The organism is Lysinibacillus sp. K60, assembly GCF_019731275.1.
GTDB classification, from domain to species: domain Bacteria; phylum Bacillota; class Bacilli; order Bacillales_A; family Planococcaceae; genus Lysinibacillus; species Lysinibacillus capsici.
The window spans coordinates 1-57,671 of sequence record NZ_JAASJR010000008.1; the positions used below are offsets into that span (position 1 = coordinate 1).

Here is a 57,671-nt window from a genome sequence, read left to right on the forward strand (position 1 = left end):
AGGATCAAACTCTCCATAAAAGAAATTTGATTAGCTCAAATTGTTTTGCTGGCATCATGTTTGATGTCCAAAATTGTCTTTCGTTCACTAACCGAAGTTAGCTACTTAAAACTTTATTGATTACGTTTTGCTTGTTCAGTTTTCAAGGTTCATGTTTCTTTATTTAGTTGTCACCTCTTGGCGACTTATACATAATAACATCGATTATTCATGAAAGTCAACACTAAATCATAAGTTTTTTTAAAGAGATTCATTTTTTATTTTAAATTTTAGAAACGAGGTTATCATTATGGTCCGTAAAACGTTGATTTCACTGCTTTTTATTGGAATGCTCTTTGCCTTTTTAAAGCCTATAAATTCAACGATGATTTCTGTATTTAATATTGCGAATGCACCAGTAGTGGTCACGAAAGGACATTATGGCACATCTCTTATTGTAGAGATTTCTTTCTCTGATGACTCTCTATTAGAATGGCTCCAAACGGTGAAGGAGCCTTATCCACTTCTACTTTTAGATGCTGATTGGATGAAACGGTCACCCGATCATTTAAAAATTATCCAACAACGAAAATTGCCTACAGGATTACTTGGGCCAGATGATTCAGTAGAAGAACCCGTTGACATTGCGCTCATCCAAAAGGATATTGATACTTACGAAAAATATTTAAAAGAAAAACCTTTATGGTTTGCTACCCGAAATCATCAATATTCACAGGATTTACAGAAAACCTTATTCCAACAACAAATGAATTTACTATCTCCTTCTCTTATTTGGCAAGGTGAGAAAACTCCGAAATTACAAAAAGGTGACTTTGTCTTTTTCCCGCTCCATCAAAATAATCAAATATCCTTTAAAGAGCTTAACACTCTCATACAACAACATAAGTTTATGTCGATTGAAGAAAATATATTTGGTTATAAGGTTCAAACTAAAAAAGCGCCATAAAAAAATTGCCTCCACTACAGCGAGGCAATTTTTTCCTTATGCGTTTTTAGCCTGTTCACGACGAGCTTTGCGTCGTGCTTCTAATTTTTGACGATCTTCATCGGATTTTGCATTATATTTAGGTAATACTAATAATTGATACGCATTAACCGCCAATAATGGGAATAATAAAAGCGCAACATACTCATTAATATTTTCATCGCGACCCATCAATGCAATTGTCCATTCCAACGTTGTAATGACAATCATAAAGAATAGTGCCGAAATCATTACATGTTTTTTACCTGTTAATTTTACTTTTTGAACAGCTGTTGCTATGGCCCCGAAAATGAGGACAATTAATAGTCCTACATAGAACAACCAGCTTTGCCCATCCTTCACACCAGGAATAAAGCGGAAGAAAATTATATCGAAAATCGTTATGGCAATTAATAATAGCTGTACCCAATTCCATAATGTCAGTGTTCTAAAAATATTAACACCTACCTGATGAAGTGTTAAATAAGCAAAAAAGCCAGCTTGCGCTATAACACTCATTGTAAACCCTAAGAAAACCATCCATAAAAGTCCAGCGAAAAACTCACCCCATTGACCGTTTGCTATGTATGGTTGGAAGAATTCCCAGCGAATAAATAAACTAAAAACTCCGTTGACTGCACCACCAACGAGCATTGCAAAGAAGAAAAACTTTGCCCAATTTCGTATCGTCACAACTAAAAGTCCCCCAATTTCTCAATATATCTGTCCTTATTTTATCAATGCCTTGTTAAAAAAGCTATTTCTCATCCTAACGAATACATAAAGTCCTGAGAAATGTGAACAATAATTGAAAGAGTCTATCTAGAGAAAGGACTGATTGTCGATGCGAAAATTCACCTTATTATTGATTCTAATGCTTTTTCTTTCTGCCTGTTCACAAGATAAAACCTCTACCATGTCCTATGATGAAATAAAAAAAATCATGATTGACTCTTTACAAACAGAGGATGGTAAAAAGGCATTGCGACAGCTTTTAGAGGAGCCGAGTTTCCGTGAGCTCTTGATTTTAGAGCATGATGAAGTGAAAAAGGCTACCGAGGAAACTTTACTTTCCAAGGAAGCAGAAGACTTTTGGAAAAAAACCTTTGAAGATCCAAAGTTTAAAGAAACTGTTGCGAAAAGTATGCAAAAACAGCAACAGGATATTATGAAGAACTTAATAAAAGATCCGACTTTCCAAAAGGATATGGAGGCATTTTTCGGGCAACCCGATATGCAAAAGCAGTTGGAGACTATCCTTAAATCATCCAATATGCGCAAGCAAATGGAGGAAGTTGTAAAGGAAACGATCGAAAGCCCTTTAATGCAATCGAAATGGCAGGAACTTATTAAGAAAAGTGGCGAAACCGGTTCATCAGGAAGTGGCGATAAGAAAGAAGCGAGTGGCGATAGTGGTGGCGGATCGGATAAGGGACAAAAAAGTACCGAGTAGCCTTGGTAATGTAAAAACGGATTTCCCCCTAAAATTGGTGGAAATCCGTTTTTTTATTATTTATTTAATTTATCGATGATTTTCGTCGCAATGTCTAAATAAATTTGTCCTGTTGTATGTTTTTCAGCGTATACAGAAGGAGCAAAATCTTCATCTGTCCAATCTGGTTGCCCAAGCGGGATTTGTCCAAGCAACTCTGTACGTAGTTCGTCAGCTAGCTTTGGTCCTCCACCTTGCCCAAAGACAAATTCTCGGTCACCTGATTTAGATTCAAACCAAGCCATGTTTTCGATAACTCCTAAAATTTCATGGTCTGTTTGAAGCGCCATTGCCCCTGCACGAGCTGCAACAAATGCTGCTGTTGGGTGTGGTGTTGTTACCACAATTTCTTTTGATGATGGTAACATTTGATGGATATCTAATGCAACGTCACCTGTGCCAGGAGGTAAATCTAATAATAGATAATCTAATTCACCCCACTCAACATCACGGAAGAATTGATCTAATACTTTACCTAGCATTGGTCCACGCCATACGATCGGTGCATTATTTTCTACAAAGAAGCCCATTGAAATCATTTTTACCCCAAAGCGATCTACTGGGAAAATACGATTATCGACTACCTTAGGCATATCCGTCACACCCATCATATCAGGTACACTAAATCCATAAATATCTGCGTCAATTAAGCCGACTTTCTTTCCTAGACGAGCTAAAGCTACAGCTAAGTTAACTGATACTGTCGATTTACCAACTCCACCTTTACCAGAAGCAATTGAAATTACTTGTACTGTGCTTAATGGAGATAAAATATCTTGTGCTTCCGACTCTGTTGCTGTGCCACGGAAGCTTTGTAATTTCTCTGTAGATAGTTCTTCAAAACGAATACCAACAGTGTTTACACCCGCTTCTTTCAACACCTCAACAACTTTCATTTGTAGTTGTAATTGTTCTGGTGTATTCAGTTTGGCAATGGCAATTTTTACACTGACATGATTTTTTTCTTCTTTTATTGCTACGTTCGTAATACCATCTGTTTCTGCAAGCGATTTATGTAAAAATGGATCTTGTAGTTGTCCCAGTATTTCTCGTACTTGTTGTTCAGTAATCACGACGAACACTCCCCTTATATTGTCTCAATATTAGTATATCATAATGATTTGATTTACGTTGTAGATGTTGCTCTACTCAATTTTGGCTAATAAATAGTCTTCTATACCTTCAACTATGGCATCTGCCATTTTTTCTTGATAGTTTTTGTCCACTAATAATGCTCGTTCCTCATCATTACTAATAAAACCAGTCTCCACTAAAGCTGCAGGTACTTCCGCTTTCTTCAATAAATAGATTTGCTTAATAGACAATGCTTCACGATCTGTATTTTTTAAATTGGTGCGAATGGATTGTTGAATACTCTTGGCAAGAATCTCTCCATCAGCATGTCCTTCCTTATGGTAAAATACCTGTGCGCCACGCCATTTTGTTTCAGGTATGGCATTTGCATGAATAGTTATAAATACATCAGGCTTTTCTTTTTCCACGATATCCTTTCTTAGGAAGATATCTTGTTTTTTCCGTTCTCTCATTGTTCCATATTTTTCTGATGGCGCATGCTCATCGATTACATCCCCATTTTTTGTTCGTGTCATTATAACCGTTGCGCCTTTTTTCTTTAATTGCTTCTCTACATGCTGAGCAATTGCAAGTGTAATATCCTTTTCAATCACTTCGCCCTTTGAAGCTCCTCCATCCTCACCACCATGCCCTGCATCAATGACAATCTTTATGCCACCAAGTGGGTCCGGTAAGAAGAAGTTACGGTCCGAAGCATTTGTTTCATATGCCACGACCACTATACTCATAAGCATAATTACTCCTAGTGCAAGCCAGCGCTTCACCCATATCCACCACCCTTTTACATTTAGTGTACGAAATTAGTGGATGAACTATGCCAGAAAGTAAAAAAAACTCCCAAGTCACAAACTTGAGAGTTTTAATTTCTTCTATAATTAAGGGATTTTATTGGATTGTAAAATTAGGATTAAATTCACCTGTATATGGCTCATGCTCTACAAATACAGTTAGATCATTGCCATCTTTGTCTTTACCTGTTCGTTTATATGTGAATTTCTTATCGTTGATTTCTGTAATTTCAAGAGCTACACCATACTTATTATCACCGACAGAAACATGCGCTCTTATTTTATTATCATGAATGACATCAAAGTAACCATAGTCTCCACGACTTTCACCTGTTTCAGGATTAAAGAACTCATATTTATTTGTATTTGCATCATACTTTGCAATGCTGATGAAGTTTGAATTAAATTCTGTTACATCATTACCCGCTTCATCTAACACAACTGTTCCATGCCATAGTGTATCAGCTAGAATTTTGTCTCCGTCAACGTCTGTAACTATTTCACCTGTTGAAGCATCTAACGTTTTATGGGAATCAGTAAATGACAGTTCTTTTTCTTTATATGGAATATGTTCCACGAATACTTCTACATCATTGCCCGCAGCATCTTTACCCATTCTTTTATAAGTAAAGATACTATCGTTTAGCTCAGTGATCTCGACAACAGCTTGGTAGTTTTTTGATTCTGAAATTAATATTCTTTGTTTCCCATCATTTGTGATAAAGAATGTCCCTTTATCCTCACGACTTTTACCGGTAGCAGCGTCAAAGAACTCATAATGACCTGTCTGAGCATCATATTTTGCTAAGCCAATGAAGTTTGCGTTCTCCGCAGTTAAATCATTGTTATCTCGATCATAAACTTTTGTTCCTTGCCAATTTGTACCACTTAGAATATTAGCCATTTGTTGTCCCTTTGTTAATTGCTCTTTGACAGTATTTTCTGTTGCGGCACTTTCTGTTTTAACTTCCTCACTATTCGTCGTATTGCCTTTAGCAGGCTCCTTATCTTGACATGCTGCCAATAATGCAATAGCTGCAACAGATACTATTAATAATTTTTTCATACCTACTTACCTCCATCGGTTCGTTTATATTTTGAGTTACATCAAACCCATCATGACCATTTTTTAAAAATGAAAGGTTTGTTGTACCTTCTAAAAACTATATTAAAGTGGAATGTTAAACTCCCCCTAAATAATTTCTTAAAAAATCATAAACCTATACAAAAATATTTTTAATATATATTAAATCTGCACACTAATAGTGAGGTTTATGTAAAAAAAGCTATTTATTTTTTTCTACATATACTTAATTTATGGGTGATCGACATTTCTCACAAACGCGTACCTCAACATTATTTATTATAGGAAAAAGCTAAACCTAGCATATCTTTTTAATATTACTCGTATAATTCGCTACATGTTACCATATTTTTATAAACGGAAAAGTAGGCTACAGTGATATACCACTAGTCTTTTGGCTGTTTTAACCAAAGAAAAGAAGGTGGAAAAATGATTGATCAATTAATACTTTCAGCAGCGAACGGCGATACTGATAAAGTATTAGCACTTCTGCAAAATGGCATCAATATTAATACAACGGATCAGTATGGAAGAACCCCTGTCTTAGCTGCCACTTATAATAACCAGGTGGATACTGTGAGGGTGCTCATTCAACATGGTGCTGATATTAATATTAGAGATAATAACCTTGAGAACGTACTTTTACATGCAGGGGCATCAGGCTATTTAGAAATCGTTAAACTTGCCATATCTTCAGGGGCAGATACAAAGCTAACTAATCGCTTTGGTGGAATTGCCATCATCCCTGCATCCGAACGGGGACATGTTGAGGTGGTCCGAGAGCTACTTAATCACTCAGACATTCATGTCAATCACATTAATAATTTGCATTGGACAGCTCTATTGGAGGCAGTCATATTAGGCAATGGCGGGGAGAAACATCAAGAAATTGTGCAATTATTGGTGGATCATGGTGCTGATATAACTATTGGAGATCGAGATGGTGTCACACCATTGCAGCATGCAAAAAAGCTAGGCTTTTATGAGATTGAGCAAATTTTAAAAGAAGCTGCACGCGAACGAAATAACAGTTAACACTATAGGAGGTTTATTCATGATTCAAGAAATCATCTAGAGAGATGTAACCTTCAAGATACGATTCTAGGTGGCCTCACTTCGGTATTAGCTGACCAGCTGCATCCATTTCACCTGCAGTTTCATAAGAAATAACGTTAAGCAATCTTTGAGGTTACTTCAAAGATTGCTTTTTATGATGGAATGACAAAAAGACCCTTTCCTCGAAAGTAGAAAGAGTCTTGGGGTAGATGTTTTGTCTGCCTCTGACTCCGTAAAGACCAAATCATCTTTAAACGGTACGCCATTTGTAAAGGTTACGAATTCTCTTCTGGTAATAGAATAATAACAGTAGTTCCTTTACCTTCTTCACTATATATACGAAAACTGGCATTTCTCATAAGCTTAAATTTTTTCAAAGGATTCGTAAATCCAATACGTGAGTTTTCTTCATTTACTAATCGTTGCAACTTTTCTTCTGAGATACCGACCCCATTATCATCAATTTTAATACGTATAAATTGACCTTCTCGTTGCACACTCACCTCAATAGTACCACCTTCTTTTTTCTTCGAAATCCCGTGAAAAACTGCATTTTCAACTATAGGCTGAATTGATAATGCTGGAATCAAAGATTGAATGGACTCATCTATATCATACGCAACTGTAAGACGATCACCAAAGCGCATTTTTTCAATATAGAGATATGCTTTTACAAGATCTATTTCATCTTCTATTGAAACCATGCTGTTACGATAATGGACATTCAGCTTGGCACGGAAATAGGTTGCTATACTGTATAAAGCCTCTCGTGTATTTTCTATATTTGTATAGCTTAAGCCGATAATAGTATTAAGTGTATTGTAGACAAAATGAGGAGTTACTTGCGCATATAAATAATTCATTTCATCCTCAATCGCATCAATGGAAGATTGTCGAACTGCTAGTAATGATTGAATACGCACTAGTAATTCATCCATCGCAATCGGTTTTTGCAGATAATCATTTGCCCCGACTTGTAAAGATAACACTAAATCTGAATGCTGCATAATGGCTGTTAATACAATAATCGGTAATTCCAACATATCGTATTGCTTTCGTACTTGTTTGCATAATTCATAGCCTGACATACCATTCATCATTAAATCGACTAACATGCAATCTACTTTATGTTTCTTTACATATTCCATCGCATCAAACCCATTATCTACCCCAATAACGGTATAGCCTTTTTGAATTAATGCGTCCACTAGTACTTTTATATTTACATGATCATCATCAACAATGAGTATGGTTTTGTCATTACCTTTATGCAATAATGGTAAATCTAGCTGTAGTATATTATCTGTTCGATTGCCCATCTGTTGTTGTGCTTCAATATCTAGTTTTTCGAGTGTGGCAAGCGGCACCGTAAAAGTAAAAATTGTTCCAACACCTAATGTACTTGTTACATGAATTTCTCCATTTAACTGTTCTACTATATTTTTTGAGATACTCAATCCTAACCCAAGTCCCCCACTTTTTTTATCTTTCTTTACTTGATAAAAGGAATTAAAAATTCGATCTAAGTCTTGTGATGGTATACCAATTCCAGTATCGCTTACTTGTATTTCCATATAATCATTACGTACACTAGCTAAGACTGTAATTTGTCCATGCTTTGTATGTTGCAAAGCATTATAGAGTAAATTATAAAGCACTTGTTTCAATCGTAATTCATCTGTATACATATGAGGTAAATTAGAATCTACTGCACTGATTAACCTTATGGATGTATCACTCGACAGTAAACTACGAATTTCCTCAATTACTTCATCAATTACGCTTATCGGCACAACACGAGGGGTAACACGAACTTCTCTGGTCATATGATTCGAAGAGATCAATAAATCCTCTACTAAATAACCTAAACGTTGCGCGACATTATGTATTAAAATGACATTTTCTTGTTGCTCACGCTTTAAAGGTCCTTGTAAACCTTCCATTAATGATTTGGATATATTTAAAATACCATTTAAAGGCGTACGTAATTCATGAGACGTTTTCAATAAAAACTCATCCTTCATTTGATTATGCATCAAGAGCTCTTCCGATAACGCTTGAACTTCCTTAAAAGATGTATTCGCTCGGAAGCTAAGCAGAGCTGCAAAACTATATAGTGTAAAAATAAACAATAATTGTTCACTATAAACCATAGGTATATCAAAAATGTAATACATTACCATTAAAAAAGTATAACAAGTAAGAGATACTAAAAGAATTAGAATATAACGTGAGCCATCTACACCTTTCATAAGCACACGTAATAGCACAAACACATTATAAAGCCCAACTGGAATAAAAATTACTGCAAAGATTATTTGTGATAGAACTAGATTTTCTATTGGTATATTCATACTATTTTTTGTAATCGGGTTGTAAACCCCATAGATAAAAAAAAGTAAACCTAACAAAATACTAATAATATAAATCGCTTTTTTCCTCATAAACTCCGGATACAAATAAAAGAGAAATAATGCTAAACAAACATCAACAAGTGGTAAAATCCCTAATTGTAAACGTACTTGCTCATTTATAGTTAAATGTGTAAAAATAAGAAAAAATATTTTTTCATTAGTAAACGACATGTACAGTCCGAATAATATAGTGAATAACCCCAAAAACAATTCTTCTTTACGCTTCCGATTTTGACTATACGATATAATATAAATCGCACCGAATACAATATAACCAATACATACAAACGATTCTGCTAAAATTTTCATGCTAAGGTCTCTTTGAATAGCATCCTTTGTTCCAAACTCAATAGGAAAAGTAATACCGGCTTTTGGATAATTATAATTTCCAACATGTATTACTATATCAAGCATTAGATTCTCACTTTGTGCAAACACCGTATATTTATCATCATTTTCGAACTTAAAGTCCTTTAAGGTTTCACTCGGATTCCCCATACTACCTACATCTTCTCCATTTATGAAAACACGGTTAGATTGACGAATTGAACGAATGTATAATCCATATTCCCCTTCAACTGGGACATTTATCTGAACATGATACGTTCCTACAGTAAGTCCTTCCTCATTTGGTTCTACAAAGCTATTCCAAGTAGCTGGTACCTCAATTGGTATTTTCTCGCTCTCATAAGCGCTGAATGAATCACTTGATGATAGTAAGATATTTGGATAGAAAGACCATTCTCCATCTAGTTTTAAAATAGTCTTTTCTTGTAGGTCTTTTTCTTCAATCGTAACGATCCCATTCTGCGCAATCGGCTGACTACTACTAACAAAATACTCCCCATTGCCAATAAAATATACGATAATAAATAGCATAATAATGGTCAAAGTAATGCTAATATTTTTTTTCACTTTCACCCCTCCCCTACTTGAACACAATTATATGTAACATCAAACTAGAATGAAATCCATTATGCAATATGACTATCACCTGTATTTCTCATATCAGTCCTCTTACGCATCCTATCATAGGGCTGTTAAACAAATTCTGAACAAACTATATTGTAAATGCATCGTCTAGTATGGATTACTATCACTGATTTGAATGATGTTTGACATTAAGTGATCCTCGCGAATGTCTCATAGGCTTCTCACATGTATCTACAAAGTAATGGTGAAATTCTTAATAATTTTAATCCATTCTTGCTTCAAATCTCTTTTCCCTTTTTCAAAATTACATTGATTTTTAATCAAGGGGTATTGTTTTTGTTATCAACGTAAAAAAAAGCTCCTCTCAGGTAAACCTGAGAAGAGCTTGAAATCGTTGATATAAATATTAACGTTTTGAGAACTGAGGTGCACGACGAGCGCCGCGTAGACCTGGTTTTTTACGTTCTTTCATGCGTGAATCACGAGTAAGTAATCCAGCTGATTTTAATGCAGCACGGAAATCTGGGTCTACTTGAAGTAGAGCACGAGCGATACCGTGACGAACAGCACCAGCTTGACCAGTGTATCCACCACCGTTAACGTTTACGTGGATATCATAGCTTCCTGTAGTTTCAGTAGCTACTAATGGTTGTTTAATTACTTCGCGTAATGCAGCGAATGGTACGTATTCTTCGATTTCACGTTTGTTGATAACAATTTTACCTGTACCTGGTACTAAACGTACGCGAGCTACAGAGCTTTTACGGCGACCAGTGCCGATGTATTGAACTTGTGCCAAAGTAATATCCTCCTCTTAATTTATATTATCCGCGAAGCTCGTATGCTTCTGGTTTTTGTGCAGCATGTGGATGCTCTGTTCCAGTGTAAACATTAAGTTTAGTGAACATTTTGCGACCTAAAGAGTTTTTAGGAAGCATTCCTTTAACTGCTAATTCGATCATTCTTGTTGGGTACTTATCTAGCATTTCACCAGCAGTACGTGTTTTTAAACCACCCGCAAATTGAGTGTGGTGACGGTATAGTTTACCCTCTAATTTGTTACCAGTTAAATGGATTTTGTCAGCGTTGATGATGATTACGTGATCACCTGTGTCAACGTTTGGTGTGAATGTTGGTTTATGTTTACCACGTAAGATTGCAGCTACTTCAGAAGCTAAACGTCCAAGAGTTTGGCCTTCTGCATCAACTACTAACCATTTACGGTCTACTTCGTGACCTTTAGCCATGAATGTTGTACGCATGTATATATCCTCCTAATCGATTCGATTACCGTTATTTTTCATTAGACTACACTATAAGTTTCGGGGCTTATTTGTGGTGGTAATGAAAATACCATCTGTTATCATATAATGAATGACTTTTAAAGTCAAGCAATTTCATTAAACACCTGGTGAAGTTGTTCAGAATTGTAGAACGCCACTAATAGAACACTTTTTCTAAGTATAGCCCTTGTGGTGGTGCGGTTTTACCCGCCTTATCACGATTACCTGAAGCAACTACCTGGGACACATTGTCAACCATACGTCGACCTATCCCAACCTCCCAAAGAGTACCTGCAATAATACGTACCATATTATATAAGAAGCCATTCCCTTCAATCACCATATGTAGCTCTTCACCATGCCATTCAAATTGCAACAATGTTACTGTGCGTACTTTATCTTTCACGCTTGTATTCGCCGCACAAAAACAAGAAAAGTCATGTGTACCAGTAATAGCCTTAGCTGCCTCTTGCATCGCCTCTACGTTAGGTTTGACCCCATTTGTCTCCACTGTATAATATCTGCGGAATGGACTTTGGATAGGCTCACAAGACCAAATATAGCGATATCTTTTGCCAACCACGTCGTAACGCGCATGAAAGTCATGTGCCACTTCCTCTACCAATAATACACGAATATCTCTTGGCAGTTGCACATTCAAAGCCTTTCGATACTTTTCTGCTGGAATCGCAAGTGGTGTGTCGAAATGCAATGTTTGCCCTGTCGCATGTACTTTAGCATCTGTACGACCACTTGCAGTTACCTTAACATGTTCTCCCTTATGCATAATGGCTAGAACACGTTCAAGCTCAGCCTGCACTGTGCGTTCCCCTGGTTGTACCTGATAGCCCGAAAAAAGTGTGCCATCATAGCTTATAATTACTTTTAATCGTCGCATATAGCCTACTCCTTTAACTTCTATAGAAGAATAGCAATACGCCTATTGCTACTAATAACACAATCGCAAATGTATCCCCCATATCCCATTTTAACCTACGGTACCTAGTGCGTCCTTCACCACCGCGATAGCCTCTTACTTCCATCGCTGTTGCTAAATCTTCAGCCCGTTTAAATGCACTGACAAAGAGAGGCACAAGCAATGGCACTACAGCCTTTATACGGTCCTTAATTGGTCCAGATGATAAATCAGAGCCCCTTGCCATTTGTGCCTTCATAATTTTATCCGTCTCATCCATTAAGGTTGGAATAAAACGTAATGAGATGGACATCATTAAAGCCAATTCATGAACGGGTACTTTTATTGCTTTTAAGGGATTCAGTAGAACCTCGATACCGTCCGTAATGGAAATTGGTGATGTAGTTAACGTTAAGATTGACGTCATAAATACTAATACTAGAAAACGAATTGAGATAAATATTCCCCGCCTAATCCCTTCGTCATAAATGGTAATGAATTTAGATTCAAACACAGGGACGCCTTCCTTTGTCATAAAAATATGGAGCAGGAATGTGAAGGCCATTAAAAAGAGTACTGGTTTGAGTCCATTTATTAAAAAGTATAGACGAATACGCGATACTAATACAATCAGTAGCGTGAATGCGAGTAACATAGCATATGTCACGGTATTATTGGCTAAAAACACAATAATAATAAAGGCGAACACAAAGATCAGCTTTGATCGTGGATCAAGTTTGTGTACGGGTGAATTACCAGGTAAGAAGCGCCCAAAGATCATTTTTTCCATCATGACTCTGCACGCTCCTCTCTAAGTGCTTGAGCAATTTCAGTAGCAAGCTCTTCCTCTGTTAAGCAAACCTTATACAAGGAATGCCCCATCATGTCCTCAATCTTTTGCTGAAAGCGGACAATACGTGGTGGCTCTAAACGGAATTTCTTTAATGTTTCAACATCTTTAAAAATAACTCGTGGTGATCCACTTAAAACATTCTTTCCTTCATGCATGATCACAATATTATCTGCATATCGAGCGGCATCCTCCATACTATGGGTTACTAGAATGGTTGTAAGATGACGTTCTTGATGGAGCTGATAAAACATATCCATAATTTCCTTTTGACCTCGTGGATCAAGACCTGCTGTTGGTTCATCTAAGACAATAACCTCAGGGTCCATCGCCAAAACACCTGCAATCGCTACTCGACGCATTTGACCACCTGATAAATCAAACGGTGATTTATCCAAAACATTATCTGGCAAACCAACTAAGCTGACAAGTTCTCTTGCACGAGCTTCAGCCTCCCCCTCTGATATACCAAAGTTCATTGGGCCAAACATAATGTCCTTCAACACGGTTTCTTCAAATAATTGATGCTCTGGAAATTGAAAGACAATGCCAACCTTTTGTCTTACAGCTTTTAAGTCCTTTGCCTTTTTTCCAGCTACAATTTGACGATCTCCTATATGTACTTCTCCTGAAGTAGGTCTTAGAAGCGCGTTAAAATGCTGCAGAATCGTAGATTTTCCAGAACCGGTATGGCCAATTATCGCTTGATAAGTATGAGATGGAATGTTAAAATCCACATCGAATAATGCCCGTTTTTCAAAGGGTGTTCCTTGTGCATAGGCATAGCTTACTTGTTGAAGTTTGATGTCCATAAATCATTCACCAACTCTTCTTCTGTCATATGTTGCCCCATTAATGGAACACCTTCCTTTTGCAATAGCTTTGATAACTTCAAGGCAAATGGCAAATCTAGTCCAAATTCAACTAGCTTGTCCCCAAGTGCAAAGATTTCAGCAGGTGTACCTTCTGCAAATTTCTTACCATCATTCATAAAAAGAACACGATCAGCTAACATTGCCTCTTCTAAATCATGAGTAATAGATAATACTGTTAATCCTGTTTCTGCACGTAATGTTTGAACCGTTTGTAAAACCTCTGCACGACCCTGAGGATCTAACATGGATGTAGCCTCATCTAAAATTAAAAGCTTCGGCTTTAATGCAAGTGCCCCAGCAATGGCTACACGCTGTTTTTGTCCACCAGATAAATGATGTGGCTCATGGTCTAAAAACTCACTCATTTTTACCTGTTCGAGTGCCGCATGTACACGTTTTACCATTTCTTCAAAAGGGATACCGTTGTTTTCCAAAGCAAATGCTACATCATCCTGTACCGTTGCTCCAACGAATTGATTGTCAGGGTTTTGAAAAACCATTCCCATTAAGGAGCGAGATTCCCAAAGATTTTCTTCATTCAAGGGTTCGCGCAATATTCGTACATCTCCCTGTTGAGGAAACAATAAACCATTCATCAGCTTGGCAATGGTGGACTTACCAGAACCATTATGTCCTACAATAGCAATCCACTCACCTTCTTCCACCGCAAAGCTAACATTTTCAACAGCATTACGACTATTTGGATTTTCTGGTGTATATGAAAAAGTTACATTATTTAAAGATAAAATTTCAGACATATCTAGAACTCCTCTCCTACGCTCAGCTCTACTAATTAACTTACACTTTTTTATGTATGAATTCTACTACAATCCGTATGTCGGTAAAAGAAAAATACTACAATAACAACTCAAATTGATATTAGTTTAATAAATAACAAAATAACACCCATATATTAAAAAAAGCACCACAAATTGGCGCCATCTAATCTAATAAAAAAGCGCGCACCTCATTCAATAGAAATGCGCTAGTCGTTACATTTACAAGAAATATGGGTGCTCAAGCCCTTACTTCTCCTGAATGAGGTGCGGAGAGCTAAACGAGACGCCACACTAATAAGTGTCCGCTCATCATAACGCTCAGCTTAATTATTTGTCGTATAAATCATTTATAAAGAAAGAGGGTGGTGATTCCCACCCTCTTCACCACAAGTTTTCTCTTATGATTAAACTAGTTCAATCACAACAACAGGTGCACCGTCGCCACGACGTTGACCTACTTTAAGAATACGAGTGTAACCACCTTGACGCTCAGCATAACGTGGCGCAACATCATCAAATAACTTTTGAAGTGCAAATGATGTTGATTCGTTACCTTCTGCATCAGTCGTTGTTACTAGTTCACGACGGATGAATGCAGCTGCTTGACGGCGTGCATGTAAATCTCCGCGTTTACCTAAAGTAATCATTTTTTCAACAGCTTTACGTACTTCTTTAGCGCGAGCCTCAGTAGTTTCGATACGCTCGTTGATGATTAAATCAGTAGCTAAGTCACGTAACATCGCTTTACGTTGAGAACTTGTACGACCAAGTTTTCTGTAACCCATGGATGTTTCCCTCCTTTATAGAAAAAAATCTGATCTTGTTAGTTGTGTTTAAATCGCTTAGTCTTCTTTGCGTAATCCTAAACCAAGCTCTTCTAACTTCGCTTTTACTTCTTCTAATGACTTACGTCCAAGGTTACGAACTTTCATCATATCGTCTTCTGATTTATTCGCAAGTTCTAGTACTGTATTAATACCAGCGCGTTTTAAACAGTTATAAGAACGAACAGAAAGATCAAGTTCTTCGATAGTCATCTCTAAAACTTTTTCTTTTTGATCTTCTTCTTTTTCGACCATGATTTCAGCAGTTTGTGCCTCATCTGTCATGCCAACGAAGATGTTAAGATGCTCGGTTAAAATTTTTGCTCCGAGCGAAATCGCCTCTTTCGGACCGATGCTGCCATCTGTCCACACATCAAGAGAAAGTTTGTCGTAGTCAGAAGACTGACCAACACGAGTATTTTCCACTTGGAAATTGACGCGTGATACTGGAGTGTAAATAGAGTCGATCGGGATCACGCCGATAGGAAGATCCTCACGTTTGTTTTGATCAGCAGGAGTGTAACCACGGCCGCGTTGTGCATACATACGCATACGTAAATGACCGTTTTTAGCGATTGTTGCAATATATAGATCTGGGTTTAAAATTTCTACGTCACTGTCATGTGTAATGTCAGCAGCCGTAACTGTACCATCGCCTTTAACATCAATCTCAATAACTTTTTCTTCGTCAGAGTAGATTTTAAGAGCTAGTTTTTTCACGTTCAAAATGATTGAAGCTACATCTTCTACTACACCTTCTACAGTTGAGAATTCGTGAAGAACACCATCAATTTGAATTGAAGTGACAGCAGCTCCTGGTAATGAAGACAGAAGGATACGACGTAAAGAATTACCCAAAGTGTTTCCATATCCGCGTTCAAGCGGTTCTACAACAAACTTTCCATATTTGGAATCTTCGCTGATCTCCACCGTTTCAATCTTTGGTTTTTCAATTTCGATCATTTTATTTACCCTCCTTCAAAACATCGAATGTATAGGTTCTTTCCATCATAGATTCGATCGTCAATGACGTATCGTTTATTATCTGCACAAGACAGTCTGTACAAAAAATGATGTTCTCATACAATATGAGACGCACCCATTACACGCGACGACGTTTTGGCGGACGGCAACCATTATGAGGAACTGGAGTAACGTCTTTAATAGCAGTTACTTCTAAACCAGCAGCTTGAAGTGCACGAATTGCAGCTTCACGACCAGCACCAGGACCTTTAACAGTTACTTCCAACGTTTTCAGACCATGTTCAAGGGATGTTTTAGCAGCAGTTTCTGCAGCCATTTGAGCAGCGAATGGTGTAGATTTACGTGAACCACGGAAACCAAGAGCACCAGCACTTGACCAAGATACAGCGTTACCTTGCATATCTGTAATCGTTACGATTGTATTGTTAAATGTAGAACGAATGTGTGCGATACCAGATTCGATATTCTTTTTCACACGACGTTTACGAGTTTGTTGTTTACGAGCCATGTTAAGAAGGAACCTCCTTTACCAATTATTTTTTCTTGTTCGCAACTGTTTTACGAGGACCTTTACGCGTACGCGCATTGTTCTTCGTATTTTGACCACGAACAGGTAAGCCACGACGGTGACGGATACCACGGAATGAACCGATTTCCATCAGACGTTTAATATTTAATGAAGTTTCGCGACGTAAGTCACCTTCAAGTTTGTAAGAATCTAATTGTTCACGGATTTTGTTTAACTCATCTTCAGTTAAGTCGCGTACGCGAGTATCTTCTGAAATACCTGCATCAGCTAGTACTTTCTGAGCTGTAGTTTTACCAATACCGAAAATGTACGTTAATGAAATTACCACGCGTTTGTCGCGAGGAATATCAACACCAGCAATACGTGCCATGTACGTTGTGCACCTCCTTTAGAATTAACCTTGTTTTTGTTTATGTTTAGGATTTTCACAGATTACCATTACTTTACCGCGTCGGCGAATTACTTTACATTTTTCGCAGATCGGTTTCACAGATGGTCTCACTTTCATCTAACCTAACCTCCTTAGTAGTCCGGAGCGCAAAAGATTATTTAAAACGGTATGTGATACGACCGCGAGTTAAATCATAAGGAGATAACTCAATAGTAACCTTATCTCCAGGTAGAATACGGATAAAGTGCATACGAATCTTACCAGATACGTGTGCTAGAATCACATGTCCATTTTCTAATTCTACCTTAAACATCGCGTTTGGCAAAGTCTCAACAACTGTCCCTTCGACTTCAATTACATCATCTTTCGCCATCTACTCTGTCTCCTCTCTATATGCAAATTAAAGTTCTCATCGTTACATCAAACGGATATCTGCTGCAACTTTAGAAGCAACCTCGTTTCAACATATGTTTGGATTGTATGAGAGATGTTTGAAAGACGCTCGTCTGGTTTCGCTTCACACAATCCACGGAATATACAGAACCAGTAAGGGCACTGAATCTCCCATGTTTACACGAATACCGGAATGTCTTGGATGAGATATTCATACCCGTTACACAGATGCTTCCACGAAACCCATTATACTCCTCCAAAAGATATGTTGCACTTTTGAGAAGAAATATATACCGGGCACAATATGCTTTTGCAACTCTCAAAAAAATTATGTTTCGTTGTTGCTCCCGCATGCCTCCCGCGGAAGCAGTACTCTGCGCCCGGAGCCGGGTATCAGCTGCGGCTGCTCTGTAATAGAGCATCAAGATCAGCAAACACTTTGTTAATATCTTGCTGTCCATCTATATTAGTTAACACGCCTTTAGCTTGATAGAAATCAAGTAAAGGTTGTGCTTGTTTCATATTTACTTCCAGACGGTTAGCAACCGTTTCAGGATTATCATCTGCACGTGTATAAAGCTCGCCACCATCTTTATCACATTTTCCTTCCTCAGCAGGAGGATTGAAAATTAAATGATAGGATGTACCACAAGTTTTACAAATACGTCTACCTGAAAGACGAGCAATTAACTCATCCTTTTCAACTTGAATGTTTAATGTATGCTCAATAGCTTTACCTAGATCAGCAAGAATGCTATCTAAGGCTTCAGCTTGAGGAACAGTACGTGGGAAACCATCTAATAAGAATCCTTTTTCACAATCAGGTTTAGCCAGTCGCTCACGAACAATACCAATCGTTACTTCATCAGGTACAAGTGCACCTTGATCCATAAACGACTTAGCTTGTAAGCCTAGTTCAGTACCTTCTTTAATTGCAGCACGGAACATATCGCCTGTAGAAATATGAGGAATTGCGTACTTCTCAACAATTTTATCTGCCTGAGTACCTTTACCAGCACCTGGCAGACCCATTAAAACGATATTCATTAGGAAATATTCCTCCCACAAAAGGTTTGCTGATTAAAGGAAACGATGGAACGTTCCCTAAAAACCAACATTATTTCATAAAGCCTTTGTAGTGACGTTTAACAAGTTGAGATTCTAGCTGCTTCATCGTTTCGAGCGCTACGCCGACTACGATAATAATACTAGTACCACCGATCTGCACTGAGGCAGGTAGATTCATAAAGTTTATGAATATAACCGGCATTACTGAAATAACAGTTAAGAAAATCGCGCCGACAAATGTCAGACGATATAACACGCTTGTTAAATACGTTTGAGTGTTTTCACCAGGACGAATACCTGGAATATAAGCACCTTGCTTTTTCAAGTTATCTGCCACATTTTCTGGATTCACTTGTACGAATGCATAGAAATATGTGAATGCGATGATTAATGCCACATAAATAATCATTCCAACAGGTTTTGTATGATCAAACGTGTTATTAATGAATGTTGTAACATTATTTTCACCGAAGAACGGAACTAACGTACGAGGTGTCATCAGAAACGCTGAAGCAAAGATTACAGGAATAACCCCTGCCGCATTTACTTTTAATGGTAAATGAGTTTGTTGACCACCAGTTTGTTGATTTCGCCCAGTAACTCGTTTTGCATATTGAATTGGAATTTTACGTAGTGCTTGTTGCACGTAGATAACTCCAATAACAACCGCAAGCAAGATTAAAACAAGTAGACCAAGGATAATTAGGTTGATAAATAGCTTATCACCAGCACCCTCGACTTGTTGTGCATAGATTTGGTTGATACCTGTAGGTAATGCCGCAACGATACCTGCGAAGATTACAACAGAAATACCATTACCAACGCCATGCGCAGTAATTTGATCAGCAAGCCATACTAGGAATGCTGTACCCGCTGTTAATACAATAGAGATTATAACATATGTTAAAACCCCTTCTTCCTTAATCAATGACCCGCCATACATTCTATTAAAACCAAATGACATCGCGAATGATTGAATAAAAGCAAGAATAATAGTAAAGTAGCGTGTAAATTGCGCAAGTTTACGTCTTCCGACTTCACCTTGCTTTGCCCACTCAGCAAACTTCGGTACTACGTCCATTTGCAATAACTGAACAATAATTGAGGCTGTGATGTAAGGCATAATCCCCATCGCAAAGATGGAGAAGTTCTTTAAAGCACCACCGCCAAAAGTATTCAGGAAACCAACGAGGTTAAACTCATCAGTTGCCTTTAATACATTAGCGTCAACGTTAGGTACTGGAATGAAAGTTCCAATACGAAAAACGATTAACATTAAAAGTGTGAAAATGATTTTATTTCTTATATCTCGAACACGCATAAAGTTAGAGATTGTCTGAAACATTAAATCACCTCAGTAGTTCCGCCGGCATTCTCGATTGCTTCTTTCGCTGAAGCTGAGAATTTATGAGCTTTGACAGTAAGCTTTTTATTAAGAGTTCCGTTGCCTAGAACTTTAATTCCAGCTTTTTCATTGCTCACTAGACCAGTTTCAAGTAATAATGCAGCAGTTACCTCTGCACCGTCTTCGAAACGGTTTAAAGCATCAAGGTTAACGATCGCGTATTCTTTACGGTTAATGTTCGTAAAGCCACGTTTTGGTAAACGACGGAATAATGGGTTCTGACCGCCTTCAAAGCCTGGGCGTACACCGCCACCAGAACGAGCGTTTTGACCTTTATGACCTTTACCTGCTGTTTTACCGTTACCAGAACCGATACCACGACCAACGCGGTTGCGTTGCTTACGAGAACCTTCTGCTGGTTTTAACTCATGCAGTTTCATAGTGGGTGGCACCTCCTTGTTCAATAATTGGAAATTAAATTTCTTTTACAGTAACTAAGTGAGCTACTTTATCAAGCATACCGCGAGTAGCTGCGTTATCAGCTTTCTCTACAGTTTGGTGTAATTTACGTAAACCTAAAGCTTCAACAGTTTTGCGTTGTGCAGGTTTAGTACCAATCACAGATTTAGTAAGGGTGATTTCTAATTTGTTAGCCATTATCTTTCCCCCCTTATCCTAATAGTTCTTCCACTGATTTACCACGTAATTTAGCTACGTCCTCTACGCGTTTTAATTCAGTTAAACCTTGAATTGTTGCACGCACCATGTTAATTGGTGTGTTAGATCCAAGTGATTTTGAAAGAATATCAGTAATACCAGCAAGTTCTAGTACAGCACGTACTGGACCACCAGCGATAACCCCTGTACCAGGAGCAGCAGGTTTGATTAGGATTTCTCCTGCACCAAAGCGACCTTGCACTAAGTGTGGAGTTGTTCCACCTACGCGTGGCACTTCGATTAAGTTTTTCTTCGCATCTTCAACAGCTTTGCGGATAGCATCTGGCACCTCTTGAGCTTTACCAGTTCCGAAACCTACATGACCGTTTCTATCGCCAACTACAACTAATGCTGTGAAGCGGAAGCGACGTCCACCTTTAACAACTTTAGCAACGCGGTTAATAGTAACTACGCGTTCTTCAAGTTCTCCAAGTTTGTTTGCGTCAATACGACTCATGAAATGTGTCCCTCCTTCTTATTAAAATTCTAAACCGTTCTCACGTGCAGCTTCAGCTAAAGCTTTAACACGTCCATGATATAAGTAACCACCACGGTCAAATACTACAGCAGTAATATTTTTTTCCGCAGCGCGTTTTGCGATTGTTTCACCGACTTTAGTTGCTGCGTCAACATTGCTACCAGCACCTTCGAAACCATTTTCTTGAGAAGATGCGCTAACAATTGTTACGCCTGCTACGTCATCGATAAGTTGCGCGTAAATGTTCTTGTTAGAACGGAATACGTTTAAGCGTGGACGCTGAGCAGTACCCGAAATTTTAGAACGTACGCGAGCATGACGTTTTTTACGAACCTGATTTTTATCTTGTTTCGTAATCACAAGGGTCACTCCTTTCTAATGCTTAAGCTGCATTATTTACCTGTTTTACCTTCTTTACGACGAACATATTCGCCTTCATAACGAATACCTTTACCTTTATAAGGCTCTGGTGGACGAACGTCACGGATGTTAGATGCAAGAGCACCAACGCGTTCTTTGCTAATACCTTTAACGATGATTTTAGTGTTTGAAGGAACTTCAATTTGTAGACCATCTTCAGGTGTGAACTCTACTGGATGAGAGTAACCTACGTTAAGTACAAGTTTAGTACCTTGTAATTGCGCACGGTAACCAACACCGATAAGTTCTAAAGCTTTTTCGAAACCTGCAGAAACACCAGTAACCATGTTCGCAAGAAGCGCACGAGTAGTACCGTGGTTTGTGCGGTGTTCTTTTGAATCAGAAGGACGTACTACAGTGATTACGTTACCCTCTTGCTCAATTTTCATATCTTGGTGGAAAGAACGAACAAGTTCGCCTTTAGGACCTTTAACAGTAACAGTGTTGTTTGCATCAACAGTAACAGTTACGTTAGCAGGTACCTCGATAATTTTTTTACCTACACGAGACATTTAGTTGCACCTCCATTCATTTATTGCTAATTACCAAACGTATGCTAGAATTTCTCCGCCAACTTGTTTAGCGCGAGCTTCTTTATCTGTTAATAAACCTTGTGAAGTTGACACTAAAGCGATACCAAGACCGTTCAATACTTTAGGTACTTCATTTGTTTTAGCATATACACGTAAACCAGGTTTAGAAATACGTTTTAAGCCAGTGATAACGCGCTCGTTATCTTTTCCATATTTTAAGAAAATACGGATGATACCTTGTTTGTTGTCTTCCACGTATTCTACGTCACGTACGAAACCTTCACGCTTTAAAATTTCAGCGATTTCTTTTTTCACGTTGGAAGCTGGTACTTCTAACTTCTCGTGACGAACCATGTTCGCATTACGAATGCGAGTAAGCATATCTGCAATCGGATCAGTCATTGTCATTACATTTACCTCCTTCCCAAATTAGGGGATTACCAGCTGGCTTTTTTCACGCCAGGAATTTGTCCCTTATATGCAAGTTCTCGGAAACAAATACGGCAAAGTTTGAATTTGCGATATACTGAATGTGGACGACCACAGCGTTCACAACGTGTATACTCTTGCACTTTAAACTTTTGCTTACGTTGTTGTTTAACGATCATAGATTTTTTAGCCACGTTTTCGCCCTCCTTGTTTGATTACTTTTGGAACGGCATACCGAATTGTGTCAATAACTCGCGAGCTTCTTCGTCAGAGTTCGCTGTCGTTACGATCACGATGTCCATACCGCGTACTTTTGAAACTTTATCGTAATCGATTTCTGGGAAAATTAATTGTTCTTTAACACCTAGAGTGTAGTTACCGCGACCATCGAATGCTTTTTTAGAAACACCACGGAAGTCACGTACACGAGGTAGTGAGATAGAAATTAATTTGTCCAAGAATTCATACATACGCTCACCGCGTAATGTAACTTTAGCACCGATAGGCATACCTTCACGAAGACGGAAACCTGCGATCGATTTTTTAGCTTTAGTTACTACTGGTTTTTGACCAGTGATAATTGTTAATTCTTCAACAGCTGCATCTAACGCTTTAGAGTTTTGAACTGCATCACCAACACCCATGTTGATAACGATTTTCTCAACTTTCGGTAGTTGCATAACTGATTTATATCCAAATTTGCTCATAAGAGCTGGAGAAACTTCATTTAAATATTTTTCTTTTAGGCGGCTCATGTGTGTACCTCCCTTCTATTTATACTAATTAGTCGATTACTGCACCTGATTTTTTTGCTACACGAACTTTTTTACCGTTTTCGATTTTATAACCTACACGAGTCGGCTCGCCAGATTTAGGATCGATTAGCATTACGTTCGAAACGTGAATTGCAGCCTCTTGGCTAACAATACCACCTTGTGGATTCAATTGGTTAGGTTTAACGTGTTTTTTCACGATATTCACACCTTCAACAAGAACGCGATCTTGTTTTGGGAAAGCAGCAAGGATTACGCCTTCTTTGCCTTTATCCTTACCAGTGATTACCTTAACCTTGTCACCTTTTTTTACATGCATGCTGTCGCACCTCCTTGATTGGCACTGTCATGAAATTAAAGAACTTCTGGAGCTAGAGAAACGATTTTCATGAAGTTGCTGTCACGTAGTTCACGTGCAACAGGTCCGAAAATACGAGTTCCGCGTGGTGATTTATCATCACGAATAATTACACAAGCATTTTCATCAAATTTGATGTACGTGCCGTCTTTACGACGAACGCCTGATTTAGTACGAACGATAACAGCTTTAACAACGTCACCCTTCTTGACAACGCCACCTGGTGTTGCTTTCTTAACTGTACAAACAACGATATCACCGATGTTAGCAGTTTTACGGCCAGAGCCACCAAGCACTTTAATTGTAAGAACTTCACGTGCACCTGAGTTGTCAGCAACTTTCATACGACTTTCTTGTTGGATCACTTAGGTTACCTCCCTTCGGAAATTGGTTGTTCCGAAATAGTTATTAAATAATAACCGCTTTTTCTACAACTTCTACTAGACGGAAACGTTTAGTAGCTGATAGCGGGCGAGTTTCCATGATACGTACGATATCACCGATTTTCGCTGTGTTTAACTCATCATGAGCTTTAAACTTTTTAGAGTATTTTACACGCTTACCATAAAGCTTGTGCTTTTTGTAAGTTTCAACTAAAACAGTAACAGTTTTGTCCATTTTATCTGAAACAACGCGGCCCGTGTAAACTTTGCGTTGATTGCGCTCAGTCATACTTGAAAACCTCCTTTATCAGTTATTTGCACTGATTTCTCTTTCACGAATAACAGTTTTCATACGCGCGATTGCTTTACGCACTTCACGAATACGAGCTGTGTTTTCTAATTGACCAGTCGCCAATTGGAAGCGAAGGTTGAAAAGCTCTTCTTTCAGTGATTTCACTTTTAATTCTATTTCAGAAGTAGCAAGGTCACGGATTTCATTAGCTTTCATTAGATTCACCACCAGTTTCTTGACGTTTTACGATCTTACATTTAACAGGAAGTTTGTGTGATGCTAAACGAAGTGCTTCACGTGCAACTTCTTCAGATACGCCAGCAATTTCGAACATTACTTTTCCTGGTTTAACTACTGCTACCCAACCTTCAGGAGAACCTTTACCAGAACCCATGCGGACTTCTAGAGGTTTTTTAGTGTAAGGTTTATGTGGGAAGATTTTAATCCAAACTTTACCGCCACGTTTCATGTAACGAGTCATCGCGATACGAGCAGATTCGATTTGACGGTTAGTAATCCAGCTAGCAGTTTGAGCTTGTAAGCCCCATTCGCCGAAAGTTACTTCTTTTCCGCCTTTCGCTTCGCCACGCATGTTGCCGCGGTGTTCACGACGGTATTTAACGCGTTTAGGCAATAACATATTATTTGCCTCCTTCCACAGATTTCTTCGTAGGAAGAACTTCACCACGGTAGATCCATACTTTAACGCCTAATTTACCGTAAGTAGTATCAGCTTCTGCGTGTGCATAATCGATGTCAGCACGTAGAGTATGAAGTGGAACAGTTCCTTCACTATAGTGTTCAGCACGCGCGATATCAGCGCCACCTAAACGACCAGATACTTGTGTTTTAATTCCTTTTGCACCAGCGCGGATTGTGCGTTGGATCGCTTGCTTTTGCGCACGACGGAATGATACACGATTTTCTAATTGACGAGCGATGTTTTCAGCTACTAGACGAGCGTCAAGATCTGCACGTTTGATTTCAATGATGTTGATGTGTACACGTTTACCAGTTAACTCGCTAAGGTATTTACGAAGGTTTTCAACTTCAGTACCACCTTTACCGATTACCATACCTGGTTTCGCAGTGTGAATTGTAATGTTTACACGGTTTGCAGCACGTTCGATTTCTACTTTAGAAACTGAAGCGTCTTTAAGAGCCGTTTCAATATATTTACGCACTTTGATGTCTTCGTGAAGTAGAGTTGCATAGTCTTTTTCAGCGTACCATTTTGACTCCCAGTCACGAATAATACCAACGCGTAGTCCTATTGGATGTACTTTTTGACCCACGGATTAACCCTCCTTCTTCTCAGATACCACTAGAGTAATGTGGCTTGTGCGTTTGTTAATTGCGCTTGCACGTCCTTGTGCACGTGGACGGAAACGTTTTAAAGTTGGACCTTCGTCAACGAATACTTCAGAAACTACTAAAGAGTTGATGTCAAGATCGTAGTTGTGCTCAGCGTTAGCAACTGCAGATTTTAATACTTTCTCAACGACTGGAGACGCCGCTTTTGGAGTATGACGTAAAATTGCAACTGCTTCACCAACTTGCTTACCTCGGATTAAGTCTACAACTAGACGTACTTTGCGAGGAGCAATGCGTACTGTACGAGCGATAGCTTTAGCTTGTGTCATTAGGATTTACCTCCTCTCAAAATTAGCGTCTTGTTTTCTTGTCGTCTGCACCGTGACCTTTATAAGTACGTGTCGGTGCGAACTCACCAAGTTTATGGCCTACCATATCTTCTGTTACGTATACAGGAACATGTTTACGTCCATCATATACAGCAATCGTTAAACCGATGAAGTTCGGGAAGATTGTAGAACGGCGTGACCAAGTTTTGATAACTTGTTTTTTCTCAGAAGCCTCTTGCGCTTCCACTTTTTTCATTAAGTGGTCATCGACAAAAGGTCCTTTTTTCAAGCTGCGACCCATGTAGGAACCTCCCTCCGTGATTCCACCACGGCTCTCACATAGAACCGTAGTTTAACCACTTTATTTTTTACGACTACGGATGATAAATTTATCCGATTTGTTTTTCTTCTTGCGAGTTTTGTAACCAAGTGCTGGTTTACCCCAAGGAGTCATTGGTGATTTACGTCCGATTGGAGAACGTCCTTCACCACCACCGTGTGGGTGATCGTTAGGGTTCATTACAGAACCACGAACTTCTGGGCGTTTACCTAACCAACGGCTACGACCTGCTTTACCGATGTGTACAAGTTCGTGTTGTTCGTTACCAACTTGACCGATTGTAGCGCGGCAAGTAGCTAAAACTAAACGTACTTCACCAGATTGTAAACGAACGATAACGTACTTATCTTCACGACCAAGTACTTGCGCAGAAGTACCAGCTGAACGTACTAATTGTCCGCCTTTACCAGGTTTTAACTCGATGTTATGGATTGTAGTACCCATTGGAATGTTTGCTAATGGTAATGTGTTACCTACTTTAATATCAGCATCTGGGCCAGAAACGATTGTTTGACCAACCTCTAGACCTTTTGGTGCTAAGATGTAAGCTTTTGCTCCATCAGCGTAGTTGATTAATGCGATATTCGCAGAACGGTTTGGATCATATTCAATAGTAGCAACTTTTGCCGGAATGCCATCTTTAACACGTTTGAAATCGATAACACGGTATTGCTTCTTATGACCACCACCATGATGACGAACAGTGATTTTACCTTGGTTGTTACGACCAGCTTTGCGTTTAGTTGGTTCAAGCAATGATTTCTCAGGCTTGTTAGTTGTAATTTCCGCAAAGTCTAATGACGTCATGTTACGACGACCATTAGAGGTAGGTTTATACTTTTTAATCGCCATTGTGTTTTCCCTCCTTCTTGAGTGTTCAAATCATAAATCCGTTAGGATTACATTTCGAATAATTCAATTTCTTTGCTATCAGCAGTTAATTTAACGATCGCTTTACGACGTTTGTTAGTGTAACCACCGTAACGGCCTACGCGTTTGAATTTACCTTTGTAGTTAAGAACGTTTACTTTCTCAACTTTTACGCCAAAGATTTCTTCTACAGCGTCTTTTACTTGAGTTTTGTTAGCGCGAGTGTCTACTTCGAAAGTATACTTTTTCTCTGCCATAAGTTCTGAAGAACGCTCAGTAATGACCGGACGTTTTAAAATATCACGTGCTTCCATTATCCAAGCACCTCCTCAACTTTTTCTACTGCAGACTTAGTGAATACAACTTTATCATGACCTAATAGATCAAGAACGTTGATTCCGTTTGCAGTTAAAACTGTTACACCTGGGATGTTACGAGCAGATAATGCTACGTTTTCATCTAGGTCAGCAGTTACGAATAAAGATTTTTTCTCTAAAGAAAGATCTTTAAGGATTTTTGTGAATTCTTTTGTTTTTGGTGCTGCTAGAGTTAGAGCATCAAGAACTAAGAAGTTTTGTTCTACTACTTTAGCTGATAAAGCAGATTTAAGAGCTAAACGACGAACTTTTTTAGGTAATTTATAAGAATAGCTACGTGGAGTAGGACCGAATACGATACCACCGCCGCGCCATTGTGGAGAACGGATAGAACCTTGACGAGCACGACCAGTTCCTTTTTGACGCCATGGTTTACGACCACCACCAGCAACCTCAGAACGGTTTTTAACCTTGTGATTACCTTGACGAAGAGAAGCACGTTGAGCAACTACTGCGTCGAATAATACTGCTTCATTTGGCTCGATTCCGAAGATCGCATCGTTTAATTCGATTTCACCAACTGAAGCACCTGTTTGACTAAGTACAGATACTTTTGTCATTCCTGTTTCCTCCTTTCCTTAAGTGATTACTTAGCTTTAATTGCAGTTTTTACTGTAACTAGAGCTTTTTTAGAACCAGGAACATTACCTTTAACAAGTAGTAAGTTACGATCTGTGTCAACTTTCACGATTTCTAAGTTTTGGATTGTAACTACATTGCCACCCATTTGACCAGGTAATTTCTTTTGTTTGAATACGCGGTTCGGAGCAACTGGACCCATTGAACCAGGACGACGGTGGTAACGAGAACCGTGGGCCATAGGACCACGAGATTGTCCGTGGCGTTTGATAACACCTTGGAAACCTTTACCTTTAGTAACTCCTGTTACATCGATTACATCGCCTTCTGCGAAAATTTCTACTTTGACTTCTTGACCAACTTCGTATTCTTCCACGTTCACGTTGCGGAATTCACGAATGAAGCGCTTAGGAGCAGTGTTCGCTTTTGCTACGTGACCTTGTTCTGGTTTGTTAGAAAGCTTAACGCGCTTGTCTTCGAAACCAACTTGAATTGCTTCGTAGCCGTCTGTTTCAACAGTTTTCTTTTGAAGAACTACGTTTGGAGTAGCTTCGATAACTGTTACCGGGATTAAATCGCCGTTTTCAGCGAAAACTTGTGTCATACCAATTTTTCTACCTAAGATTCCTTTAGCCATTTGTCACACCTCCTGTAAGTTTTAAAAGTTATATTGTTTTTACCATTAAAGTTTGATTTCGATATCAACGCCAGATGGTAAATCAAGTTTCATTAACGCGTCAACAGTTTGTGGTGTTGGGTTAACGATATCGATCAGACGTTTATGCGTACGCATTTCGAATTGTTCACGAGAATCTTTGTACTTGTGAACAGCACGAAGAATTGTGTACACAGACTTCTCAGTTGGAAGTGGAATCGGACCTGATACACTTGCACCTGAACGTTTTGCAGTTTCCACAATTTTCTCAGCAGATTGATCTAAAATACGGTGATCATACGCTTTTAAACGAATACGAATCTTTTGTTTTGCCATTATTTTCCCTCCTTCTCGCCTATTTTCTAGACATTCTCCACGAAAATTTTCCCACACACCGCCATGGCAAAGCGGCCGGGTGTGTCGGCAACCTCTCGCTTCATCGCAGTCAAAGACCAACATTCAACATTATATACAATAAAAAAAGAATAAGCAAGTCTTTTCGCTAAATTCTTTTAAATGTTGCAGATATTCTTAGTACTACTATTTCTTCGCTTTATTAAGCCGTTTATTAGTATATAAAATTTCTATACATATTGCAACACTTAAGGTTGTCATATCAACATTTTCGCACATTTCAAATAACTCTAAAAAGAAAAGTAGTTTCTACTTAAATAGAAACTACCTCCTTAATTATAGAAAGAACACACAGGCAATCCAACCAAACAGGATTAGTGGTATGTTAATGAAAAGGAACGTAGGAACACAGGTATCCCAAATATGATGATGCTGGCCGTCAGCATTAAGGCCTGCTGTTGGTCCTAATGTAGAATCGGATGCTGGAGAACCTGCGTCTCCTAAAGCACCAGCTGTACCGATTAAGCATAATATCGCTAAAGGGCTCATATCAAAACCTTGTGCTAGCGGAACAAATAGTGTAGCGATTATAGGCACTGTTGCGAAGGACGAACCAATCCCCATCGTCACAACTAATCCTATGACTAACATGATGAAGACAGCAAGACTTCTATTTCCTTCTAATACGGTGAGTGAATTTGTAATTAAGCTGTCCACATCACCTGTTGCATTGATTACCGCCGCGAAACCATTTGCCGCAATCATAACAAAGCCAATAAAGGCCATCATCTTCATTCCTTCAGAAAGAATATCATCGGCTTCTCGCCATTTAAGGGCACCTGTAAAATACATAATCATAATACCTGCAAACGAGCCTACAATCATTGAATCTGTTAACACTTGAGCGCATAGTGATGTTACTAGTGCCAGCGCTGTAGAAAACATAATAAATTTGCTGACGTTTACATTTAAAGATTCCGTCTCCACTTCACTATGCCTATAATGTCTTGGCTTTCGGTATACAACAAATGCGATTATCAATCCGATTAGCATTCCTAACACGGGAATCCCCATTGCTGCAGGGACATCACGTGAAGATACAGCCATTCCTGCCTCTGACACTTGTGTAGCAACGATATCTTGAAAGATTGCTCCAAAGCCAGCAGGTACAAAACTATAAGTACCAATAAAGCCTACTGCAATCAATGTTGCAATTATACGTCTGTCGACTTCTAGCATATTTAAAATCTTTAAAATAGGAGGAATTAATAATGGAATGAAGGCAATATGAATAGGAATGACATTTTGAGATAAAATAGACATCACAAAAATAAGGAAGAAAATTAAGACCTTCACCAGTCCTTTTCTATTACTTTCACCCTTTAATATTTTTAACATCCCCGCTATCATTAATTCGGGTATTCCTGTTTTGGCAATGGCGATTGCAAAACCACCAAGTAAGCCATAACTTAATGCAATGGTTGCTCCTGCCCCTAATCCTTCCGTAAATGATTGGACAGTTGACTCAATGCCCATCCCACTAGTTAGACCACCTACAAATGCTCCTAGAACTAACGAGAGAACTACATTGATGCGAAGCAAACTTAATATTAACATAACGGCTACAGCCGCAATTACTGCATTCATTGTTACACTCTACTTTCATACACTAAATTACTAACATGTTAAACTTTATTATTCTGATAATTGAAAGTCAAGGTTTTTTGTAATTTCTATTTTTTTTGCACTAAAAAACAGTGTGATGATAACCACCACACTGTTTCCGAGTTTCTTCTTATTTAATATTACAACGATTGACGTACAACCTTTTTATAATAGCCTACCGATAGAATGGCAAAAATCGTATATAGGGCTATATAACAGCACATTGCAATCCACAAGGGGGCTGTTAACTCTGTCCCAAATAGAAACCATCCTGACTTAACAGCAAAGTAGCTATGCAATAACCCTATAACTAATGGAACACCGAAATTAAAGGCCTGTTTCATATAAATACCCTTCATGATATCTTTTTCAGCAAAACCAATCTTTCGTAGGATTGTATAGGAATCACGTTCTTCCTCTGCCTCAGACATTTGTTTAAAGTATAGAATACTACCTGTGGTCATTAAGAACGCTAACCCTAAAAATGCTGTTGTAAATATGGTAAGACCCAATGATTCAATGTTGTCTTTACGTTTTCCTTCATAGGATGATTGTGTATATTGCTTTGTCTCCCCTTTATCATCTATAGCCTTAATAATGCCTGCATTCGATTGAATATATAATTTTTCTGCTGTTGCAATATCTTCGTTCGATTTTAAAGTGATTGTTGATTGATGATGCCAAGGATAAAGAGCTGCCTGTGTAGTTAAACTTTTAAACATATCATCTGTCACAACAAAGATAGGTCCACCACCCCCAGCCGTTACAATACCACTTATCACACTTTTATCGTGGATATCAACGACATGAAAAGTTTCTTCAAGTTCTCCTGCAGATACTACTAAATCATGATCTTTCTCTAACGGGAACATTTCGGCCATATAACCACCATAGTTTGTTAGGATAACCTCATTCCCGGATAGCTTAGCTTCTGGAACACTCTGCTGATAATCTGAAAGCGGTATGGTATAAATTGTGCCTTCCATTGTATATAAAGGGTTATCCTGCTGTTTTTTAGACATCAATTGACCTACAGCAGCGGTTACTCCCTGAAGACGGTAGTCAATTTTATCATAAGCAATATTATTTTCCTCTAACTTCTCTAAAAATCTCTCCCCTTGCTCTTCAAGCAATATGAAATCACCAGGTACTTGGCTATATGCAGATGCTTCCGAGGAGTAGTAGGCGATATAGGAAAGCGTCGTCACGCCTAGAGAAACGCCTGTTAACACGGTGATTAGCGTTAATGACTTTGCATTGCTCTTCATACGATGCATTATGGGCGTTAATGCTAATACATCCTTTATGGATAAATGCCCTTTTTTCTTTAGGCGAATAGTATTCATAATAAATGCTACAGAGAAACGAAAAACAAGGAATGTTCCACCGATTGTAGTAGCTAAAATAATAATCATATTAATAAATAAATTACCAGCAGATTCAATATCGAACAGCTTTGTCGATGCATAGTAGCCATAAGCAATCAGTATAAGACCCAAAAAGCCAATAACCATCTGTAATGCACTAAAGCGCCTCACACGCTCATCTGCTTGTTTTGCTGCACTAAATAATGATAACAATGAAACATGATGAATCATCCAAGCCATCTGTATAAGAACGATGATCAATAAGATCGTAAACACAATCATCGACTGCAGTAAAGCTTGTGTACTAAAAGTCATGGTTACGAGAGCTTCTTTTTCAAGTACACGAAGCAAAATCATTGCAAACACACGAGAGCTAAAGAAGCCTGCCAACATACCTATAATAACGGCTCCAACAAATAACAGAATGTTTTCAATCGCTAATAAACGCACGATTAGCCCCTTAGTCATGCCAATCAGTTGATACAAACCTATTTCCTTACTACGACGCTTCATAAATAAATGGTTTGCATACAGAACGAAGAACAAAACGATAAAATAAAGAATATAAGTTGCTGCCTTAAATCCTGCAGTAGCTGTTCCACTCATTTGAACAGCAGCCCACACTTCCGTATTATTTTGCAGGGTGACAAAGGAAAAGTATAATGTAACACTAAAAATAAGTGCAAAGAAATATAGATAGTAGTGTTTCATATTTTTCTTCATGCTTCGAAGTACTAACTTACTAAGACTCATACCCGTCACCGCCTAGCACACTTTGTGTATGCATGATTTCTTTGAAAAAGGCCTGCCTTGTTTTATCGCCCTTATAAAGTTCACTATAGATAAGGCCATCCTTTAGAAATAACACACGTGTACAGAAACTTGCAGCTACAGCATCGTGTGTAACCATCATAATTGTCGCCTCTTTTGTTTCATTTATATTTTGTAGATTTTGAAGTAGGGCTGTAGCTGATTTAGAATCTAGTGCACCAGTGGGCTCGTCTGCAAATACCAATGACGGATTGGTAATAAGTGCACGTGCAGCAGAGGTACGCTGTTTTTGTCCACCTGATATTTCGTTGGGGTATTTATTTAAAATTTCCGAGATTCCCAGCAAAGAAGTGAGTTCCTTCACTCGACTTTCAGCAACTGCTTTTGGTAACTTACTGATGGCTAACGGTAGAAGAATATTTTCTTTTACTGTTAAGGTATCTAATAAATTATAGTCCTGAAATATAAATCCCAGCTGCTCTCGTCGGAAGTTTGCTAAAGCCTTTTCTTTCATACCACGTAAACTATGACCGTTTATCTCAATTACACCTTCTGTCGCAAAGTCAATTGAGCATAAGACATTTAAAAGCGTGGTTTTACCAGAGCCAGAAGGTCCCATAATACCTACAAACTCACCTTTATTCACCTCTACATCAATACCCTTTAATACTTCTTGAGCCGTTGATTTTTTCCCATACACTTTCTTTATTTTACGTCCTATTAAAACTGTCACTTCAAAACGCCCCTTTCTATAGTTCAAGTGTACCCTGTCATACCTAATCATTCGTGCGTTTTACATGACAATATAAAAAGGTAGGTGACATTTTCGTCATCTACCTGTTAGTTTCGCATATTCATTTTGTAAGGGGAAGCGTAGTGTAAATAGCGAGCCTTCACCAACTTTAGATTGAACATTAATACGAATACCAATTTTTTGGGCTACATTAGATGCTAAATAGAGACCCATACCTGTAGATTGAGAGGATTCCCTTCCCGCTGTTCCTGTATAAGATTTTTGAAAAATCCTAGGTAAATCGTCTAAAGGTATACCCCTACCTATATCTTTAATATGTAGTAATGTAGCTCCTGTAGAATCATGTTCTGTAAAGATTGTTATCTCAGAATTTACTGGGCTATACTTGATGGCATTCGAAAGAATTTGTCGAATAATAAAAGCTAGCCACTTGCCATCTGTCATAACCGTCTCTGTCAGTTCACCAATTTCAAAGCCAATGCCTTTTTCAAGACACCATGCTTGCATAGCTCTGATTTCTTTATAAACAATGGGCTTCAGTTCAATCTCATTTAAATAATTATCTTTTTCAATAGCGTATAATCTTGTTTGATGCAGTTGTTGGTCAACCAAAAGATGTAGTCTTAGCCATTCATTCTCTAATTTTCGACGTAGCTGTAAATCCTCAATATGTTCAAACATTAAATTAATAGCAGTTAAAGGTGCTTTTACTTCATGGACCCAAGCTAATAGCTCATCAGAATGTTCCTGTATCTGCACTTTGGCTTGATTTAACTCTAAATTCTTTTCAAAGAAGGCATCCTCCATTTTTCGAAAGTATACTTCTTGAAAAGGAGACAAAGCTAAGCTATTTCTATGTGCATCATCAAGGTGGCTATCCATATTTCCCAGGAAATCTTTTAATTTCCCAACTTCGATGACATAGCGACACCAAAAAAAGAGTATAAAACTTACAAGTAAACTAACGTTTACATACCATATAGAAATTCCATTTAAACCAACATCTAAAGAAAATAGCGCATTTAGAATTATCAAAGTAAAAATAAAAAATCCAATCCAAGCAAAGCGTTCTCTCATAAATAATAATAGCAACTTTCCTCACGTCCCTCAGCTTACTGCCATATAACCAAGTCCCTTTTTTGTTAGTATTACCTCATGTAAACCAATATCCTCTAGCTTTGTACGTAACCGATTAACGTTTACAGACAAAGTATTATCGTTTACGAAACGTTCGTCATCCCATAGTTTTCTCATTAACTCGTCTCTGGAAACGATATGATTAGCCTGTTCTACTAATATTCTTAAAATGAAAAGTTCATTTTTTGTTAAGGAAGCAATGGCACCATTATACATAATTTCACTTCTGGCATAATCAATTATGGCATCGTTAAAACGTGTAACATCCATTTTTTCTTCAACATAATCATAGGTTCTACGTAAAATAGCCTGTGCTTTTGCGAGTAAAACTTCCATATGAAAAGGCTTTTGAATAAAATCATCAGCCCCCATTTGCATGGCCATTACCATATCCATGGGGTGATCTCGAGAAGAAAGAAAAAGAATTGGTACTTTGGATAAATGACGAATTTCACGACACCAATGAAAGCCGTCATAGGCAGGCAATTGAATATCAATTAGCACGAGATGTGGCTTCTCCTCTATAAAGTCATCCATCACCTTTTGAAAATTTTTAGGTCCAACCACGTTTAGCGACCACTGTTCAAAACGTTCTTGAATCATGCCAAAGATAGAAGGATCATCTTCAATTAGCAAAATTTTCATGTCCATAATCAGTTCCCCTTTCCCTTTAATTATTTACGCTAGAGGACATGCTTGTGGTTATGTACACATACACTAATTAAAACTCTAATTTTTCTTTATTTTAACACAAAAAACCAATCTGTAGGCGTCCCTACAGATTGGTTTGAAATTAGCGAAAGCTAAAATTATTTTTGGATAGAAGCAACTACGCCAGCGCCTACAGTACGGCCACCCTCACGGATAGAGAATTTAGTACCTTCTTCAAGAGCGATTGGAGCGATAAGTTCAACTGTCATTTCAATGTTATCACCAGGCATTACCATTTCAACGCCTTCTGGTAAGTTACAGATACCTGTTACATCAGTTGTACGGAAGTAGAACTGAGGACGGTAGTTAGAGAAGAATGGAGTATGACGGCCACCCTCTTCTTTTGATAAAACGTAAACTTCAGCTTTGAAGTTAGTGTGTGGAGTAATTGAACCTGGTTTAGCTAATACTTGACCACGTTGGATTTCTTCACGAGCAACACCACGTAGTAAAGCACCGATGTTATCACCAGCTTCAGCATAGTCTAATAATTTACGGAACATTTCTACACCAGTTACAGTAGTAGATTTAGCTTCTTCAGCGATACCGATGATTTCAACTACGTCACCAACTTTAACTTGACCACGTTCAACACGGCCAGTTGCAACTGTACCACGACCAGTAATAGAGAATACGTCCTCTACAGGCATCATGAATGGTTTGTCAGTTTGACGTTCTGGAGTTGGGATGTAAGAATCTACAGCGTCCATTAATTCAACGATTTTTTCTTCCCATTCTGGTTCACCTTCAAGAGCTTTAAGAGCAGAACCTTTGATTACAGGAATATCGTCACCTGGGAAGTCATATTCAGATAGTAGGTCACGGATTTCCATTTCTACTAATTCTAATAATTCTTCGTCATCAACCATATCACATTTGTTCATGAATACTACTAAGTATGGAACACCTACTTGACGAGATAAAAGGATGTGTTCACGTGTTTGTGGCATTGGGCCGTCAGCAGCAGATACTACTAAGATACCGCCGTCCATTTGAGCAGCACCAGTGATCATGTTTTTAACATAGTCAGCATGTCCTGGGCAGTCAACGTGTGCATAGTGACGAGTTTCAGTTTCGTACTCTACGTGAGAAGTATTGATTGTGATACCACGTTCTTTTTCTTCTGGAGCGTTATCGATATCAGCGTAAGATTTAGCTGTACCACCCATTTTTTTAGAAAGAACTGTAGCGATTGCAGCAGTTAAAGTAGTTTTACCATGGTCAACGTGTCCGATTGTACCAATGTTAGCATGCGTTTTAGAACGGTCAAATTTTTCTTTAGCCATTAGAGATTGCCTCCTCAAAATTGTATGTTTTAGATTTAAAATTTATAGAATGAATGCTGATAGAGAACGGGCCCATCCCCTATCCTGCAATCATAGCTTACAAATTAGTTATACTTTATGCAAGATGAAATTTCAATTATTCACCTTTATTTTTTTTGATGATATCTTCAGAGATTGATTTTGGTACTTCTTCATAATGATCGAATACCATTGAGAATACACCACGACCTTGCGTTGCAGAACGTAAAGTTGTTGCATATCCAAACATTTCTGAAAGTGGAACCATCGCACGAACAACTTGAGCGTTACCGCGAGCTTCCATACCTTCTACGCGACCACGGCGAGAAGTGATGTTACCCATGATATCACCAAGATATTCTTCAGGAATTACAACTTCAACTTTCATCATAGGCTCTAAAAGAACTGGACTACATTTTGATGCAGCAGCTTTAAGTGCCATAGATGCAGCAATTTTAAATGCCATTTCGTTTGAGTCAACATCATGGTATGAACCATCGAATAATTTCGCTTTGATGTCGATTAATGGGTAACCAGCGATTACACCGCGGTCAAGCGAGTCACGAAGACCTGCTTCTACAGCTGGAATATATTCACGTGGTACTACACCACCAACGATAGCATTTTCGAATTCAAAGCCTTTACCCTCTTCATTTGGAGAGAATTCGATCCATACGTCACCGTATTGACCACGACCACCAGATTGACGAGTGAATTTACCTTGAACTTGAGCAGAGCCACGGAATGTTTCACGGTAAGATACCATTGGAGCACCTACGTTAGCTTCTACTTTAAATTCACGGCGCATACGATCAACTAAGATATCAAGGTGAAGCTCACCCATACCTGAGATAATTGTTTGACCAGTTTCTTGGTCTGTATGTGCACGGAATGTTGGATCTTCTTCTTGTAGTTTTTGTAAAGCTTGACCCATTTTATCTTGGTCAGCTTTTGATTTTGGTTCTACAGAAAGAGAGATAACTGGTTCTGGGAACTCCATAGACTCAAGGATAACAAGGTTTTTCTCTTCACAAAGAGTGTCACCAGTTGTTGTATCTTTAAGACCTACAGCAGCTGCGATATCACCAGCAAATACTTTTGAAATCTCTTCACGGCTGTTAGCGTGCATTTGTAGGATACGACCTACACGTTCACGTTTACCTTTTGAAGAGTTTTGTACGTATGAACCTGATTCAAGAACACCAGAGTACACACGGAAGAACGTTAATTTACCTACGAATGGGTCAGTCATAACTTTAAATGCTAAAGCTGAGAATGGCGCTTCGTCTGATGATGGACGTTCAGTTTCATCACCATCTGGAGTTGTACCTTTAATAGCTGGTACATCAACTGGTGATGGTAAGTAGTCGATAACTGCGTCAAGCATTTTACGAACACCTTTGTGTTTGAATGCTGTACCACAGATTACTGGGTAGAATTCTACAGCGATTGTCGCTTTACGGATAGCCGCTTTAAGCTCTTCTTTTGTAATTTCTTCACCAGCAAAGTATTTTTCCATGATTTCTTCGTTAACTTCAGCGATTGCTTCGATTAACTTCTCACGGTATTCTTCAGCTTGCGCTTGGAATTCTTCAGGAATTGGTTGGCCTTCACGTAATGCTGTACCTTCTTCGTTATCGTAGTAAGTTACATCCATTTCAACTAGGTCAATAATTGCTTTGAACTCATCTTCCGCACCAATTGGTAATTGGATTGGATGAGCATTTGCTTGTAAACGCTCATGTAAAGTACCTACAGAATATAGGAAATCTGCACCCATTTTATCCATTTTGTTAATGAATACGATACGTGGTACACCGTAAGTTGTAGCTTGACGCCATACAGTTTCTGTTTGAGGTTCAACACCAGATTGAGCATCAAGTACAGTTACTGCGCCGTCAAGTACACGTAATGAACGTTCTACTTCTACAGTGAAGTCTACGTGTCCAGGAGTATCGATGATGTTTACGCGGTTGCCTTTCCATTGAGCTGTTGTCGCAGCAGAAGTGATTGTGATACCACGTTCTTGCTCTTGCTCCATCCAGTCCATTTGAGAAGCGCCTTCATGAGTTTCACCGATTTTGTGAATCTTACCTGTGTAATAAAGGATACGCTCAGTTGTTGTTGTTTTACCAGCATCAATGTGAGCCATGATCCCAATATTACGAGTATTCTCTAGTGAGAATTCGCGTTTCATTAGGTATTTCTCCTTCCATATTGGGCTTATGCTATGTTTAGATTACCAACGGTAGTGAGCGAATGCTTTGTTCGCTTCTGCCATTTTGTGCATATCTTCACGTTTCTTAACTGATGCACCAGTGTTGTTAGAAGCATCAAGGATTTCGTTAGCTAAACGCTCTTCCATAGTTTTTTCACCACGAAGACGAGAATAGTTAACTAGGTAACGAAGACCTAAAGTTGTACGACGTTCTGGGCGTACTTCAACTGGTACTTGGTAGTTAGAACCACCAACACGGCGAGCACGTACTTCAAGAACTGGCATTACGTTATTTAGAGCAGCTTCGAATACTTCGATTGGATCTTGACCAGAACGTTCTTTAACTAGTTCGAACGCACCGTATAAAATCTTTTGAGAAGTACCTCTTTTACCATCAATCATCATTTTATTGATTAAACGAGTTACTAGTTTTGAATTATAAATTGGATCTGGTAACACGTCACGTTTGGAAACAGGACCTTTACGAGGCATGTGTTTTCCTCCTTTCATTGAGTAAATATATTGTTTGATTTAAATTATTTTTTTTCTTTAGGGCGTTTTGTACCGTATAAAGAACGTGATTGCATACGACCGTTTACACCAGCAGTATCAAGAGCACCACGAACGATATGGTAACGAACACCCGGTAAGTCTTTTACACGACCGCCACGGATAAGAACAACACTGTGCTCTTGTAAGTTGTGGCCTTCACCAGGAATGTACGCTGTAACCTCGATTTGGTTAGTTAAACGTACACGAGCGTATTTACGTAACGCTGAGTTTGGTTTTTTAGGCGTCATTGTACCTACACGAGTACAAACACCACGTTTTTGTGGAGATTTAACATCAGTTAAAGATTTTTTAAATGAGTTATATCCTTTGTTTAACGCTGGTGAATTTGATTTCGTGATTTTAGATTTACGAGGCTTACGTACCAATTGGTTAATTGTAGGCATCGATTTTTCCTCCCTTCATTCCTTCTTTTTTAATACCACACATCCAGGTGGTTCATTTTTTGGGTAAAAACAAAGTCTTTGTGCATTTTACACAAAAACTACTCTACAGTAATCGCAACTACCGCAGCTCCAACATGGATTCCACAGGCTTTGCCCAGTTCCTTTTTGGACTCAACAAGAATAACTGGTATACCGATTTCTCTCGCGAAAGATATGGCCGAATCGGTTACCCAATTGTCTGCATCAAGTGCCACAAATAGTTCTTTCACTGAACCAGCTCGCATTGCTTTTACTGCTTGCTTTGTACCTATGATTGTTTGACTAGCCCTTACTTTATCATAAGACATTTACATATCCTCCGAAGTACAGACAGTTAACTATCAACCTTCAATATATTATCATTACTCATTTACACTGTCAACTAATATCTTGAAAAAGTCCGAAGAGATGATGAAAATATGCATCTCTTCGGCCTAATTTTAATGTTTATTCAGCAGAAACGACTTCTGTGTCAAGCTCATCTTTTTCGATGCGGATTTGACGATAACGTTGCATACCAGTACCTGCAGGAACAAGTTTACCGATAATTACGTTCTCTTTTAATCCAAGAAGCTCGTCACGTTTACCCTTAATTGCTGCATCTGTTAACACACGTGTTGTTTCTTGGAACGATGCTGCAGATAAGAATGATTCTGTTTCAAGAGAAGCTTTTGTAATACCCAGGATAACAGGACGACAAGTTGCAGGGTTTTTGCCATTCATAACAGCGTCTACGTTTGCCTCTGAGAATTGGTGGATATCTAATAATGAGCCAGGTAGTAATTCTGTATCTCCAGCTTCAATTACACGCACTTTTCGAAGCATTTGGCGAACCATTACCTCAATGTGTTTATCCCCAATTTCTACCCCTTGCATACGGTATACTTTTTGAACTTCTTTTAATAAATATTCTTGAACAGTTGAAACGTCTTTGACTTTTAGCAATTGTTTTGGATCGATAGAACCTTCTGTTAAAACTTGACCACGTTCTACATTATCACCTTCGATAACTTTCAAACGTGCGTTATAAGGTGCTTGATACTTACGAGTTTCTACGTCACCTTGAATTGTAATTTCTTTTAAGCCTTCACGAATTTCTGTGATATCTGAAACCGTACCAGCGATTTCTGAAATAACAGATTGACCTTTTGGATTACGTGCTTCAAAGATCTCTTGGATACGTGGAAGACCTTGTGTAATATCATCTCCGGCAACCCCACCTGTATGGAATGTACGCATTGTTAACTGTGTACCTGGTTCACCGATTGATTGAGCAGCAATAATACCAACTGCTTCCCCAACTTCAACCTTCTCACCTGTCGCCAAGTTCATGCCGTAACATTTTTTACAAACGCCGTGTTTTGTATTACATGTAAATGCTGAACGGATTGTCACTTCTTCAATACCCGCCTCGATAATTGCACGAGCGATATCTTGGTCGATTAAACCGTCTTTTGCAAGAATTACTTCACCAGTTTCAGGGTGGAAGATTGTTTTCTTCGTATGACGACCAACAATACGTTCATCTAGAGCTTCAATTAACTCTGTGCCTTCCATTAATGCACCAATCGTTAAACCACGGTCAGTACCACAGTCATCTTCACGAACGATAACATCTTGTGCAACGTCAACAAGACGACGTGTTAAGTAACCTGAATCGGCAGTTTTTAGGGCTGTATCGGCAAGACCTTTACGAGCACCGTGAGTTGAGATGAAGTATTCTAATACTGTTAAACCTTCACGGAATGAAGATTTGATTGGAAGTTCGATAATACGACCAGCTGGGTTGGCCATCAGACCACGCATACCAGCTAGCTGAGTAAAGTTAGATGCATTACCACGGGCACCTGAATCAGACATCATGAAAATTGGGTTTGTTTTCTCAAGTGACTTCATCAGCTTCGCTTGAATTTCATCTTTTGCAGCACTCCAGCTTGAAATTACGCGATCGTAACGCTCATCCTCAGTAATGAAACCACGACGGAATTGCGCTTGAACTTTATCTACTTTCTCTTGAGCCTCTGCTAAAATTTCACCTTTATCAGGTAATACCACGATGTCAGATACACCTACAGTAATACCTGCACGTGTTGAATATTTGAAACCTAGGTTTTTCATACGGTCAAGCATTTTAGATGTTTCCGTAATGTGGAAACGTTTAAATACTTCAGCAATGATATTTCCTAAGAATTTCTTACGGAATGGATTTACAACAGGTACTGATGCAAAGTATTTACGCAATACAGCTGTACGTTGTGCATCAATTTTCCCTTTTTCATCTAAATTATTATAAGCATTATCTGATTCAAGCTCTTTAAGTGTTTCTTCATCAATTGTTAACTTAGCAAAGTATTTTTCTGGTGTTACTTGCTCTAAGTTGAAATCAGTTGGCTCATTAATATAAGGGAATGATTCCGGCAAGATTTCATTAAAGATTACTTTACCAACAGTTGTTAATAAGAACATATTATTTTGTTCTTCAGTGAATGTTGGATTATTTAATGAACTTGCTTTTATTGCGATACGTGTATGCAAGTGTACATGACCTGTATCATAGGCAATTAAAACTTCATTTGGACCATAGAAAACAGTACCTTCACCGCGTGCGCCTTCACGTTCAAGTGTTAAGTAGTAGTTTCCTAATACCATATCTTGAGAAGGTGTTACAACTGGTTTACCGTCTTTTGGATTCAGGATGTTTTGTGCAGCAAGCATTAGAAGACGAGCTTCAGCTTGAGCTTCAGCTGATAATGGTACGTGAACCGCCATTTGGTCACCATCGAAGTCAGCATTATAGGCTGTACATACTAATGGGTGAAGACGAATAGCACGACCTTCAACTAGTGTTGGTTCAAATGCTTGAATTCCAAGACGGTGAAGCGTTGGTGCACGGTTTAGTAATACTGGATGCTCACGGATAACATCTTCTAAAACGTCCCATACGTCGTTATTTAAACGTTCGATTTTACGTTTAGCAGATTTAATGTTATGAGCAAGACCACGCTCTACTAATTCTTTCATAACGAATGGCTTGAATAATTCAATAGCCATTTCTTTTGGTAAACCACATTGGTACATTTTTAAGTTTGGACCTACTACGATAACAGAACGACCAGAGTAGTCAACACGTTTACCAAGTAGATTTTGACGGAAACGACCTTGTTTACCTTTCAACATATGTGAAAGTGATTTTAATGGACGGTTACCAGGACCTGTTACAGGACGTCCACGACGACCATTATCGATTAATGCATCAACAGCTTCTTGTAACATACGTTTTTCATTTTGTACGATGATGCTTGGAGCACCTAAATCTAATAAACGTTTTAAACGGTTATTACGATTAATTACACGACGGTATAAATCGTTTAAATCTGAAGTCGCGAAACGACCACCATCTAATTGCACCATTGGACGAAGCTCTGGTGGAATAACAGGTAGTACATCCAGAATCATCCATTCAGGTGAGTTTCCTGAGTTACGGAAAGATTCAACAACTTCTAGACGTTTAATGGCACGAGTACGTCTTTGACCTTGAGCAGATTTTAACTCCTCTTTTAAAGATTGTGTTTCATCTTCTAGGTCGATTTTACCTAATAATTTTTTGATTGCTTCTGCACCCATTGATGCTTCGAATGTATTACCGAATTTTTCACGGTATGCACGATACTCTTTTTCAGAAAGTAATTGTTTACTTTCTAAATTAGTAGCACCTGCATCGATCACAACGTATGAAGCGAAATAGATAACTTCTTCAAGAGCACGAGGTGACATATCTAAAATTAGACCCATACGGCTAGGAATACCTTTGAAGTACCAGATATGAGAAACTGGTGCTGCTAATTCGATATGCCCCATACGTTCACGACGAACTTTAGCACGTGTTACTTCAACGCCACAACGATCACAAACTACGCCTTTATAGCGTACACGTTTATATTTCCCACAGTGACACTCCCAGTCCTTAGTTGGACCAAAAATACGCTCACAGAATAAACCATCTTTTTCTGGTTTTAGTGTACGGTAGTTAATTGTTTCAGGTTTTTTAACCTCTCCATATGACCAAGAACGAATCTTGTCAGGTGATGCTAAACCAATTTTCATATATTCAAATTCATTAACGTCTATCAAGGAGCCTACCTCCCTCTAGTATAGGTCTTTATAAAGACTCTTTTACGCAGCTCGATAATCGTTTGCAAAGATTGCCTCTTTGGCAAAGGATTAGAAATAGAATGATTTATTAAAAGAAAAAGCCAGGCAGGGCGTTAAATCCTGCCCGGCTAATTTGAAAAATAAGTTTGACCATATTCACATTTGTGAATTTGGTTTTCCATTATTCAAAAGACTCTACTGGCTCTTCTTCTGTATCTGGCTGTGGTGCAATGTTAAGTGCATCAGCTGGCTGAAGATCATCTTCTTCGTCTAAATCGCGAAGCTCTACTTCTTCATCATTAACTGTTAACATCTTAACATCCATACCAAGAGATTGAAGTTCTTTAATCAATACTTTGAATGACTCAGGAACACCTGGCTCTGGTACACTTTCACCTTTAACGATGGCTTCATATGTTTTCACACGACCAACAACGTCATCAGATTTAACCGTTAAGATTTCTTGAAGTGTATACGCAGCACCATAAGCTTCAAGTGCCCATACCTCCATCTCACCAAAACGTTGTCCACCAAATTGCGCTTTACCACCAAGTGGTTGTTGCGTAACAAGTGAGTAAGGACCAGTTGAACGTGCATGAAGTTTATCATCAACCATGTGAGCAAGTTTGATCATATACATGATACCTACTGATACACGGTTATCGAATGGTTCACCAGAACGTCCATCATACAGGATTGTTTTACCGTCACGGTTCATCCCAGCTTCTTCCATTGTTTCCCAAACGTCTTCTTCATTAGCACCATCAAATACTGGTGTTGCCATGTGAACGCCTAGGTAACGAGAAGCCATACCTAAGTGTAACTCTAAAACTTGTCCGATATTCATACGGGAAGGTACACCAAGTGGATTTAACATGATATCAACAGGCGTGCCATCTGGCATGAATGGCATATCTTCTTCTGGTAAGATACGAGAGATAACCCCTTTGTTACCATGACGTCCGGCCATTTTGTCCCCAACACGAATTTTACGTTTTTGAACAATATAAGCACGAACTAATTGGTTAACACCTGGTGGTAATTCATCGCCATCTTCACGGTTAAATACTTTAACATCAAGAATGATACCGCCAGCACCGTGTGGTACACGTAATGAAGTATCACGAACCTCACGAGCTTTTTCACCGAAGATTGCATGTAATAAACGCTCTTCAGCAGTTAATTCTGTAACCCCTTTAGGCGTTACTTTCCCAACAAGAATATCACCGTCACGTACTTCCGCACCAATACGGATAATACCACGTTCGTCTAGGTTACGAAGTGCATCTTCTCCAACATTTGGAATATCACGAGTGATTTCTTCAGGCCCAAGCTTTGTATCACGAGACTCTGATTCATATTCTTCAATATGAACAGATGTATAGACATCGTCTTTTACAAGGCGCTCACTCATAATAACAGCATCCTCATAGTTAAAGCCGTTCCAAGTCATGAAGGCAACAAGTACGTTACGTCCAAGAGCTAGTTCACCTTTTTCCATTGATGGACCATCTGCTAAAATATCTCGAGGCTTCACACGTTCGCCTACTTTTACAAGTGGACGTTGGTTATAAGAAGTACCTTGGTTAGAACGAATGAACTTTTGTAATTTATATTTTGTTAAATCGCCTTTAACCTCTTTGCCGTCTACAACTTCAATGCGGCGAACATGGATAGAGCGAGCTTCAACGTGCTCAACAATACCATCATACTTCGCTACTACAGCTGCACCAGAATCACGCGCATCAACATGCTCCATACCAGTACCAACGAATGGTGCTTCTGGGTTAAGAAGTGGAACTGCTTGACGTTGCATGTTGGCACCCATAAGTGCACGGTTCGAGTCATCGTTTTCTAAGAACGGTATACATGCAGTCGCTGCAGAGACAACTTGTTTAGGTGATACATCCATGTAGTCCATTTGCGCTTTACTGAATACCGTGTTATCACCACGGAAACGACCTACTACTTCATCATTTACAAAAGTACCATCGGGATTTAACGGTGAATTTGCTTGTGCTACATAGTAGTTATCTTCTTCATCAGCTGTTAAATAATCAATTTGCTCCGTTACTCGACCTGTTTCGTGGTCAATACGACGATAAGGTGTTTCAATGAAGCCAAATTTATTTACTTTGGCAAATGAAGATAATGAGTTGATTAACCCAATGTTTGGACCCTCTGGTGTCTCAATTGGACACATACGACCATAGTGAGAGTAGTGAACGTCACGTACTTCGAAGCCAGCGCGCTCACGCGTTAAACCACCAGGTCCTAATGCAGATAGACGACGTTTATGCGTTAACTCTGCTAATGGGTTTGTTTGGTCCATGAATTGTGATAATTGAGAGCTTCCGAAGAACTCTTTAATGGACGCAATCACTGGACGGATATTGATTAATTGTTGTGGTACGATCGCAGCTGTGTCATTAATTGACATACGCTCACGTACTACACGTTCCATACGAGACAAACCGATACGGAATTGGTTTTGTAGTAACTCACCAACAGAACGTAGGCGACGGTTACCCAAATGGTCAATATCATCTGTTGCACCTACTTGGTAAAGTAAGTTAAAGAAATAGCTTACTGAAGATAAAACATCAGCAGGTGTAATATTCTTCACTTCTTCATCAATGTACGCATTACCAATGATATTAATTTCTTTTTGCGCTTCATCTTTTGGAGCATAAATCTTAATAGATTGGATGGTTACATCATCTTCAAGCACTCCACCGACTTGTGATAAAGTGCGGTAACCAATACCTTTTGATGAATCTTCTAGGTAAGGTAGAATTTTATCTAAAGTACGACGATCTAATACTGTACCTTTTTCTACTAAAATTTCGCCTGTTTCTGGATCTACAAGCGTTTCAGCAATCGTTTGATTGAATAAACGATTTTTAATGTGAAGCTTTTTATTCATTTTGTAGCGACCAACATTCGCTAAATCATAACGTTTAGCATCGAAGAAACGAGAGTATAATAAACTCTTCGCACTTTCTACTGTTGGTGGCTCACCTGGACGTAAACGTTCATAGATTTCTAAAAGCGCTTTTTCTGTACTTTCAGAGTTATCTTTTTCTAACGTATTACGTAGATACTCGTTATCACCGATAATATCGATAATTTCTTGATCTGAACCGAAACCTAATGCACGTAGTAACACTGTTACTGGTAGCTTACGAGTACGATCAATTCGCACATAAACTACGTCTTTCGCATCAGTTTCATACTCTAACCAAGCACCGCGGTTTGGAATAACTGTAGCTCCAAAGCCTTTTTTACCGTTTTTATCAGTTTTATCATGGAAATACACACTTGGTGAACGAACTAATTGTGAAACGATAACACGTTCAGCACCGTTGATAATGAACGTACCTGTTTCTGTCATTAACGGGAAGTCACCCATGAAGACATCTTGTTCTTTCACTTCGTCTGTTTCTTTGTTGTAAAGACGTACTTTCACACGTAATGGAGCTGCGTAAGTAACATCTCGCTCTTTACACTCATCAACATCATATTTAGGCTCACCTAATGAATAATCGATGAATTCTAATGAAAGATTACCTGTAAAGTCCTCGATCGGCGAAATGTCACGGAACATTTCACGTAAACCTTCTTCAAGGAACCACTCGTAAGACGCCGTTTGAATCTCAATCAGATTTGGAAGCTCAAGCACCTCTTTAATACGCGCAAAGCTTCTACGCTGGCGGTGTTGTCCGTACTGAACTAGTTGACCTGTCAACTCATTCACCCCTCAATAAAGCGATATTAGGTCTTTGCAAAATCATACAAATAGTGTATGATTTCGAAAGACAAAAAGAAAACGAGTCTTCAAAAAGATCTCATTTTCGGTTAACTAAACTTATCTTGGCAAGTATACCCATATTAAAACAATTCTATACAAAAAGGGCATACGACCTCAAAATAATATTTTTGCATTGTATCATATTATCATAGCCGATTTGTCAAGTCAATAAATTATACATATTTCATTTATTTTTTTGCGCGTACTATCCAGTACCCTTTTTTCTTTTCTACTACATCGACTTCTGAAAACTTTTCTTCTAAGTAACTTACTGTCGATGGCGCTCCTTGTTTCTTCTGAATGACTACCCAGAGTTCACCCGAAGACACTAGCCGATCGTAAGCTCCATCGTAAAAGCGGAAAATCGTTTCCTTCCCCGCACGAATTGGTGGATTCGTTAAGATTGCTGCCGCATCTACATCGTTATCAACCATCGATAGGCCGTCACTCACAAATATTCGCACATTTTGAACACCGTTCACTTGCGCATTTTTTTGCGAAAGCGCAACTGCACGTTCATTTATATCCATCATAAAAACGGTACGGTCTGGATTAGTTTTGGCAATCGATAACCCTATCGGCCCGTATCCACAACCTACATCAAAAATCGCACCATCAATATCAGGCATTTGAAAAGCGTCTATTAAAACACGGGATCCAAAATCTACTTCGCTTTTACTAAATACACCTGCATCCGTTTCAAATGAAAACGTATGCCCTAGTAACTTGAATGTCCAGTGACGTGGTTTACTTTCAGTTTGAGGCTTACTTGTATAATAGTGATCTGACATTTTCACGCCTCCTCAGAATGAAGAAAAAAGCTCGCCAAAATGACGAGCTTTCCTTTTGTTAAAAAGTAACGCGAGATTACTTAACTTCTACAGATGCGCCAACTTCTTCAAGTTTAGCTTTGATTTCTTCAGCTTCATCTTTAGAAACGCCTTCTTTAAGAGCTTTAGGAGCGTTATCTACTACTTCTTTAGCTTCTTTAAGACCTAAACCAGTGATTTCACGAACCACTTTGATTACTTTGATTTTTTCTGCACCAGCAGATGCTAATACTACGTCAAATTCTGTTTTTTCTTCAGCTGCAGCAGCACCACCAGCAACTACTGCTACTGGAGCAGCAGCTGTTACACCGAATTCTTCTTCGATAGCTTTTACTAAATCGTTTAATTCAAGAACTGTCATAGCTTTGATAGCTTCTAAGATTTGCTCTTTATTCATTATAATTTCCTCCTAATTGGATAATGTTTTATTTTTTTGCGATCAGGCCGCAGAAGTATTAGTGCGTACTAAATTACGCGCCTTGTTCTTCTTTTTGTTCTGCAACAGCTTTTGTTGCAAGTGCGAAGTTACGCACTGGAGCTTGAAGTACAGATAAAAGCATAGAAAGTAGACCTTCGCGTGATGGAAGTTCTGCAAGTGCTTTAACATCTTCAACAGAAGAGATAGTACCTTCAATAATACCAGCTTTAATTTCTAAAGCTTCGTTTTTCTTCGCGAACTCGTTGATGATTTTAGCAGGCGCTACAACATCTTCATTTGAGAACGCAATTGCGTTAGGACCAACTAATACGTCGTTGATTCCTTCAAGGCCAGCAGCTTCAGCAGCACGACGAGTTAAAGTGTTTTTGTAAACTTTGAACTCAACGCCAGCTTCACGAAGTTGTTTACGAAGCTCTGTTACTTGTGCAACATTAAGACCACGGTAATCCACAACTACTACAGAAGCAGCGCCTTGGAATTTTTCAGTAATCTCTTGAACTTGTACTTGTTTGTTTTCGATTGCTTTGCTCATGATGACACCTCCTATTAGAATGGGTCATTTATACCGACAAAAGAAAAGCCTCCGAGTCAAATAGACACAGAGGCTGAAAGTCATCATCTTTAAATAAGAATCTGAATTCCGATGTCCTCGGTAGGAACATTAAGTGACAAGTCACTCCTACTGTCTACGGTACAAATGGATAATTCACAACAGCAACTATAGTATCACGTATAGCCACTATCGTCAATACATATATATAAATTATTTTACTACTACGTTAGAAGCGTCAATTTTAACCGCTGGACCCATTGTAGTTGTAACATTTACAGATTTCATGTAAGTACCTTTAGCTGCAGCAGGTTTTGCTTTTTGTACTACATCAAAAACAGCTAAGAAGTTTTCTACTAATTTTTCTGCTGAGAAAGAAACTTTACCGATAGGAGCGTGGATAATACCAGCTTTATCAGCACGGTATTCTACTTTACCAGCTTTGATTTCTTCGATAGCTTTTGTTACATCAAAAGTAACTGTACCAGTTTTAGGGTTTGGCATTAAACCTTTAGGTCCTAATACACGACCAAGTTTACCAACTTCACCCATCATGTCAGGAGTTGCTACGATTACATCGAAGTCAAACCAACCTTGTTGGATTTTTTGGATATATTCTGCATCGCCTACATAGTCAGCACCAGCTGCTTCAGCTTCTTTAAGCTTTTCACCTTTTGCAAATACTAATACGCGTTGAGTTTTACCAGTACCGTTTGGTAGCACTACTGCGCCACGGATTTGTTGGTCGTTCTTACGAGTATCAATACCTAAGCGGAAAGCAACTTCTACAGTAGCGTCGAAGTTTACTGTGCTAGTTTTTTGAGCAAGTTCGATTGCTTCTTGTGCAGTGTATAGTGCGTTACGATCAATTAATTTTGCTGCATCTTGCAGTTTTTTACCTTTTTTAGCCATTATATATTTCCTCCTTGATTGTGGTTATAGCGGATTTTACCTCCCACGAATAAAGGTTGCGTGTTCACAAAGAAACTTCGCAACCTTCCAAAAAACAAAACATCAAGTAAATGGGATTAGTCTTCGATAACAATACCCATGCTTCGTGCAGTACCTTCAACCATTAACATAGCAGCTTCTACTGAAGCAGCGTTAAGGTCTGGCATTTTAGTTTCAGCGATTTCGCGAACTTTATCACGTTTAACCGTTGCCACTTTTTTACGGTTTGGTTCACCAGATCCAGATTGGATACCAGCTGCTACTTTAAGTAGAACTGCTGCAGGTGGAGTTTTTGTAATGAAAGTGAAAGAACGATCCTCGAATACTGAAATTTCAACTGGGATAATAAGACCAGCTTGATCAGCAGTACGCGCATTAAATTCTTTACAGAATCCCATGATGTTCACACCCGCTTGACCTAATGCAGGACCAACCGGTGGAGCTGGGTTAGCTTTACCAGCAGGGATTTGAAGTTTTACAACTTTAATAACTTTTTTAGCCACGAGACACACCTCCTTAAGTCCGTGATGTGGTAATTGGGTTGCCCCTCCCACTCAATATCTGTCTGTCAGCTAAGTGCCGATAACATTAAAATTATCATTACAGACGTCAAACAAAAGTATGACAGTCTGACCTATGAAATGATACCACTTTTACTTTTTTTAAGCAAGTAGTAATTAACAAAATCTGCGAAACATCTACCAATTAGCATGTAGTGTTCTATTGTTAGAACTATAATTTTTGAACTTGTTCGAAATCTAGCTCCATAATTGTTTCGCGACCAAACATATCAACGGTCACTTTAATTTTACCTTTTTCTGTGTCAATTTCTTCAACACGCCCTTGGAAATGAGCAAACGGCCCTTCTAATACTTCTACTGCTTCACCAACAGTAATGTCCACTTCTACAACTTTATCGGTCATACCCATTTGCTGCAGTAAACGATCGGCTTCTTCAGGTAATAACGGTGTTGGTTTTGCTCCTCCACCAGATGAACCGATAAAGCCCGTAACACCAGGCGTATTTCGAACTACATACCAAGAATCATCTGTCATGATTAACTCTACTAACACATAACCAGGGAAAACTTTACGCATCATTGTACGTTTTTTTCCATCTTTCATTTCTGTTTCTTCGTGCTCAGGAACAATCACACGGAAGATTTTATCTTGCATTCCCATTGTTTCTACACGTTTCTCTAGGTTTGCTTTTACACGGTTTTCATACCCTGAATACGTATGAACAACATACCAATTTTTCTCCATAACTACTAGGACTCCTCGTCCGTCCCTCCCTTACAAATAAAAGTGAAAATGAATCGCGATACGCTCAATGCATTTTTACTCTTTTCACAAACATCTCATTAGAAAAATATAGCTTTCGCTAATTACTTGCGAAAGCTCGATGATATATACCGAAACTAGCATAGTCATCTATCGCTACTATCATACTCTCCTAGTAGTATTTATCATAATGAGGAGATTTTACTGCTTTGCGCTTCACTTCACCCATCTCATCGATCCAATTAGATGGAGTTTTCTGCTGAATGAAGATAAAACAAACGAAAAAACCCGTTATTGCAATGGACGGGCTATTTCAAAAATATGCTATTTACTAAATTATAAATCTAAGTACCAGCGGAATAATGATGAAATACCTAAGTCAACTAACACAAAAAATAAAGCCATAATGACAACAGTTGAAATTACAACGACTGTATATTTCGTCAGTTCTTTACTTTTCGGCCAGCTTGTTTTGCGCATTTCTGACATTACATCGCTGAAAAAGCTTTTGATCTTGCCCATTCTAGCTTAACCTCCGAATCAATCAAATCTGTCTATTTACATATCATTTTATAGCGTTTGTTTATGCATTGTATGTTCATTGCAATGCGAGCAAAATTTCTTTAATTCGAGACGTACAGTTGAACCTTCTTTAGCTGGGAACGTGTAATTTCTCGAACCACATTTCTCACAATTTAGCACGACTTTTTTTGCCATATAATCACCTTTTTCGGCACTTTGTCTTTTTAAGACTAACACCTATATTTGTCAATGTCAATAAAGCCTATATGGGCTAAGACATTTCCTCAAGGACTAAATGACGTTCTAATTTACGTTTTACCCGCTGCAATGCATTATCGATAGATTTCACATGACGATTTAATTTGGCGGAAATTTCATGATAAGACTGACCGTCTAGATATAAGGCTAAAACTTGTAGCTCTAATTCACTTAAAATCTCACTCATCTTTTCTTCTAAATATCCAAACTCTTCTCTATGAATCATCAATTCTTCTGGATCATCCATAATAGCACCCGTTAGTACATCCATAAGCGTTCGGTCTGACTCTTCGTCGAATATAGGCTTGTCCAAAGAAATATAGGAATTTAGAGGTATATGCTTTTGCCTAGTTGCTGTTTTAATAGCTGTGATAATCTGCCTTGTAATGCATAACTCTGCAAAAGCCCTGAATGATGCAAGCTTATCACCTTTAAAATCACGAATCGCTTTATATAAGCCTATCATGCCCTCTTGTACAATATCTTCCTTATCTGCTCCGATTAAAAAATAGGATCTTGCCTTCGCTCTTACTAACAAACGGTATTTCGTAATCAAATAATCCAACGCATCTGTATTACCTTGATGCACCATTTCAATAAGCTCTTCATCATTGAATCGTTCAAAATCTTGTGTCACTTGTACAATGCTATTTTTAAACATGGTATCACCTCAGCCACAACAGATAATTAGAAACAGTATAACGGAATTGGAAAATATGCGTCAATCAATCATTTCAACCCTCGTCGCCATTTTTCAAACGCGAGCGCAACATCTGGCTTTAATTCTATACGAGAAGGCGGCTTACTTTCTTGCTTCCGCTTCACATCGTGAGTAATTTTATGTTGGATAATACTTGTATCAATTTCTAGCTCTCTAGCCGATTTCCTTAAGGCACCATTCCCAAATATAACACTTTGCTCTGCCATATCAGAAGTTGCTACATGAATTTGTACATTTCTAGCCTTTAATTCATGTGTCATTTTTTCAATACGTTCATCTGCTGTTTCATTTTTTCGTGTATAAATGACTTCTACATCATTTTCTATATAAGATTGCTCTACTCCTGGTACAAGATGTGCGTCAAAAACAATAATTACGCGCCAACCCATCGCTGCTTTATATTCAGCCATGAGTTCTATCAACCTTCTACGCGCATCCTCAAAATTCGTATCACGCAATGGCCGCAGCTCTTTCCAAGATCCAATCATATTATAGCCATCAACAAGCAAAATGTTTTTCATTGTTATTCAATCGCTTCTTGACGTTTACGATACACTTCGTACATTAATAAAGCCGCTGCTACTGATGCGTTCAGTGATGTGACATGCCCAACCATCGGTAAGTGATATAAAAAATCGCATTTCTCTTTTAATAAACGCCCCATCCCTTTGCCCTCACTACCGATAATGATGGCTAATGGTAATGTTGCATCCATTTTTCGATAATCTGCAGATCCCTTTGCATCTGTCCCTGCAATCCATATACCGCGTTCTTTTAATTCATCTATTGTTTGAGCAAGGTTGTTTACACGTACAACTGGAACGTGTTCAATCGCTCCTGTAGATGCCTTTGCCACTACTGCTGTTAAACTCACTGAACGGCGCTTAGGAATAATAATACCATGTGCCCCTATAGCATCAGCCGTTCTCATAATAGACCCTAGATTATGAGGATCCTCTAACTCATCTAAGATTAAGAAAAAAGGATCTTCCTGTTTATTAGCCGCTGCTGCAAATAAATCCTCAAGTTCAGCATACTTATAAGCGGCAACAGAAGCAACGATTCCTTGATGATTAGCACTTGATAATTGATCAACTTTCTTTTTTGGGACAAATTGAACTATAACACCACGTTCACGGGCTAAATCTAGCAGTTCATTGACGCCAGATTTCTTTACTCCTTCTGCAATCCATACTTTATTCATATCGCGGCCTGAACGAAGTGCTTCTAACACTGGGTTTTTACCGGCAATAATTTCACCATTCTGTTCTGCCATTATTTAGACACTCCTTTTGATTCCTCGATTATTTGAATAGCATATGCAATGATTTCGTAGACGCGTTCTAGTTCATTCAATAAATATAAACTACCAAGCACCGCCTCAAAGCCTGAGCTATTACGATAGGTTTGGACATCCGTATTTTTTGGTACAGAGCCGGATTTGGCATTGCGTCCACGGCGGAACACAGCCAATTCCTCCTCTGTTAAATAATTTTCATCTATCATGCGATGAACGATCATAGATTGCGCTTTTGCTGAAACGTAGCGAGTTGCCTCTCGATGTAGTGTGTTTGGTTTAACACGACCAGAGCGTAGCAAATATTCTCGGACCTTTTGTTCCAATACGGCATCACCCATATAGGCTAACGCCAGCGCTTTTAATTGTTTAACATCTTCATTGCGAAGTTTATCCAACTTAATTACCCTCGTTTCCATCTAGTTCCTTGTCGTGTATCTTCTAAAATGATACCTTGGGCTTGCAAATGGTCACGGATCTCATCAGAACGAGCAAAATCACGATTTTTACGTGCCTCGACGCGCTCTTGTAATAATGCTTCAATTTCTTCGTCTAATAGTTCTTCTTCTTTTGCAAATTCAATACCTAAGACGTCACCTAGTACTTCAAAGGTTTCAATAAAGGTTTCTAATACTTTCTTGCAAGTATTGGCTTCATTTAAGTAAATATTAGCAATACGAGCTACTTCAAATAATACAGAAATAGCGTTGGCTGTATTAAAATCATCGTCCATTGCCTCTTCAAAATGCGCTTTTTGTTCCGTAATTTTGTTCAGCCATTCTTCTGAATGATCTCCTAAGCTTACGGTAGTCGTAAGGCGGTGCTTCACGTTGTTGTATGCTGTACGAATGCGCTCTAAACCTGACGCAGCAGCTTCTACTAGATCCTTCGCAAAGTTAATTGGATGACGATAATGGACAGATAGCATGAAGAAACGCAATGTCTGCGGGTCAATTTGTTTACGGATATCATTCACAAGAATAAAATTCCCAAGAGATTTGGACATCTTTTCATTATCTATATTAATATACCCGTTATGCATCCAATAACGCGCAAATGTTTTATCATTGTGTGCCTCTGACTGAGCAATTTCATTTTCGTGGTGAGGGAAAGTTAAATCCTGCCCACCTGCATGAATATCAATAGTATCTCCTAAATGTTCACGAGCCATTACAGAACACTCAATATGCCACCCTGGACGGCCATCTCCCCATGGGCTTTCCCAGAATATCTCACCTGGCTTAGCAGCTTTCCATAAAGCAAAATCTAACGCATCATCTTTTTTCTCGCCTGCTTCAATACGAGCACCGATTTTTAAATCGTCAACTGATTGGTGTGATAATTTACCGTAGCCATCAAATTTACGAGTACGGTAATACACATCTCCAGCAGACTCATAAGCGTAGCCCTTTTCAATTAGCACTTGAATAAATTGAATGATATCGTCCATATGCTCTGTCACACGTGGATGAACATCTGCCTTTTTGCATCCCAGTGCTGTAACATCTTCAAAATAGGCTGCAATAAAACGCTCTGTTAATTCATGTACTTCTTCACCAAGCTCATTTGCAGCTTTAATAATTTTATCGTCTACATCCGTAAAATTGGAAACAAACTTTACATCATAGCCTTTATATTGAAAATAACGACGTACTGTATCATAAACAATTACAGGACGTGAATTCCCAATATGGATATAGTTATAAACCGTAGGACCGCAGACATACATTTTTACCTTGCCCTCTTCCAACGGTACAAAGGTTTCCTTTTGTCGTGTTAATGAGTTAAAAATTTGAATACCCATTGTATTTCACTCTCCTTTTCTGTTGAATAAAAAAAGCGCCTCTATCACTCCTAAAAGGAATGACAGAGACGCTCGATTTGCGTGGTTCCACTCTGATTGAAGACAAAAAGCCTTCCACTTTGGACATCCATTAACGGGGATGATTCGATAAAGCCTACTCTCGTTCAGCTTTATGCTCAAAGGTGCATTTCAGTTTTGCCTAGGCTCAGACCACTTTCAGCCGATGATGGTCCTCTCTTAAGAGCATGCGCCACTTACTTCTCCTTATCAACGCTTTTTCAATGTAAATACATTTTACAACGAAAGAATGAATTGTCAATAAATTTATCTTTATTGTGCAAATTTCTCCACACGGTCAATTGATTTCTCTTTACCAATTAAACAAATGGCGTTCGGCAACTCTGGTCCATGTGTTTCACCAGTTGTCACAACACGGATTGGCATGAACAGATTTTTACCTTTATGACCAGTTGTCTTTTGTACAGCTTTAATTGCAGCTTTTACCGCATCTGGTGTAAATTCTTCTAGCTCTTCCAATTGCGCTTTAAATGCTGCCATTACTTCAGGTACTTGCTCTCCTGCTAAAACCTCTTTTGCTTCTTCATCATATTCAATATGGTCGTTAAAGAATAGGCTAGATAATTCGACAATTTCTGCACCAAAGCTCATTTGGTCATGATAAAGCGCGATTAAATCCGTCGCCCAAGCATGTTGCTCTGCAGTCAATTCTTCAGGTAATAAGCCTGCTTTTTGTAGGTGTGGTAAAGATAATGCTACAACTTCTTCCAAAGACAACTTTTTAATATATTGATTATTCATCCATGTTAGCTTTTGTTTATCGAACATAGATGGTGATTTTGAAAGAC

Annotated in this window: 68 protein-coding genes, 2 pseudogenes and 2 other annotated features (1 of these 72 running past the window's edge); of the genes and pseudogenes, 3 read left to right on the forward strand and 67 right to left on the reverse strand. The window is 38.6% G+C overall.

Going from position 1 to position 57,671, the window contains the following annotated elements:
* Window positions 1–289: 289 nt before the first annotated feature.
* The gene (locus tag HCH28_RS16965) at window positions 290–946 is read left to right on the forward strand and encodes a hypothetical protein (RefSeq protein WP_255601665.1); all 657 of its coding nucleotides are present in this window, start codon (window positions 290–292) and stop codon (window positions 944–946) included.
* 36 nt (window positions 947–982) lie between these two features.
* Here the strand turns inward: HCH28_RS16965 and HCH28_RS16970 are convergent, their stop codons facing one another.
* Complete coding sequence (locus HCH28_RS16970; RefSeq protein WP_009374014.1) at window positions 983–1,657, reverse strand: KinB-signaling pathway activation protein; 675 nt, start codon at window positions 1,655–1,657, stop codon at window positions 983–985.
* A 151-nt stretch (window positions 1,658–1,808) separates the two neighbouring features.
* Here HCH28_RS16970 and gerD point away from each other — a divergent pair, with 151 nt between their 5' ends.
* A complete protein-coding gene (gerD, locus tag HCH28_RS16975; protein WP_004233763.1) occupies window positions 1,809–2,417 on the forward strand; it encodes a spore germination lipoprotein GerD in 609 nt (202 codons plus the stop codon).
* A 56-nt stretch (window positions 2,418–2,473) separates the two neighbouring features.
* On the opposite strand, the gene HCH28_RS16980 is transcribed toward gerD, so the two are convergent.
* From HCH28_RS16980 to HCH28_RS16990, 3 genes and pseudogenes are all read right to left on the reverse strand, one after another.
* Complete coding sequence (locus tag HCH28_RS16980) at window positions 2,474–3,529, reverse strand: P-loop NTPase (RefSeq protein WP_004233758.1); 1,056 nt, start codon at window positions 3,527–3,529, stop codon at window positions 2,474–2,476.
* Between the two features lie 72 nt (window positions 3,530–3,601).
* The gene (locus tag HCH28_RS16985; protein ID WP_004233756.1) at window positions 3,602–4,315 is read right to left on the reverse strand and encodes an N-acetylmuramoyl-L-alanine amidase; all 714 of its coding nucleotides are present in this window, start codon (window positions 4,313–4,315) and stop codon (window positions 3,602–3,604) included.
* Window positions 4,316–4,436: 121 nt separating this feature from the next.
* Window positions 4,437–5,264, reverse strand: a pseudogene (locus tag HCH28_RS16990) (DUF4822 domain-containing protein); the annotation flags it as partial.
* A 588-nt stretch (window positions 5,265–5,852) separates the two neighbouring features.
* Between HCH28_RS16990 and HCH28_RS16995 the strand changes: the two are divergent.
* A complete protein-coding gene (locus HCH28_RS16995; RefSeq protein ID WP_221682374.1) occupies window positions 5,853–6,458 on the forward strand; it encodes an ankyrin repeat domain-containing protein in 606 nt (201 codons plus the stop codon).
* A gap of 296 nt (window positions 6,459–6,754) precedes the next feature.
* Here the strand turns inward: HCH28_RS16995 and HCH28_RS17000 are convergent, their stop codons facing one another.
* The 63 genes and pseudogenes from HCH28_RS17000 to gltX form a co-directional block, all read right to left on the reverse strand.
* The gene (locus HCH28_RS17000; RefSeq protein WP_312129024.1) at window positions 6,755–9,808 is read right to left on the reverse strand and encodes a hybrid sensor histidine kinase/response regulator; all 3,054 of its coding nucleotides are present in this window, start codon (window positions 9,806–9,808) and stop codon (window positions 6,755–6,757) included.
* Between the two features lie 424 nt (window positions 9,809–10,232).
* The gene (gene rpsI / locus HCH28_RS17005) at window positions 10,233–10,625 is read right to left on the reverse strand and encodes a 30S ribosomal protein S9 (RefSeq protein ID WP_004233744.1); all 393 of its coding nucleotides are present in this window, start codon (window positions 10,623–10,625) and stop codon (window positions 10,233–10,235) included.
* 25 nt (window positions 10,626–10,650) lie between these two features.
* A complete protein-coding gene (gene rplM, locus HCH28_RS17010) occupies window positions 10,651–11,088 on the reverse strand; it encodes a 50S ribosomal protein L13 (protein WP_004233742.1) in 438 nt (145 codons plus the stop codon).
* 178 nt (window positions 11,089–11,266) lie between these two features.
* On the reverse strand, window positions 11,267–12,007 hold the full coding sequence (truA, locus tag HCH28_RS17015) for a tRNA pseudouridine(38-40) synthase TruA (protein WP_221682375.1): 741 nt from the start codon (window positions 12,005–12,007) through the stop codon (window positions 11,267–11,269).
* Between the two features lie 13 nt (window positions 12,008–12,020).
* Complete coding sequence (locus tag HCH28_RS17020) at window positions 12,021–12,818, reverse strand: energy-coupling factor transporter transmembrane component T family protein (RefSeq protein WP_221682376.1); 798 nt, start codon at window positions 12,816–12,818, stop codon at window positions 12,021–12,023.
* Window positions 12,815–13,687, reverse strand: coding sequence for an energy-coupling factor ABC transporter ATP-binding protein (locus tag HCH28_RS17025; RefSeq protein ID WP_221682377.1), 873 nt, complete (start codon window positions 13,685–13,687; stop codon window positions 12,815–12,817). Before HCH28_RS17025 ends, HCH28_RS17020 begins: the two co-directional genes overlap by 4 nt.
* Entirely contained in the window at window positions 13,663–14,508 is an 846-nt protein-coding gene (locus HCH28_RS17030) for an energy-coupling factor ABC transporter ATP-binding protein (protein ID WP_221682378.1), read from the reverse strand. The genes HCH28_RS17025 and HCH28_RS17030 overlap by 25 nt, the downstream gene beginning before the upstream one ends.
* A gap of 425 nt (window positions 14,509–14,933) precedes the next feature.
* Entirely contained in the window at window positions 14,934–15,314 is a 381-nt protein-coding gene (gene rplQ / locus HCH28_RS17035) for a 50S ribosomal protein L17 (RefSeq protein WP_004233734.1), read from the reverse strand.
* A 57-nt stretch (window positions 15,315–15,371) separates the two neighbouring features.
* Window positions 15,372–16,316 carry a DNA-directed RNA polymerase subunit alpha gene (locus HCH28_RS17040; protein ID WP_004233733.1) on the reverse strand — a complete coding sequence of 315 codons (945 nt, stop codon included), beginning with the start codon at window positions 16,314–16,316 and terminating at the stop codon, window positions 15,372–15,374.
* Window positions 16,317–16,455: 139 nt separating this feature from the next.
* The gene (gene rpsK / locus HCH28_RS17045; RefSeq protein ID WP_004233731.1) at window positions 16,456–16,845 is read right to left on the reverse strand and encodes a 30S ribosomal protein S11; all 390 of its coding nucleotides are present in this window, start codon (window positions 16,843–16,845) and stop codon (window positions 16,456–16,458) included.
* Between the two features lie 25 nt (window positions 16,846–16,870).
* A complete protein-coding gene (gene rpsM, locus HCH28_RS17050) occupies window positions 16,871–17,236 on the reverse strand; it encodes a 30S ribosomal protein S13 (RefSeq protein ID WP_004233729.1) in 366 nt (121 codons plus the stop codon).
* A 24-nt stretch (window positions 17,237–17,260) separates the two neighbouring features.
* A complete protein-coding gene (gene rpmJ, locus HCH28_RS17055; RefSeq protein WP_000868344.1) occupies window positions 17,261–17,374 on the reverse strand; it encodes a 50S ribosomal protein L36 in 114 nt (37 codons plus the stop codon).
* Window positions 17,375–17,411: 37 nt separating this feature from the next.
* Window positions 17,412–17,630 carry a translation initiation factor IF-1 gene (gene infA, locus HCH28_RS17060; RefSeq protein ID WP_004233690.1) on the reverse strand — a complete coding sequence of 73 codons (219 nt, stop codon included), beginning with the start codon at window positions 17,628–17,630 and terminating at the stop codon, window positions 17,412–17,414.
* An 86-nt stretch (window positions 17,631–17,716) separates the two neighbouring features.
* A pseudogene (locus tag HCH28_RS17065) lies at window positions 17,717–17,794 on the reverse strand (type I methionyl aminopeptidase); the annotation flags it as partial.
* 249 nt (window positions 17,795–18,043) lie between these two features.
* Window positions 18,044–18,697: an adenylate kinase gene (locus tag HCH28_RS17070; protein ID WP_004233689.1), complete on the reverse strand. Its 654-nt coding sequence runs from the start codon at window positions 18,695–18,697 to the stop codon at window positions 18,044–18,046.
* Between the two features lie 70 nt (window positions 18,698–18,767).
* The gene (gene secY, locus HCH28_RS17075) at window positions 18,768–20,063 is read right to left on the reverse strand and encodes a preprotein translocase subunit SecY (protein ID WP_221682379.1); all 1,296 of its coding nucleotides are present in this window, start codon (window positions 20,061–20,063) and stop codon (window positions 18,768–18,770) included.
* Window positions 20,063–20,503: a 50S ribosomal protein L15 gene (gene rplO, locus HCH28_RS17080; protein WP_004233670.1), complete on the reverse strand. Its 441-nt coding sequence runs from the start codon at window positions 20,501–20,503 to the stop codon at window positions 20,063–20,065. The genes secY and rplO overlap by 1 nt, the downstream gene beginning before the upstream one ends.
* Before the next feature lie 34 nt (window positions 20,504–20,537).
* On the reverse strand, window positions 20,538–20,720 hold the full coding sequence (rpmD, locus tag HCH28_RS17085; protein ID WP_004233668.1) for a 50S ribosomal protein L30: 183 nt from the start codon (window positions 20,718–20,720) through the stop codon (window positions 20,538–20,540).
* 13 nt (window positions 20,721–20,733) lie between these two features.
* Window positions 20,734–21,237, reverse strand: coding sequence for a 30S ribosomal protein S5 (gene rpsE / locus HCH28_RS17090; RefSeq protein ID WP_004233664.1), 504 nt, complete (start codon window positions 21,235–21,237; stop codon window positions 20,734–20,736).
* Between the two features lie 21 nt (window positions 21,238–21,258).
* Window positions 21,259–21,618, reverse strand: coding sequence for a 50S ribosomal protein L18 (gene rplR / locus HCH28_RS17095; protein WP_004233662.1), 360 nt, complete (start codon window positions 21,616–21,618; stop codon window positions 21,259–21,261).
* Window positions 21,619–21,650: 32 nt separating this feature from the next.
* Complete coding sequence (gene rplF, locus HCH28_RS17100; RefSeq protein ID WP_221682380.1) at window positions 21,651–22,190, reverse strand: 50S ribosomal protein L6; 540 nt, start codon at window positions 22,188–22,190, stop codon at window positions 21,651–21,653.
* A gap of 30 nt (window positions 22,191–22,220) precedes the next feature.
* The gene (rpsH, locus tag HCH28_RS17105) at window positions 22,221–22,619 is read right to left on the reverse strand and encodes a 30S ribosomal protein S8 (protein WP_004233658.1); all 399 of its coding nucleotides are present in this window, start codon (window positions 22,617–22,619) and stop codon (window positions 22,221–22,223) included.
* 29 nt (window positions 22,620–22,648) lie between these two features.
* Window positions 22,649–22,834 carry a type Z 30S ribosomal protein S14 gene (locus tag HCH28_RS17110; RefSeq protein ID WP_004233656.1) on the reverse strand — a complete coding sequence of 62 codons (186 nt, stop codon included), beginning with the start codon at window positions 22,832–22,834 and terminating at the stop codon, window positions 22,649–22,651.
* A gap of 21 nt (window positions 22,835–22,855) precedes the next feature.
* A complete protein-coding gene (rplE, locus tag HCH28_RS17115) occupies window positions 22,856–23,395 on the reverse strand; it encodes a 50S ribosomal protein L5 (RefSeq protein ID WP_004233654.1) in 540 nt (179 codons plus the stop codon).
* Window positions 23,396–23,423: 28 nt separating this feature from the next.
* Window positions 23,424–23,732 (reverse strand): 50S ribosomal protein L24, encoded by a 309-nt coding sequence (rplX, locus tag HCH28_RS17120; RefSeq protein WP_004233652.1) that lies wholly within the window; start codon window positions 23,730–23,732, stop codon window positions 23,424–23,426.
* A 35-nt stretch (window positions 23,733–23,767) separates the two neighbouring features.
* On the reverse strand, window positions 23,768–24,136 hold the full coding sequence (gene rplN, locus HCH28_RS17125; protein WP_004233650.1) for a 50S ribosomal protein L14: 369 nt from the start codon (window positions 24,134–24,136) through the stop codon (window positions 23,768–23,770).
* 43 nt (window positions 24,137–24,179) lie between these two features.
* Window positions 24,180–24,443, reverse strand: a complete 264-nt coding sequence (gene rpsQ / locus HCH28_RS17130) for a 30S ribosomal protein S17 (protein ID WP_004233648.1) — start codon at window positions 24,441–24,443, stop codon at window positions 24,180–24,182.
* An 18-nt stretch (window positions 24,444–24,461) separates the two neighbouring features.
* Window positions 24,462–24,662 (reverse strand): 50S ribosomal protein L29, encoded by a 201-nt coding sequence (rpmC, locus tag HCH28_RS17135; protein WP_004233646.1) that lies wholly within the window; start codon window positions 24,660–24,662, stop codon window positions 24,462–24,464.
* A complete protein-coding gene (gene rplP / locus HCH28_RS17140) occupies window positions 24,652–25,086 on the reverse strand; it encodes a 50S ribosomal protein L16 (RefSeq protein WP_004233644.1) in 435 nt (144 codons plus the stop codon). Before rplP ends, rpmC begins: the two co-directional genes overlap by 11 nt.
* Window position 25,087: 1 nt before the next feature.
* A complete protein-coding gene (rpsC, locus tag HCH28_RS17145) occupies window positions 25,088–25,741 on the reverse strand; it encodes a 30S ribosomal protein S3 (protein WP_025116438.1) in 654 nt (217 codons plus the stop codon).
* Between the two features lie 3 nt (window positions 25,742–25,744).
* The gene (gene rplV / locus HCH28_RS17150) at window positions 25,745–26,089 is read right to left on the reverse strand and encodes a 50S ribosomal protein L22 (protein ID WP_004233639.1); all 345 of its coding nucleotides are present in this window, start codon (window positions 26,087–26,089) and stop codon (window positions 25,745–25,747) included.
* A 22-nt stretch (window positions 26,090–26,111) separates the two neighbouring features.
* Entirely contained in the window at window positions 26,112–26,390 is a 279-nt protein-coding gene (gene rpsS / locus HCH28_RS17155; protein WP_004233637.1) for a 30S ribosomal protein S19, read from the reverse strand.
* Between the two features lie 60 nt (window positions 26,391–26,450).
* On the reverse strand, window positions 26,451–27,281 hold the full coding sequence (gene rplB / locus HCH28_RS17160) for a 50S ribosomal protein L2 (protein ID WP_009373990.1): 831 nt from the start codon (window positions 27,279–27,281) through the stop codon (window positions 26,451–26,453).
* A gap of 47 nt (window positions 27,282–27,328) precedes the next feature.
* Window positions 27,329–27,613: a 50S ribosomal protein L23 gene (rplW, locus tag HCH28_RS17165; protein ID WP_004233628.1), complete on the reverse strand. Its 285-nt coding sequence runs from the start codon at window positions 27,611–27,613 to the stop codon at window positions 27,329–27,331.
* Entirely contained in the window at window positions 27,613–28,236 is a 624-nt protein-coding gene (rplD, locus tag HCH28_RS17170; RefSeq protein ID WP_004233626.1) for a 50S ribosomal protein L4, read from the reverse strand. Before rplD ends, rplW begins: the two co-directional genes overlap by 1 nt.
* Before the next feature lie 26 nt (window positions 28,237–28,262).
* On the reverse strand, window positions 28,263–28,892 hold the full coding sequence (gene rplC, locus HCH28_RS17175) for a 50S ribosomal protein L3 (protein ID WP_004233625.1): 630 nt from the start codon (window positions 28,890–28,892) through the stop codon (window positions 28,263–28,265).
* A gap of 45 nt (window positions 28,893–28,937) precedes the next feature.
* Entirely contained in the window at window positions 28,938–29,246 is a 309-nt protein-coding gene (rpsJ, locus tag HCH28_RS17180) for a 30S ribosomal protein S10 (RefSeq protein ID WP_004233624.1), read from the reverse strand.
* 354 nt (window positions 29,247–29,600) lie between these two features.
* Window positions 29,601–30,911, reverse strand: a complete 1,311-nt coding sequence (locus tag HCH28_RS17185) for a Na+/H+ antiporter family protein (protein ID WP_221682381.1) — start codon at window positions 30,909–30,911, stop codon at window positions 29,601–29,603.
* Between the two features lie 158 nt (window positions 30,912–31,069).
* Window positions 31,070–33,049: an FtsX-like permease family protein gene (locus tag HCH28_RS17190; protein ID WP_221682382.1), complete on the reverse strand. Its 1,980-nt coding sequence runs from the start codon at window positions 33,047–33,049 to the stop codon at window positions 31,070–31,072.
* Entirely contained in the window at window positions 33,039–33,800 is a 762-nt protein-coding gene (locus tag HCH28_RS17195; protein WP_004233621.1) for an ABC transporter ATP-binding protein, read from the reverse strand. The genes HCH28_RS17190 and HCH28_RS17195 overlap by 11 nt, the downstream gene beginning before the upstream one ends.
* 96 nt (window positions 33,801–33,896) lie before the next feature.
* A complete protein-coding gene (locus tag HCH28_RS17200; RefSeq protein ID WP_221682383.1) occupies window positions 33,897–34,913 on the reverse strand; it encodes a sensor histidine kinase in 1,017 nt (338 codons plus the stop codon).
* Window positions 34,914–34,928: 15 nt separating this feature from the next.
* Window positions 34,929–35,609, reverse strand: coding sequence for a response regulator transcription factor (locus HCH28_RS17205; RefSeq protein WP_004233616.1), 681 nt, complete (start codon window positions 35,607–35,609; stop codon window positions 34,929–34,931).
* A gap of 158 nt (window positions 35,610–35,767) precedes the next feature.
* Window positions 35,768–36,955 carry an elongation factor Tu gene (tuf, locus tag HCH28_RS17210; RefSeq protein WP_004233614.1) on the reverse strand — a complete coding sequence of 396 codons (1,188 nt, stop codon included), beginning with the start codon at window positions 36,953–36,955 and terminating at the stop codon, window positions 35,768–35,770.
* A 136-nt stretch (window positions 36,956–37,091) separates the two neighbouring features.
* Window positions 37,092–39,170 (reverse strand): elongation factor G, encoded by a 2,079-nt coding sequence (fusA, locus tag HCH28_RS17215; protein WP_048395562.1) that lies wholly within the window; start codon window positions 39,168–39,170, stop codon window positions 37,092–37,094.
* Window positions 39,171–39,212: 42 nt separating this feature from the next.
* A complete protein-coding gene (gene rpsG / locus HCH28_RS17220) occupies window positions 39,213–39,683 on the reverse strand; it encodes a 30S ribosomal protein S7 (protein WP_004233610.1) in 471 nt (156 codons plus the stop codon).
* Between the two features lie 44 nt (window positions 39,684–39,727).
* Window positions 39,728–40,147 (reverse strand): 30S ribosomal protein S12, encoded by a 420-nt coding sequence (gene rpsL, locus HCH28_RS17225; protein WP_004233609.1) that lies wholly within the window; start codon window positions 40,145–40,147, stop codon window positions 39,728–39,730.
* A gap of 98 nt (window positions 40,148–40,245) precedes the next feature.
* On the reverse strand, window positions 40,246–40,494 hold the full coding sequence (locus tag HCH28_RS17230) for a ribosomal L7Ae/L30e/S12e/Gadd45 family protein (protein ID WP_004233607.1): 249 nt from the start codon (window positions 40,492–40,494) through the stop codon (window positions 40,246–40,248).
* Window positions 40,495–40,633: 139 nt separating this feature from the next.
* Window positions 40,634–44,317, reverse strand: coding sequence for a DNA-directed RNA polymerase subunit beta' (rpoC, locus tag HCH28_RS17235; RefSeq protein ID WP_221682384.1), 3,684 nt, complete (start codon window positions 44,315–44,317; stop codon window positions 40,634–40,636).
* Window positions 44,318–44,519: 202 nt separating this feature from the next.
* Window positions 44,520–48,095 carry a DNA-directed RNA polymerase subunit beta gene (gene rpoB, locus HCH28_RS17240; protein WP_221682385.1) on the reverse strand — a complete coding sequence of 1,192 codons (3,576 nt, stop codon included), beginning with the start codon at window positions 48,093–48,095 and terminating at the stop codon, window positions 44,520–44,522.
* Between the two features lie 242 nt (window positions 48,096–48,337).
* Window positions 48,338–48,940: a class I SAM-dependent methyltransferase gene (locus tag HCH28_RS17245; protein ID WP_004233600.1), complete on the reverse strand. Its 603-nt coding sequence runs from the start codon at window positions 48,938–48,940 to the stop codon at window positions 48,338–48,340.
* A gap of 76 nt (window positions 48,941–49,016) precedes the next feature.
* Complete coding sequence (gene rplL / locus HCH28_RS17250) at window positions 49,017–49,376, reverse strand: 50S ribosomal protein L7/L12 (protein ID WP_004233598.1); 360 nt, start codon at window positions 49,374–49,376, stop codon at window positions 49,017–49,019.
* Window positions 49,377–49,449: 73 nt separating this feature from the next.
* Window positions 49,450–49,950 carry a 50S ribosomal protein L10 gene (gene rplJ, locus HCH28_RS17255; RefSeq protein WP_004233596.1) on the reverse strand — a complete coding sequence of 167 codons (501 nt, stop codon included), beginning with the start codon at window positions 49,948–49,950 and terminating at the stop codon, window positions 49,450–49,452.
* Between the two features lie 32 nt (window positions 49,951–49,982).
* Window positions 49,983–50,128: a sequence feature (ribosomal protein L10 leader region), on the reverse strand.
* 53 nt (window positions 50,129–50,181) lie between these two features.
* Entirely contained in the window at window positions 50,182–50,880 is a 699-nt protein-coding gene (rplA, locus tag HCH28_RS17260; protein WP_004233594.1) for a 50S ribosomal protein L1, read from the reverse strand.
* 116 nt (window positions 50,881–50,996) lie between these two features.
* Window positions 50,997–51,422, reverse strand: a complete 426-nt coding sequence (gene rplK, locus HCH28_RS17265; protein ID WP_004233593.1) for a 50S ribosomal protein L11 — start codon at window positions 51,420–51,422, stop codon at window positions 50,997–50,999.
* 229 nt (window positions 51,423–51,651) lie between these two features.
* Entirely contained in the window at window positions 51,652–52,185 is a 534-nt protein-coding gene (gene nusG / locus HCH28_RS17270) for a transcription termination/antitermination protein NusG (RefSeq protein ID WP_004233590.1), read from the reverse strand.
* Between the two features lie 354 nt (window positions 52,186–52,539).
* A complete protein-coding gene (secE, locus tag HCH28_RS17275) occupies window positions 52,540–52,725 on the reverse strand; it encodes a preprotein translocase subunit SecE (RefSeq protein WP_004233589.1) in 186 nt (61 codons plus the stop codon).
* A 48-nt stretch (window positions 52,726–52,773) separates the two neighbouring features.
* Complete coding sequence (gene rpmG, locus HCH28_RS17280; protein ID WP_004233588.1) at window positions 52,774–52,920, reverse strand: 50S ribosomal protein L33; 147 nt, start codon at window positions 52,918–52,920, stop codon at window positions 52,774–52,776.
* Between the two features lie 76 nt (window positions 52,921–52,996).
* Entirely contained in the window at window positions 52,997–53,644 is a 648-nt protein-coding gene (gene sigH / locus HCH28_RS17285) for an RNA polymerase sporulation sigma factor SigH (protein WP_004233587.1), read from the reverse strand.
* Between the two features lie 68 nt (window positions 53,645–53,712).
* Window positions 53,713–54,225, reverse strand: coding sequence for an NYN domain-containing protein (locus HCH28_RS17290; RefSeq protein ID WP_054548958.1), 513 nt, complete (start codon window positions 54,223–54,225; stop codon window positions 53,713–53,715).
* A 2-nt stretch (window positions 54,226–54,227) separates the two neighbouring features.
* Window positions 54,228–54,980 (reverse strand): 23S rRNA (guanosine(2251)-2'-O)-methyltransferase RlmB, encoded by a 753-nt coding sequence (gene rlmB, locus HCH28_RS17295; protein WP_004233585.1) that lies wholly within the window; start codon window positions 54,978–54,980, stop codon window positions 54,228–54,230.
* A complete protein-coding gene (locus tag HCH28_RS17300) occupies window positions 54,980–55,420 on the reverse strand; it encodes a Mini-ribonuclease 3 (protein WP_009373982.1) in 441 nt (146 codons plus the stop codon). The genes rlmB and HCH28_RS17300 overlap by 1 nt, the downstream gene beginning before the upstream one ends.
* Complete coding sequence (gene cysS, locus HCH28_RS17305) at window positions 55,405–56,805, reverse strand: cysteine--tRNA ligase (protein ID WP_221682386.1); 1,401 nt, start codon at window positions 56,803–56,805, stop codon at window positions 55,405–55,407. The genes HCH28_RS17300 and cysS overlap by 16 nt, the downstream gene beginning before the upstream one ends.
* 61 nt (window positions 56,806–56,866) lie before the next feature.
* Window positions 56,867–57,085: a binding site (T-box leader), on the reverse strand.
* 50 nt (window positions 57,086–57,135) lie between these two features.
* Window positions 57,136–57,671 carry the 3' end of a glutamate--tRNA ligase gene (gene gltX, locus HCH28_RS17310; RefSeq protein WP_221682387.1) on the reverse strand. It continues 925 nt past the right edge of the window, so the window shows 536 of its 1,461 coding nt (coding positions 926–1,461); the start codon falls outside the window, past its right edge; it ends in the stop codon at window positions 57,136–57,138.

Bases quoted from the DNA above. Each gene is read 5' to 3' on its own strand.
- rpsG (WP_004233610.1), bottom strand. From the start codon at position 39,683: ATGCCTCGTAAAGGTCCTGTTTCCAAACGTGACGTGTTACCAGATCCA.
- HCH28_RS17290 (WP_054548958.1), bottom strand. From the start codon at position 54,225: ATGAAAAACATTTTGCTTGTTGATGGCTATAATATGATTGGATCTTGG.
- tuf (WP_004233614.1), bottom strand. From the start codon at position 36,955: ATGGCTAAAGAAAAATTTGACCGTTCTAAAACGCATGCTAACATTGGT.
- rplP (WP_004233644.1), bottom strand. From the start codon at position 25,086: ATGTTATTGCCTAAACGCGTTAAATACCGTCGTGAACACCGCGGCAAC.
- rpsQ (WP_004233648.1), bottom strand. From the start codon at position 24,443: ATGACTGAGCGCAATCAACGCAAAGTTTACACGGGCCGCGTTGTTTCA.
- infA (WP_004233690.1), bottom strand. From the start codon at position 17,630: ATGGCGAAAGATGATGTAATTGAAGTCGAAGGGACAGTTGTTGAGACT.
- gerD (WP_004233763.1), top strand. From the start codon at position 1,809: ATGCGAAAATTCACCTTATTATTGATTCTAATGCTTTTTCTTTCTGCC.
- rpmC (WP_004233646.1), bottom strand. From the start codon at position 24,662: ATGAAAGCTAATGAAATCCGTGACCTTGCTACTTCTGAAATAGAATTA.
- rpsM (WP_004233729.1), bottom strand. From the start codon at position 17,236: ATGGCACGTATTGCTGGTGTTGATATTCCTCGCGACAAACGCGTGGTA.
- rplB (WP_009373990.1), bottom strand. From the start codon at position 27,281: ATGGCGATTAAAAAGTATAAACCTACCTCTAATGGTCGTCGTAACATG.
- rplD (WP_004233626.1), bottom strand. From the start codon at position 28,236: ATGACAAAAGTATCTGTACTTAGTCAAACAGGTGCTTCAGTTGGTGAA.
- rplF (WP_221682380.1), bottom strand. From the start codon at position 22,190: ATGTCTCGTGTAGGTAAAAAAATTATCGAGGTACCTGCTAACGTAACT.
- rplQ (WP_004233734.1), bottom strand. From the start codon at position 15,314: ATGGGTTACAGAAAACTTGGTCGTACAAGTTCTCAACGTAAAGCGATG.
- HCH28_RS17040 (WP_004233733.1), bottom strand. From the start codon at position 16,316: ATGATCGAAATTGAAAAACCAAAGATTGAAACGGTGGAGATCAGCGAA.
- fusA (WP_048395562.1), bottom strand. From the start codon at position 39,170: ATGAAACGCGAATTCTCACTAGAGAATACTCGTAATATTGGGATCATG.
- HCH28_RS17030 (WP_221682378.1), bottom strand. From the start codon at position 14,508: ATGTCTGAAATTTTATCTTTAAATAATGTAACTTTTTCATATACACCA.
- rplJ (WP_004233596.1), bottom strand. From the start codon at position 49,950: ATGAGCAAAGCAATCGAAAACAAACAAGTACAAGTTCAAGAGATTACT.
- rplA (WP_004233594.1), bottom strand. From the start codon at position 50,880: ATGGCTAAAAAAGGTAAAAAACTGCAAGATGCAGCAAAATTAATTGAT.
- HCH28_RS17205 (WP_004233616.1), bottom strand. From the start codon at position 35,609: ATGGACATGAAAATTTTGCTAATTGAAGATGATCCTTCTATCTTTGGC.
- rlmB (WP_004233585.1), bottom strand. From the start codon at position 54,980: ATGGCAGAACAGAATGGTGAAATTATTGCCGGTAAAAACCCAGTGTTA.
- rpmJ (WP_000868344.1), bottom strand. From the start codon at position 17,374: ATGAAAGTGAGACCATCTGTGAAACCGATCTGCGAAAAATGTAAAGTA.
- rplW (WP_004233628.1), bottom strand. From the start codon at position 27,613: ATGGAAGCACGTGATATTTTAAAACGTCCGGTCATTACTGAGCGTTCT.
- HCH28_RS17070 (WP_004233689.1), bottom strand. From the start codon at position 18,697: ATGAATATCGTTTTAATGGGTCTGCCAGGTGCTGGTAAAGGTACTCAG.
- secE (WP_004233589.1), bottom strand. From the start codon at position 52,725: ATGGGCAAGATCAAAAGCTTTTTCAGCGATGTAATGTCAGAAATGCGC.
- HCH28_RS16995 (WP_221682374.1), top strand. From the start codon at position 5,853: ATGATTGATCAATTAATACTTTCAGCAGCGAACGGCGATACTGATAAA.
- rpsK (WP_004233731.1), bottom strand. From the start codon at position 16,845: ATGGCTCGTAAACAACAAACTCGTAAACGTCGTGTGAAAAAGAATATC.
- rplO (WP_004233670.1), bottom strand. From the start codon at position 20,503: ATGAAACTGCATGAGTTAAAACCAGCAGAAGGTTCTCGTAAGCAACGC.
- HCH28_RS17185 (WP_221682381.1), bottom strand. From the start codon at position 30,911: ATGAATGCAGTAATTGCGGCTGTAGCCGTTATGTTAATATTAAGTTTG.
- rpmG (WP_004233588.1), bottom strand. From the start codon at position 52,920: ATGGCAAAAAAAGTCGTGCTAAATTGTGAGAAATGTGGTTCGAGAAAT.
- rpsJ (WP_004233624.1), bottom strand. From the start codon at position 29,246: ATGGCAAAACAAAAGATTCGTATTCGTTTAAAAGCGTATGATCACCGT.
- rplC (WP_004233625.1), bottom strand. From the start codon at position 28,892: ATGGCTAAAGGAATCTTAGGTAGAAAAATTGGTATGACACAAGTTTTC.
- rplL (WP_004233598.1), bottom strand. From the start codon at position 49,376: ATGAATAAAGAGCAAATCTTAGAAGCTATCAAAGCTATGACAGTTCTT.
- rplE (WP_004233654.1), bottom strand. From the start codon at position 23,395: ATGAGCCGCCTAAAAGAAAAATATTTAAATGAAGTTTCTCCAGCTCTT.
- secY (WP_221682379.1), bottom strand. From the start codon at position 20,063: ATGTTTCAGACAATCTCTAACTTTATGCGTGTTCGAGATATAAGAAAT.
- rplM (WP_004233742.1), bottom strand. From the start codon at position 11,088: ATGCGTACAACATTCATGGCTAAAGGTCACGAAGTAGACCGTAAATGG.
- HCH28_RS17025 (WP_221682377.1), bottom strand. From the start codon at position 13,687: ATGGACATCAAACTTCAACAAGTAAGCTATGCCTATGCACAAGGAACA.
- nusG (WP_004233590.1), bottom strand. From the start codon at position 52,185: ATGGAGAAAAATTGGTATGTTGTTCATACGTATTCAGGGTATGAAAAC.
- HCH28_RS17245 (WP_004233600.1), bottom strand. From the start codon at position 48,940: ATGTCAGATCACTATTATACAAGTAAGCCTCAAACTGAAAGTAAACCA.
- rpsL (WP_004233609.1), bottom strand. From the start codon at position 40,147: ATGCCTACAATTAACCAATTGGTACGTAAGCCTCGTAAATCTAAAATC.
- HCH28_RS17190 (WP_221682382.1), bottom strand. From the start codon at position 33,049: ATGAGTCTTAGTAAGTTAGTACTTCGAAGCATGAAGAAAAATATGAAA.
- HCH28_RS17300 (WP_009373982.1), bottom strand. From the start codon at position 55,420: ATGGAAACGAGGGTAATTAAGTTGGATAAACTTCGCAATGAAGATGTT.
- rpmD (WP_004233668.1), bottom strand. From the start codon at position 20,720: ATGGCTAACAAATTAGAAATCACCCTTACTAAATCTGTGATTGGTACT.
- rplV (WP_004233639.1), bottom strand. From the start codon at position 26,089: ATGACACAAGCTAAAGCTATCGCTCGTACAGTACGCATTGCTCCTCGC.
- truA (WP_221682375.1), bottom strand. From the start codon at position 12,007: ATGCGACGATTAAAAGTAATTATAAGCTATGATGGCACACTTTTTTCG.
- rpsH (WP_004233658.1), bottom strand. From the start codon at position 22,619: ATGACAATGACTGATCCGATTGCAGATATGCTTACTCGCATTCGTAAT.
- cysS (WP_221682386.1), bottom strand. From the start codon at position 56,805: ATGGGTATTCAAATTTTTAACTCATTAACACGACAAAAGGAAACCTTT.
- sigH (WP_004233587.1), bottom strand. From the start codon at position 53,644: ATGTTTAAAAATAGCATTGTACAAGTGACACAAGATTTTGAACGATTC.
- rplX (WP_004233652.1), bottom strand. From the start codon at position 23,732: ATGCATGTAAAAAAAGGTGACAAGGTTAAGGTAATCACTGGTAAGGAT.
- HCH28_RS17230 (WP_004233607.1), bottom strand. From the start codon at position 40,494: ATGTCTTATGATAAAGTAAGGGCTAGTCAAACAATCATAGGTACAAAG.
- HCH28_RS17020 (WP_221682376.1), bottom strand. From the start codon at position 12,818: ATGATGGAAAAAATGATCTTTGGGCGCTTCTTACCTGGTAATTCACCC.
- HCH28_RS16965 (WP_255601665.1), top strand. From the start codon at position 290: ATGGTCCGTAAAACGTTGATTTCACTGCTTTTTATTGGAATGCTCTTT.
- rpsS (WP_004233637.1), bottom strand. From the start codon at position 26,390: ATGGGTCGCAGCTTGAAAAAAGGACCTTTTGTCGATGACCACTTAATG.
- rpsE (WP_004233664.1), bottom strand. From the start codon at position 21,237: ATGAGTCGTATTGACGCAAACAAACTTGGAGAACTTGAAGAACGCGTA.